The organism is Mesorhizobium sp. CA7, assembly GCF_020165015.1.
Lineage (GTDB): Bacteria > Pseudomonadota > Alphaproteobacteria > Rhizobiales > Rhizobiaceae > Mesorhizobium.
Genome location: NZ_JAIUHH010000002.1, coordinates 398,054 through 454,831 on the forward strand (window position 1 = coordinate 398,054; position 56,778 = coordinate 454,831).

General features: G+C 63.7%; 49 protein-coding genes, 1 tRNA gene and 1 riboswitch (1 of these 51 running past the window's edge). Of the genes, 29 read left to right on the plus strand and 21 right to left on the minus strand.

Translation table 11 applies throughout. The features are described 5' to 3' along the window. A protein-coding gene (locus LB552_RS06635; protein ID WP_224603020.1) for an SEL1-like repeat protein crosses the window boundary here: on the minus strand, window positions 1-2,721 show its 5' portion. It extends 1,302 nt beyond the left edge of the window; 2,721 of the gene's 4,023 nt are visible here — the first part of the coding sequence; it begins with the start codon at window positions 2,719-2,721; the stop codon falls past the left edge of the window. 449 nt (window positions 2,722-3,170) lie between these two features. Here LB552_RS06635 and LB552_RS06640 point away from each other — a divergent pair, with 449 nt between their 5' ends. The 7 genes from LB552_RS06640 to LB552_RS06670 all read left to right on the plus strand — a co-directional run bounded on the left by LB552_RS06640 (window position 3,171) and on the right by LB552_RS06670 (window position 12,135). Next, a complete protein-coding gene (locus LB552_RS06640; protein ID WP_095766190.1) occupies window positions 3,171-3,635 on the plus strand; it encodes a MerR family transcriptional regulator in 465 nt (154 codons plus the stop codon). 235 nt (window positions 3,636-3,870) lie between these two features. Further along, complete coding sequence (locus LB552_RS06645) at window positions 3,871-5,667, plus strand: acyl-CoA dehydrogenase (protein ID WP_224603022.1); 1,797 nt, start codon at window positions 3,871-3,873, stop codon at window positions 5,665-5,667. 53 nt (window positions 5,668-5,720) lie between these two features. Continuing rightward, window positions 5,721-6,893 carry an acyl-CoA dehydrogenase family protein gene (locus LB552_RS06650; protein WP_224603024.1) on the plus strand — a complete coding sequence of 391 codons (1,173 nt, stop codon included), beginning with the start codon at window positions 5,721-5,723 and terminating at the stop codon, window positions 6,891-6,893. 33 nt (window positions 6,894-6,926) lie between these two features. Further along, window positions 6,927-8,135, plus strand: coding sequence for an acetyl-CoA C-acetyltransferase (locus LB552_RS06655; RefSeq protein WP_224603026.1), 1,209 nt, complete (start codon window positions 6,927-6,929; stop codon window positions 8,133-8,135). 12 nt (window positions 8,136-8,147) lie between these two features. Continuing rightward, window positions 8,148-10,367, plus strand: coding sequence for a 3-hydroxyacyl-CoA dehydrogenase NAD-binding domain-containing protein (locus tag LB552_RS06660; RefSeq protein ID WP_224603028.1), 2,220 nt, complete (start codon window positions 8,148-8,150; stop codon window positions 10,365-10,367). Window positions 10,368-10,596: 229 nt separating this feature from the next. Further along, complete coding sequence (locus LB552_RS06665) at window positions 10,597-11,238, plus strand: helix-turn-helix transcriptional regulator (RefSeq protein ID WP_224603030.1); 642 nt, start codon at window positions 10,597-10,599, stop codon at window positions 11,236-11,238. A 12-nt stretch (window positions 11,239-11,250) separates the two neighbouring features. Further along, window positions 11,251-12,135: a thermonuclease family protein gene (locus LB552_RS06670; RefSeq protein ID WP_411965609.1), complete on the plus strand. Its 885-nt coding sequence runs from the start codon at window positions 11,251-11,253 to the stop codon at window positions 12,133-12,135. On the opposite strand, the gene LB552_RS06675 is transcribed toward LB552_RS06670, so the two are convergent. Continuing rightward, entirely contained in the window at window positions 12,098-13,747 is a 1,650-nt protein-coding gene (locus tag LB552_RS06675; RefSeq protein WP_224603034.1) for a lysine--tRNA ligase, read from the minus strand. The two genes, LB552_RS06670 and LB552_RS06675, sit on opposite strands and share 38 nt — an antisense overlap. A 214-nt stretch (window positions 13,748-13,961) precedes the next feature. Here LB552_RS06675 and LB552_RS06680 point away from each other — a divergent pair, with 214 nt between their 5' ends. Further along, the gene (locus LB552_RS06680) at window positions 13,962-14,375 is read left to right on the plus strand and encodes a tellurite resistance TerB family protein (protein ID WP_140845694.1); all 414 of its coding nucleotides are present in this window, start codon (window positions 13,962-13,964) and stop codon (window positions 14,373-14,375) included. Between the two features lie 77 nt (window positions 14,376-14,452). Here LB552_RS06680 and LB552_RS06685 read toward each other — a convergent pair whose 3' ends face one another. Further along, a complete protein-coding gene (locus LB552_RS06685) occupies window positions 14,453-15,304 on the minus strand; it encodes a transporter substrate-binding domain-containing protein (protein ID WP_411965611.1) in 852 nt (283 codons plus the stop codon). A 249-nt stretch (window positions 15,305-15,553) separates the two neighbouring features. Between LB552_RS06685 and LB552_RS06690 the strand changes: the two genes are divergently transcribed. The 3 genes from LB552_RS06690 to LB552_RS06700 all read left to right on the plus strand — a co-directional run bounded on the left by LB552_RS06690 (window position 15,554) and on the right by LB552_RS06700 (window position 17,783). Then, a complete protein-coding gene (locus LB552_RS06690; protein WP_095765903.1) occupies window positions 15,554-16,285 on the plus strand; it encodes a LuxR family transcriptional regulator in 732 nt (243 codons plus the stop codon). A 98-nt stretch (window positions 16,286-16,383) separates the two neighbouring features. Continuing rightward, on the plus strand, window positions 16,384-17,022 hold the full coding sequence (locus tag LB552_RS06695; RefSeq protein ID WP_095765902.1) for an acyl-homoserine-lactone synthase: 639 nt from the start codon (window positions 16,384-16,386) through the stop codon (window positions 17,020-17,022). An 11-nt stretch (window positions 17,023-17,033) separates the two neighbouring features. Then, on the plus strand, window positions 17,034-17,783 hold the full coding sequence (locus LB552_RS06700; RefSeq protein ID WP_140845695.1) for an enoyl-CoA hydratase-related protein: 750 nt from the start codon (window positions 17,034-17,036) through the stop codon (window positions 17,781-17,783). Between the two features lie 119 nt (window positions 17,784-17,902). Here the strand turns inward: LB552_RS06700 and ppk2 are convergent, their stop codons facing one another. Further along, entirely contained in the window at window positions 17,903-18,808 is a 906-nt protein-coding gene (gene ppk2, locus LB552_RS06705; protein ID WP_224603037.1) for a polyphosphate kinase 2, read from the minus strand. Between the two features lie 185 nt (window positions 18,809-18,993). Between ppk2 and LB552_RS06710 the strand changes: the two genes are divergently transcribed. From LB552_RS06710 to LB552_RS06720, 3 genes are all read left to right on the plus strand, one after another. After that, window positions 18,994-20,259, plus strand: coding sequence for an ATP-binding protein (locus tag LB552_RS06710; protein WP_224603039.1), 1,266 nt, complete (start codon window positions 18,994-18,996; stop codon window positions 20,257-20,259). Between the two features lie 108 nt (window positions 20,260-20,367). Beyond that, a complete protein-coding gene (gene phoU / locus LB552_RS06715; RefSeq protein ID WP_224603040.1) occupies window positions 20,368-21,090 on the plus strand; it encodes a phosphate signaling complex protein PhoU in 723 nt (240 codons plus the stop codon). An 88-nt stretch (window positions 21,091-21,178) separates the two neighbouring features. Beyond that, window positions 21,179-22,183 carry a magnesium and cobalt transport protein CorA gene (locus LB552_RS06720; RefSeq protein WP_095765898.1) on the plus strand — a complete coding sequence of 335 codons (1,005 nt, stop codon included), beginning with the start codon at window positions 21,179-21,181 and terminating at the stop codon, window positions 22,181-22,183. Window positions 22,184-22,311: 128 nt separating this feature from the next. On the opposite strand, the gene LB552_RS06725 is transcribed toward LB552_RS06720, so the two are convergent. After that, entirely contained in the window at window positions 22,312-22,830 is a 519-nt protein-coding gene (locus LB552_RS06725; protein WP_224603042.1) for a GcrA family cell cycle regulator, read from the minus strand. Between the two features lie 357 nt (window positions 22,831-23,187). Here LB552_RS06725 and LB552_RS06730 point away from each other — a divergent pair, with 357 nt between their 5' ends. The 3 genes from LB552_RS06730 to LB552_RS06740 all read left to right on the plus strand — a co-directional run bounded on the left by LB552_RS06730 (window position 23,188) and on the right by LB552_RS06740 (window position 26,468). Beyond that, window positions 23,188-24,387, plus strand: coding sequence for an aspartate aminotransferase family protein (locus LB552_RS06730; RefSeq protein WP_224603044.1), 1,200 nt, complete (start codon window positions 23,188-23,190; stop codon window positions 24,385-24,387). Between the two features lie 16 nt (window positions 24,388-24,403). Then, complete coding sequence (gene argF, locus LB552_RS06735) at window positions 24,404-25,315, plus strand: ornithine carbamoyltransferase (RefSeq protein WP_140845699.1); 912 nt, start codon at window positions 24,404-24,406, stop codon at window positions 25,313-25,315. 124 nt (window positions 25,316-25,439) lie between these two features. Further along, window positions 25,440-26,468, plus strand: a complete 1,029-nt coding sequence (locus LB552_RS06740) for an Hsp33 family molecular chaperone (RefSeq protein ID WP_224603046.1) — start codon at window positions 25,440-25,442, stop codon at window positions 26,466-26,468. A 203-nt stretch (window positions 26,469-26,671) separates the two neighbouring features. On the opposite strand, the gene apaG is transcribed toward LB552_RS06740, so the two are convergent. Further along, on the minus strand, window positions 26,672-27,064 hold the full coding sequence (gene apaG, locus LB552_RS06745; protein ID WP_095765893.1) for a Co2+/Mg2+ efflux protein ApaG: 393 nt from the start codon (window positions 27,062-27,064) through the stop codon (window positions 26,672-26,674). 344 nt (window positions 27,065-27,408) lie between these two features. On the opposite strand from apaG, the gene LB552_RS06750 reads away from it, so the two are divergent. Continuing rightward, window positions 27,409-28,554: a ceramide glucosyltransferase gene (locus LB552_RS06750; RefSeq protein WP_224603048.1), complete on the plus strand. Its 1,146-nt coding sequence runs from the start codon at window positions 27,409-27,411 to the stop codon at window positions 28,552-28,554. An 81-nt stretch (window positions 28,555-28,635) separates the two neighbouring features. Here LB552_RS06750 and LB552_RS06755 read toward each other — a convergent pair whose 3' ends face one another. After that, a complete protein-coding gene (locus LB552_RS06755; protein ID WP_224603050.1) occupies window positions 28,636-29,826 on the minus strand; it encodes an O-succinylhomoserine sulfhydrylase in 1,191 nt (396 codons plus the stop codon). 56 nt (window positions 29,827-29,882) lie between these two features. Beyond that, window positions 29,883-29,960, minus strand: a riboswitch (SAM riboswitch). Window positions 29,961-30,076: 116 nt separating this feature from the next. Here LB552_RS06755 and LB552_RS06760 point away from each other — a divergent pair. Continuing rightward, on the plus strand, window positions 30,077-31,171 hold the full coding sequence (locus LB552_RS06760; RefSeq protein ID WP_224603052.1) for a 2'-deoxycytidine 5'-triphosphate deaminase: 1,095 nt from the start codon (window positions 30,077-30,079) through the stop codon (window positions 31,169-31,171). Between the two features lie 177 nt (window positions 31,172-31,348). Here LB552_RS06760 and LB552_RS29605 read toward each other — a convergent pair whose 3' ends face one another. The 5 genes from LB552_RS29605 to chvE all read right to left on the minus strand — a co-directional run bounded on the left by LB552_RS29605 (window position 31,349) and on the right by chvE (window position 36,936). Beyond that, complete coding sequence (locus LB552_RS29605) at window positions 31,349-31,471, minus strand: hypothetical protein (protein WP_263481479.1); 123 nt, start codon at window positions 31,469-31,471, stop codon at window positions 31,349-31,351. A 186-nt stretch (window positions 31,472-31,657) separates the two neighbouring features. Next, on the minus strand, window positions 31,658-32,653 hold the full coding sequence (araD1, locus tag LB552_RS06765) for an AraD1 family protein (RefSeq protein ID WP_224603054.1): 996 nt from the start codon (window positions 32,651-32,653) through the stop codon (window positions 31,658-31,660). 203 nt (window positions 32,654-32,856) lie between these two features. Beyond that, a complete protein-coding gene (gene mmsB, locus LB552_RS06770; protein ID WP_224603056.1) occupies window positions 32,857-34,149 on the minus strand; it encodes a multiple monosaccharide ABC transporter permease in 1,293 nt (430 codons plus the stop codon). Next, window positions 34,146-35,678 (minus strand): multiple monosaccharide ABC transporter ATP-binding protein, encoded by a 1,533-nt coding sequence (gene mmsA, locus LB552_RS06775; protein WP_224603067.1) that lies wholly within the window; start codon window positions 35,676-35,678, stop codon window positions 34,146-34,148. Before mmsA ends, mmsB begins: the two co-directional genes overlap by 4 nt. Before the next feature lie 187 nt (window positions 35,679-35,865). Further along, a complete protein-coding gene (chvE, locus tag LB552_RS06780) occupies window positions 35,866-36,936 on the minus strand; it encodes a multiple monosaccharide ABC transporter substrate-binding protein (protein WP_095765887.1) in 1,071 nt (356 codons plus the stop codon). A gap of 293 nt (window positions 36,937-37,229) precedes the next feature. Here chvE and LB552_RS06785 point away from each other — a divergent pair, with 293 nt between their 5' ends. From LB552_RS06785 to LB552_RS06795, 3 genes are all read left to right on the plus strand, one after another. Further along, complete coding sequence (locus tag LB552_RS06785) at window positions 37,230-38,219, plus strand: LysR family transcriptional regulator (protein WP_095765886.1); 990 nt, start codon at window positions 37,230-37,232, stop codon at window positions 38,217-38,219. A gap of 102 nt (window positions 38,220-38,321) precedes the next feature. Then, on the plus strand, window positions 38,322-38,657 hold the full coding sequence (locus LB552_RS06790; protein WP_095765885.1) for a protamine-2 (modular protein): 336 nt from the start codon (window positions 38,322-38,324) through the stop codon (window positions 38,655-38,657). Between the two features lie 241 nt (window positions 38,658-38,898). Next, a complete protein-coding gene (locus tag LB552_RS06795) occupies window positions 38,899-39,699 on the plus strand; it encodes an HNH endonuclease (RefSeq protein ID WP_224603069.1) in 801 nt (266 codons plus the stop codon). A gap of 29 nt (window positions 39,700-39,728) precedes the next feature. Here LB552_RS06795 and LB552_RS06800 read toward each other — a convergent pair whose 3' ends face one another. Further along, window positions 39,729-41,300, minus strand: coding sequence for a hypothetical protein (locus tag LB552_RS06800; protein ID WP_224603071.1), 1,572 nt, complete (start codon window positions 41,298-41,300; stop codon window positions 39,729-39,731). A 95-nt stretch (window positions 41,301-41,395) separates the two neighbouring features. Next, window positions 41,396-41,469, minus strand: a tRNA-Gly gene (locus LB552_RS06805). A gap of 138 nt (window positions 41,470-41,607) precedes the next feature. Between LB552_RS06805 and LB552_RS06810 the strand changes: the two genes are divergently transcribed. After that, the gene (locus LB552_RS06810) at window positions 41,608-41,877 is read left to right on the plus strand and encodes a DUF6460 domain-containing protein (protein ID WP_224603073.1); all 270 of its coding nucleotides are present in this window, start codon (window positions 41,608-41,610) and stop codon (window positions 41,875-41,877) included. Window positions 41,878-41,889: 12 nt separating this feature from the next. Here LB552_RS06810 and LB552_RS06815 read toward each other — a convergent pair whose 3' ends face one another. Then, window positions 41,890-42,792 carry a histone deacetylase gene (locus LB552_RS06815; protein ID WP_224603074.1) on the minus strand — a complete coding sequence of 301 codons (903 nt, stop codon included), beginning with the start codon at window positions 42,790-42,792 and terminating at the stop codon, window positions 41,890-41,892. A gap of 123 nt (window positions 42,793-42,915) precedes the next feature. On the opposite strand from LB552_RS06815, the gene LB552_RS06820 reads away from it, so the two are divergent. Next, a complete protein-coding gene (locus LB552_RS06820; RefSeq protein ID WP_411965619.1) occupies window positions 42,916-44,250 on the plus strand; it encodes an MATE family efflux transporter in 1,335 nt (444 codons plus the stop codon). Here LB552_RS06820 and LB552_RS06825 read toward each other — a convergent pair. Together LB552_RS06825 and LB552_RS06830 are read right to left on the minus strand one after the other, a co-directional pair. Next, window positions 44,243-45,334, minus strand: coding sequence for a quinone-dependent dihydroorotate dehydrogenase (locus LB552_RS06825; protein WP_224603085.1), 1,092 nt, complete (start codon window positions 45,332-45,334; stop codon window positions 44,243-44,245). The genes LB552_RS06820 and LB552_RS06825 overlap by 8 nt on opposite strands. Continuing rightward, entirely contained in the window at window positions 45,331-45,678 is a 348-nt protein-coding gene (locus LB552_RS06830; protein WP_224603087.1) for a DUF952 domain-containing protein, read from the minus strand. Before LB552_RS06830 ends, LB552_RS06825 begins: the two co-directional genes overlap by 4 nt. Before the next feature lie 112 nt (window positions 45,679-45,790). On the opposite strand from LB552_RS06830, the gene LB552_RS06835 reads away from it, so the two are divergent. Together LB552_RS06835 and LB552_RS06840 are read left to right on the plus strand one after the other, a co-directional pair. Then, a complete protein-coding gene (locus LB552_RS06835; protein ID WP_224603089.1) occupies window positions 45,791-46,222 on the plus strand; it encodes a hypothetical protein in 432 nt (143 codons plus the stop codon). Window positions 46,223-46,349: 127 nt separating this feature from the next. Then, window positions 46,350-47,009: a response regulator transcription factor gene (locus LB552_RS06840; protein ID WP_095766186.1), complete on the plus strand. Its 660-nt coding sequence runs from the start codon at window positions 46,350-46,352 to the stop codon at window positions 47,007-47,009. A gap of 99 nt (window positions 47,010-47,108) precedes the next feature. Here the strand turns inward: LB552_RS06840 and LB552_RS06845 are convergent, their stop codons facing one another. Together LB552_RS06845 and LB552_RS06850 are read right to left on the minus strand one after the other, a co-directional pair. After that, window positions 47,109-48,368 carry an MDR family MFS transporter gene (locus LB552_RS06845; protein WP_224603092.1) on the minus strand — a complete coding sequence of 420 codons (1,260 nt, stop codon included), beginning with the start codon at window positions 48,366-48,368 and terminating at the stop codon, window positions 47,109-47,111. Window positions 48,369-48,485: 117 nt separating this feature from the next. Continuing rightward, complete coding sequence (locus LB552_RS06850) at window positions 48,486-49,142, minus strand: O-methyltransferase (protein ID WP_224603093.1); 657 nt, start codon at window positions 49,140-49,142, stop codon at window positions 48,486-48,488. A gap of 84 nt (window positions 49,143-49,226) precedes the next feature. Between LB552_RS06850 and LB552_RS06855 the strand changes: the two genes are divergently transcribed. Next, the gene (locus LB552_RS06855; RefSeq protein ID WP_224603095.1) at window positions 49,227-49,862 is read left to right on the plus strand and encodes a TetR family transcriptional regulator; all 636 of its coding nucleotides are present in this window, start codon (window positions 49,227-49,229) and stop codon (window positions 49,860-49,862) included. 16 nt (window positions 49,863-49,878) lie between these two features. On the opposite strand, the gene LB552_RS06860 is transcribed toward LB552_RS06855, so the two are convergent. Beyond that, window positions 49,879-53,364 carry a PAS-domain containing protein gene (locus LB552_RS06860; protein ID WP_224603097.1) on the minus strand — a complete coding sequence of 1,162 codons (3,486 nt, stop codon included), beginning with the start codon at window positions 53,362-53,364 and terminating at the stop codon, window positions 49,879-49,881. Between the two features lie 235 nt (window positions 53,365-53,599). Between LB552_RS06860 and mscL the strand changes: the two genes are divergently transcribed. Together mscL and LB552_RS06870 are read left to right on the plus strand one after the other, a co-directional pair. Further along, a complete protein-coding gene (gene mscL / locus LB552_RS06865) occupies window positions 53,600-54,022 on the plus strand; it encodes a large conductance mechanosensitive channel protein MscL (RefSeq protein WP_224603099.1) in 423 nt (140 codons plus the stop codon). Between the two features lie 110 nt (window positions 54,023-54,132). Further along, the gene (locus LB552_RS06870; protein WP_224603101.1) at window positions 54,133-55,299 is read left to right on the plus strand and encodes a pyridoxal phosphate-dependent aminotransferase; all 1,167 of its coding nucleotides are present in this window, start codon (window positions 54,133-54,135) and stop codon (window positions 55,297-55,299) included. Window positions 55,300-55,310: 11 nt separating this feature from the next. On the opposite strand, the gene hemA is transcribed toward LB552_RS06870, so the two are convergent. Next, window positions 55,311-56,588 carry a 5-aminolevulinate synthase gene (hemA, locus tag LB552_RS06875; protein WP_224603103.1) on the minus strand — a complete coding sequence of 426 codons (1,278 nt, stop codon included), beginning with the start codon at window positions 56,586-56,588 and terminating at the stop codon, window positions 55,311-55,313. Between the last annotated feature and the right edge of the window lie 190 nt (window positions 56,589-56,778).

Consider the following 56,778-nt stretch of genomic DNA (forward strand, 5'->3'; position numbering starts at 1 on the left):
AAAGGCCTTGCCCAGCTGCAGGCCGGCCAGCGCCATCATGATCGCGGCCGCCGCCATCAGGATCGGCTTGCGCCGCGCCTTGAGCAGGTCGCCTATCCTCAGCGCCTTCACCGGGCCGGTCAGGGTCGATTGCCGCTTCAGCGTGTCGGCTTCCGCGGCTGCGGCCTGGGCCGCGCGGCGGGCCGCGGCGATGAAATCGGACTTGGCGGCATCGCTCTCGTTGCGCTTGACCGGCTGGCCGCCGCGCTCGTCGCGCACGCGTTTCATGATAGCGTTGAGGTCCGGCGCGCCGGAACCGGGCTCCAACGGCCGGTTGGCGGCCTTGGGGTCGAGCGGCTCGTCGATGTCGACGCTTGGCACGTCACCGACCGGCGCAGAGCCGGCAAGCGGCTGCGTGTCCGCATCTTTCTTGCCCTTGAAAGCGCGCGCCAGGCCGCTGAACATCGATCTCCTGCGGCCGGCCGTCTCGCTCTTGTCGCCGATCGCATCCGGCCCGAGGGCCGCCATGGCTGCTGCTGCCGCGGCCTCGGCAGGCGTGCGCGGCGCGTCTGGCTCATCGCGCATGATCGCAGCCGCACGGCCTTCGAGACCGGCCATGTCCCCCGTGAGCGGCAGCGGCTGGTCGATATCCATCGAAGGCGCGTCCTGCACCGCGATCTTACCGCCGCGGCCGCCGCGCTTGCCGGCCGGCTGCGGATCCACCAGTTCGCTGACCGCTTCGCTGGTCTCGTCCGATTCGAGCGAGCCGAGCCTGTCGACGATCTTGAGCAGCGTATCGTGGATCGCCTCGAATGTGCGCGAGTTGCGTTCGTCGGAGCGGCGGGTGAGCGCTTCGAGCGTCTTCAGGTCCTGGGCGAGGCCGGCAACGGCGGTCGCGTTGCTCTGGGCCGTGCTGGACGTCGAGTCGGCAAGCGATCTGACGGCGCTCTCAGCCGCCTCGCGCGCCACGGTCAGGATGGAATCGCGCGTGCCCGCCAGCGACTTCTCGATCTCGTTGAGGCGCGGGCTGATGTCCTCGAATTCGGGCAGCGGCGTGCCGGGCTTGGAAAGATGCTCCGACAGGCCGGCGACCTGCGCCTCCAGGCTGCGGATCAGCGCCGGATCGATGCCCGCGACCTGCTGCGCGGACATTTCCAGCCGGCTGGAAATATCCTCGAGCCGGCTCTCCAGCCCGCGGATCGCCGCGTCGTTGGCGGGATCCGGCGTGCGTGTCTCGATGCGCTTGGCCAAAGCGGTGAAGCGGGCGTCGATCACCTCCATGATGCCAGCGCTCTCATCCTGGCGCATGCGCTGGTCGAGCCGGTCCGCGACCTCGTCCAGCCGACGCTCTAGATCGCGAAACAGCATATTGCCCTGTTCCATCGCATCGCCCTGGCGGCGCTCGATTAACATGGACAGTGCCTCGAAGCGCTGTTCCAGGCCTTGGAAGATATGATCGGCGTCGGGCATGGCCTGCGCGCGGTCCATCTTGTCGGTGATCAAGGCGATCTGCTTACCGAGCCGCTCCATGGCCTGCTCGGGCAGGTCTGCCCTGCCGGCCAACTGATCCACACGGCTGGTAAGAAGGTTGAGGTGATCAATGACTTCCGCGCCGGGCCGCGACTGCGCAACCTCTTCGATCTGCGCCGCCAGCGAAGCCATGCGCTTCTCGATCCGGCCGAAGGTCTCGGGGTCGAAGGCATTGGCCTGCGCGGCCACCGTCGAGGCGACGATGGCGCGGGAAATCTCGTCCAGCCGCTCGTCGATCATGGCCAGCGTCTCGCCGCCGCGCATAGTCTGCTGGCTGGCGAAACGGTCGACCGCGCCGGCAAGCGTGCGCACCTTTTCCTCCAGCGAGCGCAGCGAAAGCGATTCCGGCAGGTTGTTGACGGCGCTGCTGATCTGTTCGAGCCGGTCGGTCAGCACCGAAAGGCTCGGGCCTTCCGCGCGCTTGCGCTGATCGGCGTCGACGCGGTCTTCGAAGGCGCTCCAGCGGCGGTCGAAATCGTCCCAGCGGCGGTCGACCTTCTGCACGCTTTCCTCGCGTGCCAGCGTGTCCAGCGCGCCCTTCACCTGTTCCAGTTCCAGCCGCAGCAGGTTGACGCTGCGGTCGTCGCTCTTTTCGGCCAGTGTCTGGATGGCGCCCGAAAGCCGCTCGAATTCGAGGCCGAGCTCGGCGCTGCTCTTATCCGGCAGGCCGTTGGCGCCGCGCTGCATGGCGCGGTCGATGTCCTGGCGAAACGCCTCGAATTCGCGCTGCAGGCCGGCGGTCATCTGGTGGCGCAATTCCTCGCGCAGCCCGCGCAATTCGACGGCGATCTTGCCGACCATGGCGACGCTGTCTTCCTGGCCGCGCACCCGGTCGATGTCACGCGCGATCGCCTGATAGCCCTGGTCGAAGGCGGGCGCGGCGGGCGCCGGACTTTGCGGCGCGCGCGGTTGCGGCCGCTGATACTGTGAGCCAGGATTCTGCGCCGCCGGGTTCTGCTGCGGCCGGTCCAAGGGTCTTTGCGCGGCATAGGTGTCTTCGTACCAGCGCGGCTGGCCGTAAGGCTGCGTGCTTGGATAACGCGGCTCGACTGGCGGCCGCCGCAGGTCGGGGCGATCGGGCATGTCGGCGCGCGTGCGGTCCAGCCGCTGCTCCAGGGTTTCGAGCGAGCGGTTCAGTTCTTCGAGCGAGGCGTGCGGCCGGCGTTGCCTGCCGGCATTGAGTGTATCGAGATAGGACCGCTTGCTGTTCATCGATGCGCCCGTGTTCAGAATGGCCGGCCGGAGGCCGGTCTCCCATTAGCCTGTCGGAAACGAAGCGAGCCGAGCGGTTTTGCTGCGGAGGAAGACGGGCTTCCCGGGTTTTCACCCACGCTTCGAAAACCGTGAAAAATTCTCTACAGGATAAACACGGGTGACCGACATGCGCACATTTCGCCCAACGTGGTAAACAAGGCGTTAACCAAGCTTAAGAAGCCGCGCACAATCGTGAGCCGCCTGACTGGTGCGGCATAAAGCTCCGTTTTGACAACGCCCTTGCGTCACCTTGCGGCTGTCGATATAGGATTGACGTAAACGTAAAAGGTGCGAACCGTGCCTCTTGCGATTGACTTGTTGCAACCACGATTGGAAGCACGCCCCCGCTTCCACTCAGGCGACGCTTGGTCCGCGACCGCGACGCCGCCAGGGGAAAGCCAGTGACCATGAAACTTGTTTCGCCCGGCGAAGCCGCGGCCAATACCAATGAGATCCCGGTCGAAGCCGGCGAGGAATTCGTCCGCATCGGCGAGATGGCCAAGAAATACGGTGTGACGCTGCGCACGCTGCGTTTCTATGAAGACAAGGGCCTGCTCAATCCGCATCGCGACGGCTCGACCCGTCTCTATACGCGCCGCGACAAGGCTCGCCTGAAGCTGATCCTGCTCGGCCGCAAGGTGGGGTTCTCGCTGCGCGACGTCAAGCAGATGATGGATCTCTACGATCCGACCGGCACCAACACCAGGCAGTTGCGGCTGGCCCTCGACAAGTCGGAGAAGCAACTCGCCCGCCTGCAGAAGCAGCGTGCGCTGATCGACGACGCCATCGGCGAGTTGAGCAACTCGATGTCCGTCGTGCGCCAGATGCTCGTCGAGCGCACCGCGGCGCCGCAGGCAAGCGCCGCCGGGTGAACGCACGCGTTCAACGGCGACAATCCGAAAACTGAAAGCCGCGTGGCCATAGCCGCGCGGCTTTTTTGTCGCCAGGATGCCTGACCACTCACAAAATTTTTGACTGCGACGAAGTTGACGTTTACGCAAACGTCAATATTTGCTATCGGGGCATCGACATTGGCCCCGGCCTCCTGTCCAGGATGTGGACAGGCGACTTGCTGGTCGGGCCGGGACCGTAAGGGCGGAGGAAGGCATGACGATCTACAGGGCGCCGATCCAGGACACGCTGTTCGTGCTCAACGATGTGCTTGGCTATCAGCGCTATTCCAATCTTCCGGGCTTCTCGGATGCGACGCCCGACGTGCTCGAGGCGATCCTCGCCGAGGGTGCCAAGCTGGCCGAAAACGTCATGCATCCGCTGAACCGCGTCGGCGACATGGAAGGCTGCGTGCGCCATGACGACGGCTCGGTAACGACGCCGAAGGGTTTCAAGGACGCCTACGACCAGTATCGCGAAGGCGGCTGGATGGGGCTTGCGGCACCCGTCGAGTTCGGCGGCCAAGGCCTGCCCTACACGGTGCACCAGGCTGTTTCCGAATATATGGTTTCCGCCAACATGGCGCTGATGATGTATCCCGGCCTGACGCAAGGCGCGATCGCGGCGATCGTCACCCACGGCACGGAGGAGCAGAAGGCGACATGGCTGCCCAGGCTGATCGAGGGCACCTGGACCGGTACCATGAACCTGACCGAGCCGCATTGCGGCACCGACCTTGGCCTGCTGCGCACCAAGGCCGTTCCCAACGGCGACGGCAGCTACAGAATCTCCGGCCAGAAGATCTTCATCTCCGCCGGCGAGCACGACATGGCGGACAACATCGTCCACCTGGTGCTTGCCCGCGCCGAAGGCGCGCCGGAAGGCGTCAAGGGCATCTCGCTGTTCATTGTGCCGAAATTCAAGCTCGATGCCTCGGGCAATCCCGGTGAGAGGAACACCGTCTCCTGCGGCTCGATCGAGGAGAAGATGGGCATCCATGGCAACTCGACCTGCGTCATGAATTATGACGAGGCGGAGGGCACGCTGCTCGGCGAATTGAACGGCGGCTTGAAGGCCATGTTCACGATGATGAACGAGGCCCGACTCGGCGTCGGCCTGCAGGGGCTTTCGGTCTCCGAGATCGCCTACCAGAACGCCGTCTCCTACGCCAAGGACCGCCTGCAAGGCCGCTCGCTGTCGGGCGCCAAGGCGCCGGACAAGAAGGCCGACCCGATCATCGTTCATCCCGACATCCGCCGCTCGCTGATGACCATGAAGGCCTTCAACGAGGCCGGCCGCGCGCTGGCCTTGTGGACGGCGATCAAGTCCGACGTCGCGCACCGTTCCGGCGACGACAAGGACCGCCAGGCGGCCGACGACTACACCGGCCTGATGACCCCGGTGGTCAAGGGCGTGCTCACCGACAAGGGTTTCGACCACGCGGTCATGGCGCAGCAGGTGTTCGGCGGCCACGGCTACATCGAAGAACACGGCATGAGCCAGTTCGTGCGCGACGCCCGCATCGCCATGATCTATGAAGGCGCCAACGGCATCCAGGCGCTCGACCTCGTCGGCCGCAAGCTGGCGCAGAATGGCGGTCGCGCCGTGCAGGCCTTCTTCAAGGAAGTCGGCGAGTTCTGCGAGGAAAACCGCGCCGACGAGAAGATGGCGCCCTTCACCAAGGCGCTGAAGAAGGGCCTCAACGACCTGCAGGCGGCCACCATGTGGCTGGTGCAGAACGCCATGGCCAAGCCCGACAATGCCGGTGCGGCCTCGAGCGACTACATGCATCTCTTCGGCCTGGTGGCGCTGGGCTACATGTGGGCGCAAATGGCGAAATCCGCTGAGGCGAAGCTCGCGGACGGCGCCAACGGTGCTGGCGCGTTCTACGACGCCAAGCTCACGACCGCGCGCTTCTTCATGGAGCGCGTCATGCCGGAAACGGCGGCGCGTCTCGCCCGCATATCGAGTGGCGCGGACACGCTGATGGCGCTGCCGGCGGAAGCGTTCTAGGTTCGGCGGGCCGGGCACCGCCGGCCCACAAGTGTCGGAACGCGGAGGAAATCGTGGCGACAAATCCAGCCGAAATTCTTGGTCTTCCAAAGCCCGCCTGGGCGGCGGACGAGGTCGGCATGCTCTACGATATGGCATCGCGCTTCATGGCCGAGGAGATCGCGCCGCGTTACGACGAGTTCGAGAAGAACGAGATGTTCGACCGCGAGAGCTGGCTGAAGGCGGGAGCGGCCGGCCTGCTCTGCGCTTCCATGCCGGAGCAATACGGCGGCTCGGGCGGCACCTTCGCGCATGAGAGCGCCATCATCGAGGCGATCGGCCATGTCGGCGTCGACGGCTTCGGCATCGGCCTGCACAATTCGATCGTAGCGCCCTACATCCTGCATTACGGTTCCGAAGAGCAGAAACAGAAATGGTTGCCCAAGCTCGCGACCGGCGAGCTGATCGGCGCCATCGCCATGACGGAGCCCGGCGCCGGCTCCGATCTGCAGGGCGTCAAGACCCGCGCCGAGAAGGACGGCAACCATTACAAGATCAGCGGCTCGAAGACCTTCATCACCAATGGCCAGCTCGCCAACCTGATCATCGTCGTCACCAAGACAGATCCGGACAAGGGCGCCAAGGGCACGTCGCTGATCGTCGTCGAGACCGATGAGGTGGTGGGCTTCGAGCGCGGCCGCAACCTCGACAAGATCGGGCTGAAGTCGAACGACACGTCCGAGCTGTTCTTCAACGACGTGCGCGTGCCGACCTCCAACCTGCTTGGCGACGAGGAAGGCAAGGGCTTCGTCCAGCTGATGCAGCAATTGCCGCAGGAGCGGCTGCAGATCGGCACCGGGGCGATCGCCATGATCGAGCGGGCGCTGGCGCTCACCATCGACTACGTCAAGGAACGCAAGGCCTTCGGCAAGGCGGTCATCGAGTTCCAGAACACCCAGTTCAAGCTGGCCGAATTGAAGACCGAGGCCACGATCGGCCGCGTCTTCTACAATGACTGCGTCGCCCGCCATATCGACGGCGGCCTCGATCCGGTGACCGCCTCGATGGCCAAATACTGGCTCAGCGATCTGCAGGGCAAAGTCGTCGACGAATGCCTTCAACTGCACGGCGGCTATGGCTACATGAATGAATATCCGATCGCCCGCATGTACCGCGACGCCCGCGTCCAGCGCATCTACGGCGGCACCAACGAAATCATGAAATTGCTGATCGGGCGCTCTCTGTGAGCGCGGCGGCCGGCAAAGCCAAGGAGCACGAAAATGACTGAGGCTTACGTCTATGACGCCGTGCGCACGCCGCGCGGCAGGGGCAAGAAGGATGGCTCGCTGCACGAGGTGCCGGCGGTGCGGCTCGCCGCCAGGACGCTCGAGGCGCTGCGCGACCGCAACGGGCTCGACACCGGCAATGTCGACGACATCATCTTCGGCTGTGTCGATCCGGTCGGCGAGGCGGGCTCCGTCATTCCGCGTGCAGCCGCCTTCGAGGCCGGCTATGCGACCTCGGCGCCCGGCATGCAGATATCGCGCTTCTGCGCCTCGGGTCTCGACGCCGTCAATTTCGGCGCCGCCAAGATCGCGCAAGGAGCGGACGAGATCGTCATCGCCGGCGGCGTCGAATCCATGTCCCGCGTCGGCATGGGCATGTCCGGCGGCGCCTGGTTCATGGACCCTTCCGTCGGCCTGCCCGGCTGGTTCGTGCCGCAGGGCATCTCGGCCGACCTGATCGCCACCAAATACGGGTTTTCCCGCGACGACGTCGACGCCTACGCCGTCGAGAGCCAGAAGCGCGCCGCCAAGGCCTGGGGCGAGGGCCGTTTCAAGAATTCGGTGATCCCGATCAAGGACCAGAATGGTCTCACCATCCTCGACCATGACGAGCACATGCGGCCTACGACCGACATGCAGTCGCTAGCCTCGCTCAACCCGTCCTTCGTCATGCCCGGCGAGATGGGCGGCTTCGACGCGGTCGCCGTGCAGAAGCATCCCGAGGTCGAGGAGGTCAACCACGTCCACCATGCCGGCAATTCCTCGGGCATCGTCGACGGCGCCGCCGCCGTGCTGCTCGGTTCCAAGAAGGCCGGCAAGGCGATGGGACTGAAGCCGCGCGCGCGCATCCGCGCCTTCGCCAATATCGGCTCGGAACCGGTGCTGATGCTGACCGGTCCGGTCGACGTCACCGAGAAGCTCCTGAAGCGCGCCAAGATGAAGCAGTCGGACATCGACCTGTTCGAGCTCAACGAGGCCTTCGCCTCCGTCGTGCTGCGCTACATGCAGGCCTTCGACATCCCGCACGACCAGATCAACGTCAATGGCGGCGCGATCGCCATGGGCCATCCGCTCGGCGCCACCGGCGCAATGATCCTGGGCACGGTGCTGGACGAGCTGGAGCGCCGCGACCTCAACACCGCGCTGGTCACGCTCTGCATCGGCGCCGGCATGGGCACCGCAACCATCATCGAACGCGTCTGAGGGAGAGAGACGATGAGCTACACCAATTTCACCCTCGACGTGGACGCCGACGGCATAGCGCTGATCACCTGGGACATGCCGGACCGTTCGATGAACGTCTTCACCGAGGAGGTGATGCGCGAGCTGAACGCCATAGTCGATCATGTGGCCGGCGATGCCGCCATCAAGGGCGCGGTCATCACCTCCGGCAAGGACTCTTTCTCCGGCGGCGCCGATATCACCATGCTGCAGAAGATGCTGGCGACCTTTGCCGTCGACAAGGAGAAGGACCTCGACAAGGCGACCAAGGCGCTGTTCGACAATGCCGGCTATATGACCGGCCTGTTCCGCAAGATCGAGACCTGCGGCAAGCCGTTTGTGTCGGCGATCAACGGCACCTGCATGGGCGGCGCTTTCGAGATGTCGCTCGCCTGCCATGGCCGCATCGCCGCCGATTCCGACAAGGTGAAGATGGCGCTGCCCGAAGTGAAGATCGGCATCTTCCCCGGTGCCGGCGGCACCCAGCGCGTGCCGCGGCTGACCGACCAGCAGCAGGCGCTGCAGATGCTGACCACCGGGCAGAACCTGACGCCGCAAAAGGCGAAGGCGATGGGCCTGATCCACGAGATCGCCGAGCCTTCGAAACTGGTCGAGACCGCCAAGGCGATGATCCGGAACGGCCTGAAGCCGGTCGCGCCGTGGGACGAGAAGGGCTTCAAGCTGCCGGGCGGTCCGATCTATTCGGCGGCCGGCGCCAATCTCTGGCCGCCGGCGATCGCCATCCTGCGTCGCGAAACCTATGGCAACTATCCAGCCGCGGCCGCGATCCTGAAATGCGTCTATGAAGGCCTGCTGGTGCCGTTCGACACGGCGCTTAGGATCGAGCAGCGCTATTTCACCGAGATCATGCAGTCGAAGGAAGCTGCGGCCATGATCCGCTCGCTGTTCGTCTCGCTGCAGGAACTGAACAAGGGCGCACGCCGGCCGACCGGCGTGCCGGAGACCAAGTTCAAGAAGATCGGCATTCTCGGCGCCGGCTTCATGGGCGCCGGCATCGCCTATGTCACCGCACGAGCCGGCATTCCCGTGGTGCTGCTCGACCGCGATCTGCCGTCGGCCGAGAAGGGCAAGGCGCATTCCGACGGCCTGATGGCCGATCAGGTCAAGAAGGGCCGTGCCAAACCCGAGGACAAGGACAAGCTTTTGTCGCTGATCACCCCGACGGCGGACTATGCCGACCTTGCCGGCTGCGATCTGGTCGTCGAGGCGGTCTTCGAGGATTCGAGCGTCAAGAAGGAAGCCACGGAGAAGGCCGAAGCGGTGCTGAAATCGTCGGCGATCTTCGCTTCCAACACGTCCACCATCCCGATCACGGCGCTGGCGAAGAATTCGGCGCGGCCGAAGAACTTCATCGGCATCCACTTCTTCTCGCCGGTCGACAAGATGATGCTGGTCGAGATCATCCTCGGCAAGAAGACGGGCGACAAGGCCTTGGCCGTCGCCTTCGACTTCGTGCGCGCCATCAAGAAGACGCCGATCGTCGTCAACGATACGCGCGGCTTCTACGTCAACCGCTGCGTGCTGCGCTACATGTCGGAAGCCTATAAGATGCTGATCGAAGGTGTGCCTGCACCGATGATCGAGAACGCCGCCAAGGCTGCCGGCATGCCGGTCGGCCCGCTGGCGCTGACCGACGAGACGGCCGTCGACCTCGCCCAGAAGATCATGAAGCAGACCATCAGGGATCTGGGCGACAAGGCCGTCGATCCCAAGCAGATGGCGCTGATCAACACCATGGTCGACACGCATGGCCGCTTCGGCCGCAAGAACGGCAAGGGTTTCTACGACTATCCGGCAAAGCCCGCCAAGAAGAAGCTGTGGCCGGGCCTGAAGGATCTCTATCCGCAGCTGAAGCCCGAAAAGGTCGATTATGAGGAGCTGAAGCAGCGCCTCTTGGTGACCATCGCGCTGGAAGCGGCGCGGGTGATGGAAGAAGGCATCGTTACCGATCCGCGCGAGGCGGACGTCGGCTCGATCCTCGCTTTCGGCTTCGCTCCCTTTACCGGCGGCGCGCTATCCTACATCGACGGCATCGGCGCCAAGCGTTTCGTCAAGATCGCCAAGGGGCTGCAGAAGAAGTATGGCGCCGAGTTCAAGGCGCCGAAGCTTCTGCTCGACATGGCCGAGAAGGGCGAGACCTTCTACGAGCGCTTCGACCCTTACCGGAAGGGCGAGGTCCGAGAGGCGGCCTGATCAACCCAAGATGTATGTCTGGGGGCGAATGGCCCGCACCATGGCCACGGCGTCGAGCCGTGGCCCCTACAGGGTCGGCGACGAAGGCCGGCTCGATTAGTGTGCGGAACCACGCACATCTGTGCCTGCGTATCACTTTCCATCCCGGTCCGCCGCTACCGGTAGACAATGGTGTGGTCGCGCGCTAGACAGGCTTGAGGCATTTTTTCCTGTTTGAAGGAGAGCGCGCGTGCTCTCACACGACCGCGTATGGGCCGCCATTGACGCTCTCGCCGAGCGCTATTCGCTATCGGCTTCCGGTCTTGCCCGGCGCGCGGGCCTCGATTCGACGGCCTTCAACAAGTCGAAGCGCCTGTCGTCCGATGGCCGGCCGCGCTGGCCCTCGACCGAATCGCTGGCCAAGATCATCGAGGCCACCGGCGCGTCGCTCGAGGAATTCACCGGACTGGTCGAAGGGCGCGGCGAAGTCTCCATAGCCCAACAGCGCAGCGCCGTCCCGTTGCTTGGTTTCGCCCAGGCCGGCGCGGGAGGCTTCTTCGACGATGCCGGCTATCCGGCGGGGCAGGGCTGGGATCTGGTCGAGCTGCCGGCGCGGGCGACCGAGACGTCCTACGCGCTGCAGGTGCAGGGCGATTCCATGTTGCCGCTCTACCGCAATGGCGATGTTCTGATCGTGGAACCGGGCGCGCCGACGCGCAAGGGCGATCGTGTCGTCGTCAAGACCACCGCCGGCGAGGTAATGGCCAAGGTGCTCGACCGGCAAACGGTGAAATCGATCGTGCTGGTTTCGCTCAACCCCGCCCATCCGGACCGTGACATTCCGACGCGCGATATCGAATGGATGGCGCGCATCGTCTGGGCGAGCCAGTAGGGCCCCGGGCCGGTGCGGCTTCTTCAAACAGCCCTGGCGGTTCTGGCAATTCCCGTGATGGCGGCTCTCGTTGTTGCCGGCGGACAGACGGTCAAGGGTCACGAAAGCGCCGTCACGGTCGATCAGATCGATCCCATTGCCGATGCCCTTCCAACCGGCGGCGACACCCCTTCCGCTTCTGATGCCGCGCAAGAGCCGGCCACTGCGGCCATTACAGCGCCGGCCGCTCCGCAGCCACCGAAGCCCGCCGCTCATTCGAGGGCCATCGATCCCGACGTCGTGGCGCCGCCGGACCTGTCTGACCAGGAACTCGAACGCGTGGAACCGCGCGCGCCGCTCAGTGATCTGGCGCTGGCCGGGCCGCCCAAGCCGCCCAAAACGAAGATGCCAGGCGACTGGAACGGCACAAAATTGTTCCAGCCGGTCGCCACCGCCGCCGGGCTCATCGAGTCGAAGGGCTACGCGGTCGCCGTGTCCGGCGTGGACGTCGTCAAAGCCGACGAAACCTGTAGCGACGCGGGCAAGAGCTGGGCCTGCGGCACGCGCGCCAGAACAGCCTTCCGCGCCTTCCTGCGTGGCCGTGCGGTCGCCTGCACGGTGCCGCCGGACGGCGGCCGCGACATCATTACCGCCGAATGCCATATCGGCAACCAGGACATCGGCCAGTGGTTGGTCGAGAATGGCTGGGCGCGCGCGGCGCAAGGCGGTCCCTATGTCGAGGCCGGGGACAAGGCCCGCGCCGCAAGGAAAGGTATTTTCGGCCCGGCGCCAAAACTTGACGGTCTGCCGGCGCTGCCGGCCGCGTCAGGGCCGGCGCCGGTCGCGCCGGATTCGATGCTGCCGGCCGATGGCGGCGCGGTTACGCCGCCAGTTGACCAGCCAGCGCCCGCTCAATGAGCGCGCGCGTCTCGGCGATGCCGTAAAGCGCCGCGAAGGAACCGAAGCGCGGCCCGCGTTCCTGGCCGATCAGCACCTGATAGATCATCTGGAAGAAGGCGACCGACACGCCGGGTCCGCCTTCCGGGCTCTGCTTGGAATGATCCTGGTAGCGCTCGATCTTGCGCGCGACATTGAGCGCGGCGTTCTGGATCGCTTCGCCGTCGGCGCCCTGCGGCAGCGCGCCGAGCGCGTCGGAGAGCTTGGCCAGCGCCTCGCGCTCCACCTCGTCGGCGGCGCGGTAGACCTTGGTCGGCTTCACGAAGTCGTCGAAATAGCGGATCGCGTAGCCGGTCAGGCGGTCGAGCTCCGGATGCGTCTTCGGCGTCACGCCCGGCGCATGCCGCGAGATGAAGCCCCACAGCACCGCTTTGTCATGCGCATTGGAGGCGCTGACCAGGTTGAGCAGCAGCGCGAAAGGCACCGGCAGGTCGATGGCCGGCGGGCTGCCGTCATGCATGTGCCAGACCGGATTGCCGAGCCGCTCCTTCCAGTCCTGGCGCGGATAGGCGCCAAGGAATGCGTAATACTCGTCCACCGCCTTCGGGATGACGTCGAAATAGAGCTTCTTCGCCTGCCGCGGCCGCTGATACATGTAGAGGCCGAGGCTCTCCGTCGGCGCGTAGGTCAGCCATTCGTCGATGGTCAGGCCGTTGCCCTTCGACTTCGAGATCTTCTGGCCTTCCTCGTCGAGGAACAGCTCGTAGACGAAATGCTCCGGCGCGCGTCCGCCGAGGATGTTGCAGATGCGGTCGTAGATCGCCGCGTTGGTCTGGTGGTCCTTGCCGAACATCTCGAAATCGACGCCGAGCGCCGCCCAGCGCATGCCGAAATCCGGCTTCCACTGCAGCTTCACACGGCCGCCGGTGACAGGCAGCGTCGTCTCGGTGCCTTCGTCGTCGAAGGTGATGGTGCCGGCCTTGGCGTCGACATTTGTCATCGGCACGTAGAGCACGCGGCCGCTCTTCGGCGAGATCGGCAGGAACGGGCTGTAGGTCGCCTGGCGCTCCGGCCCGAGCGTCGGCAGCATCACGCCCATGATCTCGTCATAGCGTTCGGCGGCGCGCCGCAGCACCTCGTCGAAACGGCCGGCCTTGTAGTACTGCGTTGCGCTGGCGAATTCGTAGTCGAAGCCGAACGTGTCGAGAAAGCGGCACAGCATCGCATTATTGTGGTCGGCGAAGCTCGCATAGTCGCCGCCGAACGGATTGGGCACCGAGGTAAGCGGCATATGCAGATAGGGCTCAAGCGCGGCGCGGTCCGGCACGCTCTCCGGGATCTTGCGCATGCCGTCCATGTCGTCGGAGAAGCACAGAAGCTTGGTCTTGACCTTATCTTGCGTCAGCACCCGGAAGGCATGCCGCACCATGGTCGTGCGCGCCACCTCGCCGAAGGTGCCGATATGCGGCAGGCCGGACGGGCCATAGCCGGTCTCGAACAGGACGGTCTCGGGAAAGTCCTTGCCCTTGTAGCGGGCGATGACTTTTTTCGCTTCCTCGAACGGCCAGGCCTTGCTCTCGGCCGCCGCGGCAAGCATCTCGGGAGTGAGATCGATGATGTTTGATCCCGTCATGTCAAAGTTCCAGTCATGGCCGTCTTCGCGGCGGATAAGGTTTTGTCGACCGGTCTCTAGGCGTGACAGGCTGGAGCGTCAACGATTTGCGGCGCTTTTCCTTGCGACGCCGCGATAGCGCTCCTACGTTCGGGCCCATCATCCAGTGCATGTCATCCAAAAGTGTGTCACGGTTTTGGAAAGATGACATGCGCGCCGCCTTCAGGAGTTTTGAATGCCTTCATTGACGCCGCACGAAGCCCTGATCCACCTGATGGTCATCACATCCGCCTCCGATCGCGACATGACCGATGTCGAGCTGCAGCGGATCGGCGACGTCGTCCGCTCCTGGCCGGTGTTCGTCGACTTCAACCAGGACAGGCTGGTTGCAGTGGCGCAGGCGTGTCAGAAGGCGCTGCATGAGAAGGACGGGCTGGAAGGCGTGCTGGCGCGCGTCGCCGAGGCGCTGCCGGAGCGGCTGCGCGACACCGCTTATGCGGCTGCTTTCGAGGTTGCCGCCGTCGATCTCGAAATGCGCATGGAGGAAGTGCGCGTCCTCCAGCTCATCCGCCTCAAGCTCGACCTCGACACGCTGACCGTCGCCGCGATCGCCCGCGCGGCCAAGGCGCGCTTGCGCTCGCTGACATGAAGCAATCCAGGAAAAGTCTGAGCGGTTAGGCTCGGCGACTTCGCCGCGCCTTCTGTTCGGAATTGCTGAATAACCGGTTAGAAAAAACTCACCGGGAAATAGCGCAGGTAAAACTCGGCGAAGGTGCCCTTGATCGAGATTTCCTGCAGCGCGTAGTCGAAGGCGGCGGCAAGCGCTGTGTCGTTCTTGCGGGTGGCGATCGCCATGCCCGAGCCCAGATATTCCGGCGCCAGATACGGACCGCCGGCGAAGCGGCAGCAGCCGGCGGCGTCCGAGCCGCCCAGCCAGAAAGCAAAGCGCATGCCATCGCCGAAGGCGGCGTCGACCTTGCCGGCCTTGAGGTCGGCATAGAGGTCTTCCGGCGTGTCGAAGGTCACCACCTGCACGGTGTTGAAGTAGTCCCGCAGCATTTTCTCATGCGCCGAGCCGGCGACGACGCCGACCCGCTTGCTTCGCAGCTTGTCGAGGATCGGCTCGGCGAAGGCCTTCGCCTTGGGCATGATGAAGCGAGCCGGGAATTGCATGTAGGAGCGCGAGAAGGCGTATTTCTCTCGGCTGTCCGGTGTCGCGGCGATGCCGGCGATGATCGCCTCGCCTTCGCCTTTCTGGAGAGCATCGTCCAGTTCGTTCCACGGCAAAGCCTGGACCTGGCACTTTTCGGCGACGCCCAGTTCCGCGCAGATCGCCCGCGCCAGATCGATGTGGAAACCCGACAGGCGGCCGGCGCCGTCGAGGAAGTTGAACGGCGGAAAATCGGTGGTGGTGAGGAATCTGAGCCGCGGCAGCGCGGAGAGATCGGGTTTCGGCAGCCGTTCCTTGGCGTCCCACAGCACCGGCACCTGCGGCTCCGCCGCCTGAGTCGGTCCGGCAAGGGGCAGCGCGCCGGTCAGTGCCGATATCAGGGCCAGAAAAATCCACCGCAATTTCACGATAAGGCTCCGCCCAGACAGCTTTCTTGGCTTTTCGTATGAAAAGGGGGGCAGGCACAACGGTTTTTGATTTCAAGCCGCCAAATTGAGCGTATGCTTTAGCACGTGTGCAAGTGACCTTGCGTGCCGGAAGGGGGGAACTGCCGGTTTTGCTGAGGAGATTGCGACGCGGGGGTTGATGACGAAGGGGGGGTCGGGCATCTACCGTCGGTAATGAAAAAGCAGAAGCAACATGGGGTAGATGTTGCGATGGGCCTGTTCGACAGAACGCTGGAATACATAGACCAGTTGCAGCATGCTGGCACCGCGGCCGCGGTCTGCGAGAGGCTGCTCGGCATCACCTCGAGCTTCGGCCTGACCGCACTGATGGCGGGAACCGTGCCGCAGCCGGGCACGCCGCGCGGCCGGCAGAAACAGCATGTGATGCTTTGCGATTGGCCCGGCGAATGGCTGGAGCGCTATGTGGCGCGCAACTATGTCGACCACGACCCGGTCGTCAGCCACATGAAGCAGCTTCAGGCGCCGTTCCAGTGGCGGGACGCTTCCAAGAACGCCCTGATCGACAAGAACAGCGACGAAGTCATGGGCGACGCCCGCGAGTTCAAGCTGCGCGACGGCCTGGCGTTTCCGCTGGTCACGCTCGACGGCCAGATCGTCATGGTCTCGCTGGGTGGCGAATCCGTTGAATTGTCGGATGCGGAATTCGGAATGGTATCGCTCGCGTCGACCTATGCGATAGGCCGTGCCATGCAACTGCACACCAAGGCCGACAGCGTCATCGATCACATAGAATTGACGGCGCGTGAGCGGGAGTGCCTGCAATGGGCCGCCGTCGGCAAGTCCGAATGGGAGATCTCGCAAATCCTCGGCATCTCGGAACACACTTCCGAGAAACACCTTCTTAACGCCAAGAGCAAACTCGGCGCAGCCAATCGGGTACAGGCGGTCGCGGAGGCGATTAGGCGCGGTTATATTAGCTAGGTCGGCCGTGCCGACCTGGAAATTCTTGCCTGCGCCTTCGCGCAATATTTTAAGGGACATCACGGCCGTATCTTCCTCTTAAGCCCAGGAGACGGCTAATGCTTTTTGCCCTTACCACTCAGGAACTGATGGAACGCCCCGACCTTTGGGAGGCGGTCCATCGCTTGCGCTACAAGATCTTCGTCGAGGAGATGGGTTGGACCGATCTCGACCGTCCTGACCAGCTCGAGATCGACCAGTTCGATCATGACGAAGCCGAACACCACCTCGTCATCCGCAACGGCGAACTGGCTGGCTACCAGCGCATGCTGCCGACCACACGGCCGCATCTTCTGACGGATGTTCTGTCGGATCTCTGCGAAGGACCGTCCCCCTCGGGGCCGAATGTCTGGGAACTGACCCGCTACGCGGTGGCTCCGGGTTTTCGCGACGGCAAACGCGGCGTCTCGACAGTCGGCACCGAGCTGATCGCCGGCTTCGTCGAATGGGGCCTGAAGCGCAACGTCAACCAGGTCATCATCGAGTTCGAGCCGATGTGGGTGCTGCGCGCTCTGCAACTGCACTTCCTGGCGACGCCGCTCGGTTACCAGCGCACCTATGGCAACCAGCAGGTCGTGGCGACGCTGCTCACCTTCACCGAGCATACGCTCGATGTCGTGCGGGCCCGCCGCAACCACCATCTGCCGGTGCTGAACCGGGGCTATCCCGGTCTGCTCGGCCTCAAGCAGGCTTCGTGATGGAGGCGGTCATGAGTTTCCATCCCGAACCGGAACTGCGCGGCCATACGCTGGTCGTCACCGTGTCCTCGCATGACGGCCGACCGGTGCTCGACAGGCACGCCTATGCGAGCCTTGCCAGGACCTTGCGCGATGCGGCGGTCAACGACGAGGTCCGCGTCGTCATGCTGCGCGGCCTTGCCGGGTGCTTCTGCCTTGGCGGGGACTTCTCGGAGTTCCTCGACGCCACCAAGCACCGAGAGCTGATCGCCGCCGTCACCGACATGTTCCGCATGTTGGCGACCTTCCCAAAGCCGGTCCTTGCCTGCGTCGACGGCGATGCCGTCGGCGTCGGCTGCACCATCCTGTTCCATTGCGACATGGTGATCGCTTCCAGGGGCAGCACCTTCAGGGTGCCGTTCGTCGATTTTGGCCTGGTGCCGGACGCGGCGACCAGCATTCTGGCGCCCCAGAAGCTCGGCTATGCCGGCGCCTTCCGTTTCTTCTGCTTGGGCGATACGCTGGGCGTCGAAGACGCCAAGGCGCTTGGCCTGGTCGGCGAGATCGTGACGCAAGGCAGCGCCGAGGAAGCAACGCTGGCGAGGGCGAAACAGCTGGCCAAGAAGCCTGTTGCGGCATTGCTGCAGACGCGCAGCCTTCTCAAGGGAGATACGGACGTGTTGTGCGACCGCATCGACCACGAGATCACGCTGTTCCAGCAGGCGCTTCAGGATGACACCACGCTGAAGCGGCTGCAGCGGATTGCTCGCCTGGCCGCCTGAGCGCCCGGCATGAAACCTCAGCGCCGCGCGAGCCGAAAGGCGCGCGGCGCTGTAACTCGTCCGGAACCGCGTTACCCCGCGGGTAGGGCAGGCCAGCGGTTCCAGACGAAGAACAACAACTAGTCTTCAAGGAATTCCGGCCCCTCGCCGATGATCTTCTTGTCGGGCTTGCCGACGGCGTCGAGGTCCCTTCCGTCATAAGGCAGGGAAAGCAGGATACGCTGGATCACCGCAAGCCGGGCGCGTCGCTTGTCATTGGCCCGCACGACGACCCAGGGCGAGAACTCCTTATGTGTGCGCTCGATCATCTGGTCGCGCGCCCTGGTGTAGTCGTCCCACTTGCCGACGCCGGCGATGTCGATCGGCGAGAACTTCCAGTTCTTCAGCGGCGACCAGCGGCGGTCATGGAACCGTTCGAGCTGCGTTTCGCGGCCGATATTCAGCCAGAATTTGAAGAAATGCATACCTTCGTTGCAGATCATCCGCTCGAAATGCGGCGTCTCGTCGAGGAATTTCTCATGCTGCTCCGGCGTGCAGAACCCCATGACCGGCTCGACACCGGCGCGGTTGTACCAGGAGCGGTCGAAGGTGACGAATTCGCCCGAAGTCGGGAAATGGTCGACATAGCGCTGGTAATACCATTGCCCCGCCTCGGTCGGCGTCGGCTTGGGCAGCGCGACGTTGCGGGCCGTGCGCGGGTTCATATATTGCCGCAGCACGAAGATCGTGCCTCCCTTGCCGGCCGCGTCTCTACCCTCGAAAAGCGCCATCACCCGCTTGCCGGTGGCTTGCAGCCAAGCCTGCGCCTTGACCAGTTCGATCTGCAGCTCCTCGAGTTCCTTTTCGTAGTCCTCGCTTTTCATCTTCTTGTCGTAAGGATAGCCGCCTGCGGTAAGCTTGTTGTCCTCGATCCAGTCGGGCAGCACCGGATTGTCGATGTCGAACTCGCGCTCCTTGCCGCCGATCTTGATCTTGATCGGCGCCGTGGCCGGCACCGCTTCGGCCGTTTCCTTGGCTTTTTTCATCCGGACGAACCTTTCCAGTTTGCGGACTCATGCTATGGAGCCTGTGCAGCGCAAAGACGCTGCAGCATTTTGATCTTGCGCATGAACCTTCGCGAAAATCGATCCTGATTTCCAGGGGCCCATGCGTCAGGCCGGTCCAGCGAGCCGGCTGACCGGTCGAACGGGATGCGGGGTGGCGCGGGCCTATGGCAGAGACGGGCGCGGGACAAGACAACAAGGGGCAAGCCTTGGCCGGGCGGCTGGCGCGCAACCGCTGGCTGCTTGGCGCAGGCGTTCTCGCGGTCCTTGCCGTTCATTTTTTCGCCGGCTCATCCGCCTATGTGCTGCTGCTGGCCCTGGCCGCGCTGGCGGCCGCGGCGATGCTGCCGGCAGATGCCGAACGCCAGCCGGCCGATGCGGGGGCAGCGATCGAGGCCAGCGGGCTGCAGAGGCTCTCCGGCGAATATCTGGCCGCCGCGGTCGCCGACCCGCTGATCATCTTCGACCATTCCGCCACCATCGTTCACGCCAACGCTGCCGCCTTCGCCGCCTTTGGCGGACTGGCGCCCGGTATGTCGCTGTCGCTCAAGTTCCGCGCCCCGGAGATGCAGGCGCTGCTGGACGGCATCCTTGCCGGGGAAGTCGCTTCCGATGCGGTCGACTACACCGAAAAGCTGCCGGTGGAACGCACATATCGGGTCAGCGCGTCCACGGTTGGTCATGCTACAGGCCTTTACGTGCTGGTGTTCAAGGATCAAAGCGAGACGCGTCGCATCGATCGCATGCGCGCCGACTTCATCGCCAATGCCAGCCATGAGCTGCGCACGCCGCTTGCCTCGATCGCCGGCTTCATCGAGACGCTGCGCGGGCCGGCCCGCAACGATCCGGCGGCGCGCGACCAGTTCCTGCAGATCATGCAGAACCAGACCGGCCGGATGGCCCGCCTGATCGACGATCTGCTCTCACTGTCGCGGTTGGAGATGAAACCCTATCTGGGGCCGGGCACCGAGGTCGATCTTCGCCAGACGATCGACAGCGTCATCGATTCGCTGGGGCCGCTGGCCAGTGAGAACGGCGTCGTCATCGAGCGGGAGTTCGCCAACGCGCCGCTTGTCGTCCCCGGCGATCGCGACGAGCTGTTCCAGGTCTTCGAGAATCTCCTTGAGAATGCCTGCAAATACGGCCAGTCAGGCGGGCGCGTCACCGTATCGGTCGCCGGCGGCGAGGATGGCCAGCAGCCGGGCTTCGACGTCACGATAAGGGATTATGGTCCGGGCATTGCCGAAGAGCACATCCCGCGCATCACCGAGCGCTTCTACCGCGTCGATGTTGAAAACAGCCGCGCCCAGAAAGGCACCGGGCTTGGCCTTTCGATCGTCAAGCATATATTGACCCGTCATAACGCAAGATTGTCCATCAAGTCGGAAGTCGGCAAGGGCGCGGCGTTCACGGTTCATTTGCCGGCTCGCTGATCGTATATCGGTTACCAACCGGGATTTTCTTCTTTCTGTCATGCGGTTCACGTATCAGCGACGGATTGAGGGAACGCACCAGCCGGCACAAGCCGGGAAGGCATATCCATGCAGTCCGTTCATATCGCCAGTGCCTATGATGAAGAGCTGAAATTCCTGTCGAAGCGCATCGCCGCGATGGGCGGCCATGCCGAGCGCATGGTCGAACAGGCGGTCGCGGCCCTGGTGAATGTCGACCATGGCCTCGCGCAGAAGGTCATCCAGGACGATCTCGTCCTCGACGAAGGACAGCGCGAGATCGACGACAAGGCCATCATCATCATCGCCAGGCGCCAGCCGATGGCGACGGATCTTCGCGAGATCGTCGGCGCGATCCGTATCTCGGCCGATATCGAGCGTGTCGGCGACTTGGGCAAGAACGTCGCCAAGCGGGTGGCCTCGGTGGACGGCCGCCAGCCGAATAGCCTTTTCCGCGGTATCGAGGCGCTTGCCAATCTGGCGCTGACGCAGCTCAAGGAAGTGCTCGACGTCTACGCCTCGCGTTCGGTCGAGAGGATTGGCCTCGTGCGCGACCGGGACGACCAGATCGACGCCATGTACACCTCGCTGTTCCGCGAGCTCTTGACCTACATGATGGAAGATCCGCGCAACATCACACCGTGCACGCATCTTCTGTTCTGCGCCAAGAACATCGAGCGCATCGGCGACCACGCGACCAATATCGCCGAGACGATCTATTACATCGTCACGGGCGACCAGATGCCAGCCGACCGGCCGAAAGGCGACAGGACCGACAAGGTCGTACTTCCCGGCCCGGTGCCGGCTAAGTGAACCGCCGCCTCTCGAACGGCTTCCTGATTTAGGATAAGCTCCTCCAGAGACAGCGATTTTTGTCAGTCGCAGTCTCGGGAGGTTTGCGATGGAACAAGTTCGAAACCTGACCCCGGCCCCTATGTCGGGCATCATTGCATCCAGCGTCTATTCGGGCGGCAAGCGCATCGCCGACATCGCCATCGAACAGGCCGGCGAATGGGCGGCAAAACCCGGTCATGTCGTCTGGATCGGCCTGCTCGAGCCCGATCGCAACCTGCTGCTCCGGGTGCAGGCGCAATTCCACTTGCATGATTTGGCGATCGAGGATGCCGAGCATCCGCATGCGCGCCCGAAGATCGAGCAATATGGCGACGCCCTCTTCATCGTTGCCCGCACCGCGCAATTGATCGACGGCCGTGTCACTTTCGGCGAGACGCATCTGTTTGTCGGCGCCGGCTACATTGTCAGCGTCCGGCACGGCCCGTCGACTTCCTACGCTGCCGTGCGCCAGCACTGGGAGAGCTGCCCGCATTCGCTCGCCAAAGGCGAGGATTTCGTCCTCTATGCCATCCTCGACTTTATCGTCGACAATTACATGCCGGTGCTGGAGCAGATCGAGGACGAGGTCGAGGCGATCGAGGACAAGGTGCTTCTGAAGCCGATGACCGGTTCCGATATCGAGCGGCTTTACATGCTGCGCCGCGATCTGCTGCGGCTGCGCAATGCGGCGCTGCCGCTGGTCGAGGTCTGCCGTCGGCTGACCAGCGCCGACCTGCCGCAGATACATGCCGCCATGCATCCGCTGTTTCGCGATGTGACGGACCACATTCGCACCGTGCAGGAAAAGATCGACTCCCTGCGCGAGGTTCTGGCCTTCGCCTTCGAAGCCAGTCTGCTGGTCGGGCAGAGCCAGGAAACCGCAATATCCAAGAAGCTCGCCTCATGGGCCGCCATTCTGGCGGTGCCCACGGCCTTCGCCGGCATCTACGGCATGAACTTCTCCGACATGCCGGAACTGAAGATGGAATACGGCTATCCGGCCGTCCTGGTGGCGATCGCGCTCATCTGCGCGTTCCTGTACTGGCGGTTCAAGAAGAATGGATGGCTGTGAAGGGAGGGAGTAGGGAGTAGGGGAGTAAGGAGCGAGTAGCGAATAGGGAGTAGCGAGTAGGGGAAATAAGTTGCCCTTTTCGTGAAACTCTATCCAGTTCTATTCGCTATTCGCTATTCGCTATTCGCTCAGCGCGCCCTGCGCCGCTCCCCGGCCGGCTGGAACGCCACCCGCGAATGATACTTGCAATAGGGTCCCGTTTCGGCGGCGTCGTTGCCGCAGAAGTTGAAGTCTTCCGACAGCGGATCGCCGTTCGGCCATTTGCAGGTGCGTTCGGTCAGCTCGACGAGCTGCAGATGCCGCGAGATCGGCACGACCACGTTCTCGACCGGCCGGATATAGTGGCGCGCGACCGGCTCGGCGTCGAACTGCACCTGCAGCGCGGTGGCGCCGATGGTGGTGGTCACGTGACGCGTGGCACTCGCGGCGCGGGTCACCGATTTCTGCATCGAGGCGCCTTGCGTCGCCTTCTTCTGGCGCGCCGGAGCAGCCGTTGCGCGGCCCCGGCCCGACAGCCTCAGGCGATGCACCTTGCCGATGACGGCGTTGCGGCTCACCCCGCCGAGCTGTGCGGCGATCTGGCTGGCGCTCAGACCCTCCGACCACAATTTCCTGAGAAGTTCGACCCGCTCGTCAGTCCAGTTCATGAGACCGCGCTCCTGCTGAGGCGTACGGCAGTCAGAATCCTTTCCCGCCCCCGGCTCTCGCCGGGCAAACAACACCACATATACCGGGTGATTAGGTCCGCCGCACGAAATCTAGTTATTTCTCGACTACAAATACCTTATGCGCTGACTCGGTGACAAGAGTCCCCAGGGCAACACGATTCGGTTTTTTCGGTTTTCCCCAACTTGCCGGCCTACTTATGAGCCGACGTGGCGTCAGGGGCTTGCCACGCGCTTCTGCGTGACGTTTTCGTTGACTTCATGGCCGAAAAACATGATAAGCCGCAAAGGCCGCCGCATTGGCGGCTTTTTTGATTTCCGGTTCCGGAGACGCATATAATGAGCGGTTCGGCGCTTTACGAGACCTTTGCCCGCGCACCCCTGGCTTTCGACCGCGGGGAGGGGACCTGGCTGGTCACCGACAAGGGCGAGCGATATCTCGACTTCGCCGGCGGCATCGCGGTGAATTCGCTGGGCCACGGCCATCCGCATCTGGTCGCGGCGCTCACCGAGCAGGCCGCCAAGCTGTGGCACGTCTCCAACCTCTATGAGATCCCGGAACAGCGCCGGCTGGGCGAGCGGCTGACTGAGGCGACCTTTGCAGACAAGGTGTTCTTCACCAATTCCGGTGCCGAGGCACTGGAATGCGCCATCAAGACGGCCAGGCGCTATCAATTCGTCAAGGGCCATCCCGAGCGCTTTCGCATCATCACCTTCGAGGGCGCCTTTCACGGCCGCACGCTGGCGACGATCGCCGCCGGCGGCCAGTACAAATATCTCGAAGGCTTCGGCCCGAAGGTCGAGGGATTCGACCAGGTGGCTTTCGACGACATCGACGCCGCTGAAAAGGCGATCACGCCGGAGACCGCGGCGATCCTGATCGAGCCGGTGCAAGGCGAGGGCGGCATACGCCCGGTGCCGACGCAATCGCTGAAGCGGCTGCGGCAACTCTGCGACAGGCACGGCCTGCTTTTGATCTTCGACGAGGTCCAGTGCGGCATTGGCCGCACCGGCAAGCTGTTCGCGCATGAATGGTCAGGCGTCACGCCCGATCTGATGGCGATCGCCAAGGGCATCGGCGGCGGCTTTCCGATGGGTGCCTGCCTTGCCACCGACGAGGCGGCGACCGGCATGACGGCCGGCGTGCACGGCACCACCTTCGGCGGCAATCCGCTGGCGATGGCCGTCGGCAACGCCGTGCTCGACGTGGTGCTGGCCGACGGCTTCCTCGAGGACGTCCAGCGCAAGGCGCTGCTTCTGAAGCAGGGCCTTGCGGCGGTGGCCGATGAATTCCCCGACGTCATCGAGGGCATCAGGGGAACCGGCCTTATGCTCGGCCTGAAATGCGCCATGCCCAACGCCAAGGTGAACATGGCGCTGCGCGACCAGCACCTGCTTGCCGTGCCGGCGGGCGACAACGTCATCCGCCTCCTGCCGCCGCTCACCGTCACCGACGAGGAGATCGGCGTGGCGCTGGAGCGCATTCGCGGCGGCGCCAAGCGCCTGACCGACGCGATTGCCGCCGAAGCCGCCAAATAATTTCTGGAACCTGCCGATGAGTGTTCGCCACTTCACCGATCTGTCCGCCGTTTCCGCGGGCGACCTGCGCATCATGCTGGACGACGCGGTGGCGCGAAAGACCAGGCTCAAGGCAGGTGAGCGTTCAAAACCGCTCGATGGCAAGGTGCTGGCCATGATCTTCGACAAGCCGTCGACGCGCACGCGCGTGTCCTTCGATGTCGGCATGCGCCAGCTCGGCGGCGAGACCATCATGTTGACCGGCACCGAGATGCAGCTCGGCCGCTCGGAGACCATCGCCGACACGGCGAAAGTGCTGTCGCGCTACGTCGACGCCATCATGATCCGCACCACCTCGCACGACCGGCTGCTGGAGCTCACCGAGAACGCCACCGTTCCGGTCATCAACGGGCTGACCGACGACACGCATCCCTGCCAGCTCATGGCCGACATCATGACCTTTGAGGAGCATCGCGGTCCGGTGTCCGGCAAGACCTTCGCCTGGACCGGCGACGGCAACAATGTGCTGCATTCGCTCTTGGAGGCCTCGGCGCGGTTTAGCTTCAACCTCAATGTCGCGGTGCCGGAAGGCAGCGAGCCTTTCGAGAAATATGTCGACTGGTCGAAAGCCAATGGCGGCAAGGTCCGGTTTTCCAGGTCCGCCGAGGAAGCCGTCGACCAGGCCGACTGCGTCGTCACCGACAGCTGGGTCTCCATGGGCCAGGAGCATCGCGCCCGCGGCCACAATGTCTTCCTGCCCTATCAGGTCAATGCGGCGCTGATGGCAAAAGCCAAGCCCGATGCATTGTTCATGCACTGCCTGCCCGCGCATCGCGGCGAGGAGGTCACCGACGAGGTGATCGACGGGCCGCATTCGGTGGTCTTCGACGAGGCCGAGAACCGGCTGCACGCCCAGAAGGCGGTGCTGGCCTGGTGTCTGGGCGCGTGAGAAGGGCTGGACCTGACCGCTTCCGGCCCGATCGGGCTCAACTTGATCTGGGGACATGTGATGCCTATTTGCGGGCCATCACGTAAATTGAACGCGCTTCGACGCATGCGGCTCACCGGGCGGCATGGCTGCGCCCCGGAGTATTGTCATGTTGGAAACCCAGACCTTGGCTGAGCATAAACCCCAACTCGGTGAATTCGGCTTTGCCGGCGACGATCACGTCGTGCCTTACGAGGTCGCGCCGCTCGATGTGCGCGGCCGCACCGTGCAGCTTGGGCCGATGCTCGACGCTATCTTGAGCCGCCACGATTACCCCGAGCCGGTCGCCCGCCTGCTGGCGGAAGCCTGCGTGCTCACCGTGCTGCTCGGCACCTCGCTGAAGTTCGAAGGCAAGTTCATCCTGCAGACCCGCACCGACGGTCCGGTCGACATGCTGGTGGCCGATTTCACCACGCCGCATGCGCTGCGCGCCTATGCGCGCTTCGATGCCGACCGGCTGCAGGCGCTGACCGCCGCCAGCGAGACCTCGCAGCAGACGCTGCTCGGCGACGGCGTCTTGGCGTTGACGATCGACCAGGGCGCGCATACGCAGCGCTACCAAGGCATCGTCCAGCTCGACGGCACCTCGCTCGAGGATGCCGCGCGCACCTATTTCCGGCAGTCGGAGCAGATCCCGACCGATATCAAGATGTCGGTCGCCAAGCTGGTCACGCCCGGCCCGGCCGGCGCGCGCGAGCAGTGGCGCGCCGGCGGCATCCTGGCGCAATTCCTGCCGCGATCGCCGGAGCGCATGCGCGTTCCCGATATTTCCGGTGGCGACGGCGATCCGCGTGACGTTGCGGACCAGCCGGCCGACAATTCCTGGCAGGAGTTGCTGGCGCTGCTCGGCACGATCGAGCCGACCGAGTTGATCGACCCGACGGTGGGCGCCGAGCGGTTGCTCTACCGGTTGTTCCACGAACACGGCGTGCGCGTTTTCCGCGGCGTCCCTGTCGCCGACCAGTGCTCCTGCTCGCGCGACAAGATCCGCGGCATTCTCGAAGGCTTTTCGGCTGAGGAGATCAAGGAATCGACCGAGGAGGGCGGCATCCATGTCGCCTGCGAGTTCTGCTCGACCCAATACGACTTCGACCCAGCTGAATTCGCGAAGTGAGCTCTCTTCCTTCTCCCCGTTCCACGGGGAGAAGGTGCCCGAAGGGCGGATGAGGGGCGGCGCCAACGTTGGCGATCATAGCGACACGCTGGCGACGCGGTCGTCCGCCTCAAGGAAAATCTCAGAAGGCCGGCGCCGCCCGTCATTGCCCTGCCGGGGCATTTCTCCCCGTGAAACGGGGAGAAAGAGGCTGTCGTCGACGTCTAATTCACCGTGCGCCTTGTCCCTGGCATGTCGAGCGAGAAAGCCGGAATGGCGATATCGAACGTCTCGCCGCGGCCGTTGCGCATCGTGTAATGGCCGACCATGATGCCCGATGGCGTCGAGAGCGGGCAGCCCGAGGTGTACTGGTAGCTGTCGCCGGGATTGAGTTCCGGCTGGTCGCCGACGACGCCGGCGCCGCGCACCTCCTCGACCCGGCCCTGACCGTCGGTGATGTGCCAGTAGCGCGACACAAGCTGCACGAACTCGTCGGAGCGGTTGTCGATCGTCACCTGATAGCCCCAGACATAGCGGTTCTCGGAGGGATCGGAGCGGTCCTCCAGATAGAAGGGCCTGACCAGCACTTCGATGTTGCGCGTCACTGCGCGATACATGGGCCACTCCGGTTGCCGCCGCGGAAAATATGTCACGCTCCGCTCTTGATAGACGCAGCGCCGACCATCCTGCCAGCCTTGTAAGCGCAGGTGCCGAAAAACAATGTCATTTAAGTGACACATGACAATGTTGGTGTGCACAAATCTGCCGGGCGACTCGGACGCTCTGTAAACAGTTGAAACGGCCGCGTGCGGCCTAAAACAATTCCAGGAAAAGCGCGAGCGGTTAGGCTCGGCGCCTTCGCCGTAGCCTTCCGTCCGGAATCGCGTGAAAACAAGGAGATGGAGTGGGTCGCCGTTTGCGTGAAACGGTGAAACTCTCTGTCGGGAGTGACCAGATCTCGATGGAACTGACTATCGCAGCCGGCCTGGCTTCGTCAGCGCTTCTTTCCTTCAATCTCGCCAGCATCCTGCTCGCCTCGTCGCAGCTGAAGCAGCGGCATGTCATCGCGCCGCCCCCCGGCGCGCGGCCGCCGGTCTCCATCATCGTGCCGTCGCGTGGCGTCGAGCCGTTCACGCAGGAAACCTTGCTGCGCGCCTTCTCGCTCGATTGGCCGCGCTACGAGCTGATCTTCTGCGTCGCGCATGCCGAAGACCCGGTGGTCAAGCTGATCGATGCGGCGATCGCGCGCCACCCCAAAATTCCTGCGCGGCTGCTGATCGGCGATGATCGCGTCAGCGCCAATCCCAAGCTCAACAACTGCGTCAAGGGCTGGCAGGCGGCGCGACACGATTGGGTGATTCTCGCCGATTCCAACGTGCTGATGCCGAGAGACTATGTCCAGCACCTGATGGCGGCATGGCGGCCGGATACCGGCCTCGTCTGCTCGACGCCGATCGGCTCGCGGCCGGACGGGTTTTGGGCCGAAGTCGAATGCGCCTTCCTCAACACGCTGCAGGCGCGTTGGCAGTATGCCGGCGAGGCGCTTGGCCTTGGCTTCGCCCAGGGCAAGAGCATGCTGTGGAACAAGCCGATGCTCGATGCCAATGGCGGCATCCAGGCTTTGGCCGCCGAGATCGCCGAGGACGCGGCGGCCACCAAGCTGGTCAACGGCCTGGGGCTCAACGTCAACCTCGTCGCCTCGCCATTCGAGCAGCCGCTTGGACTGCGCAGCTTCGCCGAGATCTGGTCGCGCCAGACGCGCTGGGCGCGGCTGCGGCGGGTGACCTTTCCGCTGTTCTTCGCGCCGGAGATCCTGACTGGCGCTGCGGTGCCGCTGCTGCTGGCGCTGATTGCGGCAGCAAGCGCCGGCGTCAGCCTGCCCACGACGGCCTTGGGCGTGCTGGCGATCGCCTACCTGCCGGAATGGCTGCTGGCCTTTGCGAAGGGCTGGTACCTGTCGCCACGCAGCGTCACCGCGATGATTGTGCGCGATGCCCTGCTGCCGGCCATCTGGGCGCGCGCCTGGTTCGGCGGCGCCGTCGAATGGCGTGGCAACGCCATGACCATCCGCACCAAGGCGATGACCGAGCTGGAGGAGCTCGCCTAGAGCAATTCCAGGAAAGTGTGAAACGGTTTTCCGTCCGGAATTGCGGCTCTGGAAGGCTCGGGCCGCGGCGTTCTCAGGCTTCTATTTTGCTGCCTTCAGCGCCTGTTCCACGTCTTCCAGCAGATCGTCGCTGTCCTCCAGGCCGACGGAGAGCCTCAGCGTGCCTGGCCCGATGCCGAGCTCGGCGCGGGCCTCGTCGCTCAGGTTCTTGTGCGTCGTCGTCGCCGGATGGGTGATCAGGCTCTTGGCGTCACCGAGATTGTTCGAGATCAGCACGATGTCGAGCGCGTTCTGGAAGGCAAAGGCCGCCTGCTTGCCGCCTTTGACGTCGAGGCAGATCAGCGTCGAGCCTCCCGACATCTGCTTCTTGACGATATCCGCTTGCGGATGATCGGCGCGACCCGGATAGATGACACGGGCGATCTCCGGTCGGCCGGCAAGGAAATCCGCGATCTTGCCGGCGCTCTCGGTCTGCTGACGCACGCGCAGCGGCAGCGTCTCCAGGCCTTTGAGCAGCGTCCAGGCGTTGAAGGGCGACAGGCTGGGACCGGTGTGGCGGAAATAGTCGTGCAGGTTCTCGTCGATCCACTTCTTGTCCGACAGGATGACGCCGCCCAGGCAGCGGCCCTGGCCGTCTATGTGCTTGGTCGCCGAATAGACGACGATATGGGCGCCGAGCAGCAGGGGCTTCTGCTGCAGCGGCGTGGCGAAGACATTGTCGACGATCAGCCTGGCGCCGATCGAATTGGCGAGCCTGGCGACGGCCGCGATGTCGACCACCTCCAGCGTCGGGTTGGTCGGGCTTTCCAGGAAGAACAGCTTGGTGTTCGGCCTTATCGCCTTTTCCCAATTGGCGATGTCGGTGCCGTCGACCAGCGTCGCCTCGATGCCGTAGCGCGGCGCCAGCGTCTCGACCACCCAGCGGCAGGAGCCGAACAGGGCGCGCGCCGCGACGATATGATCTCCGGCCTTGGCGCTGCAGAGCAGCGCGGCGGTTACTGCGGCCATGCCGGAAGCGGTGGCGCGGGCATCCTCGGCGCCTTCCAGCGCGCACATGCGCTTTTCGAACATGTCGACGGTCGGGTTGGCGTAGCGCGAATAGATGAAGCCCGGCTCTTCGCCCTTGAAGCGGGCTTCCGCCGCTTGCGCCGTCTCGTAGACATAGCCTTGGGTGAGATACATCGCCTCGGATGTCTCGCCGAAACCGGAACGCAACGTTCCGCCATGCACGAGTGCCGTCTGAGGTTTCCAGTTGCGCTTCTTGGTGCTCATAGCCCTGCTTTCAGACACAAAAAAACCGGCCGCGAAGTCGCAACCGGTCCATATAGCCTTGCGGCTCGACGGTCCTTTAGCGACTTGTTTAACGTGGCTGCAAGCCGACCGGCCAAATCACCACGGGATAACGACCCTTTAGACCCGCGCCGCGCTTGCGTCAATTGCCGGCTTCATTAAGAGGTTTGTACCAGCCGGGCGGCAAGAGCCTGCTTAGATCCTCGCCCGGCCTTGTGAACGGAGCCAGCCTTTGCGGCAAACAGGCATTCTTCCGGATCAGGACATCGCAGCGCTGTTCGAGGCGAAGGCGCTGAAGTCGCCGCGCGCGCTGGACGCCGACCAGATCCAGCCGGCCAGCCTCGATCTAAGGCTCGGCGACAAGGCGTTTCGCGTGCGTGCCTCGTTCCTGCCGGGTCCGGATCATCGGGTCGTCGACAAGCTCGAGCGGCTGAAGCTGCACGAGATCAGCCTTGCCGAGGGCGCGGTGCTGGAAACCGGCTGCGTCTATATCGTGCCGCTGCTCGAGAGCCTGGCGCTGCCGGCGAACGTATCCGCCTCGGCCAATCCGAAGAGCTCGACCGGCCGTCTCGACATATTCACGCGCGTCATGACCGATCGCGGCCATGAGTTCGACAAGATTGCCGCCGGCTACCGCGGGCCGCTCTATCTCGAGGTCAGCCCGCGCACCTTCCCGATCGTCGTGCGCGCCGGCTCGCGGCTGTCGCAGATCCGCTTCCGCACCGGCAACGCGGTGCTCTCGGAGAATGAGCTGCGCGAACTTCACCGCGCCGAGATGCTGGTCGCCACCGAGCCGCCCAATATTTCAGGCGGCGGCATCGCGCTCTCCATCGATCTCGACGGCGACAAAGACGGCCTTGTCGGCTACCGCGGCAAGCACCACACCGGACTGGTCGACGTCGACAAGCGCGCCGCCCAGGATGTCGTCGATTTCTGGGAGCCGATCTACAAGAGCGGCGCCGGCGAACTGGTGCTCGATCCGGACGAATTCTATATCTTGGTCAGCCGAGAAGCCGTGCACGTGCCGCCGCTCTATGCCGCCGAGATGACACCCTTCGATCCGCTGGTCGGCGAGTTCCGCGTCCACTATGCCGGCTTCTTCGATCCGGGCTTCGGCCACTCCGCCGCCGGCGGCAGCGGCAGCCGCGCGGTGCTTGAAGTGCGCAGCCACGAGGTGCCTTTTATCCTCGACCACGGCCAGATCGTCGGCCGTCTCGTCTACGAGCATATGCTGAAACGCCCGCAGGCGCTTTACGGCACCGAACTCGGCTCGAACTATCAGGCGCAGGGCCTGAAGCTCTCCAAGCATTTTCGGGCAGCGCGGTGAGGTCCAAGTGGGGAGATGTCCGGAAGGGGACGCGCCGTCCCATCTGTTCTTCGTCATTCTAGGGCGGAGCAAGGAGCGAAGCGACGCGCGCAGACCCTAGAATCCATGCCGTGACGCCTGAGCGCCGCCACGGTGCCGAACGCTCACCAGCCAATTCCGCGAGAGAACTCGAACCATTCAGGATGATCTTCTGGAGCCTTGGCCGGTCTTGTGCCCGGGCATGCGGTGGGTAAGGTCGTTGGCGACACCGAAATAGCGTGCCACCTTCTGGCTCGCGGTCATGTAAACATAGCCTGTCATGTTGCGATCTTAGCTGGCGCTGCGCCAACGGTTATTCTGGACGGCAGCAGTCTACGCCCAATGTCACGGCATGGATTCTAGGGTCTGCGCGCGTCGCTTCGCTCCTTGCTCCGCCCTAGAATGACGAAGTGGAAGAGGCAGCTTCCTTCGCGCCCCTCTGGCCTGCCAGTCACCGGGAGATCGGCGCTACAGCGCCTTCACCGCCACCTTGACCGGCTTCTCGATCTCCAGCGGATTGCGCAGCGGCAGGCCGAAATCCGGCGCCTCGATCTCGAACGTATCGCCGGCCTCGGTCCTGATGCCATCGGCGAAGGAGAGCGTCGCGGTGCCGAACATATGCACATGCACGTCGCCCGGCTGGCGGAAGGCCGAATATTTGAAATGGTGGTGCTCGAGATTGGCGATGGTGTGCGACATGTTCGCTTCGCCCGACAGGAACGGCTTTTCCCAGAGCAGCTTGCCGTCGCGCCAGATGCGCGAGGCGCCGCGGATGTCGGCGGGCAGCTCGCCGATTAGGATTTCAGGGCCAAACGAGGCATTGCGCAGCTTGGAATGGGCAAGGAACAGATAGTTCACCCGTTCGGTGACGTGGTCGGAGAACTCGTTCGACAGCGTGAAGCCGACGCGGAACGGCGCGCCGTCATCGCCGATGACATAAATGCCGGCGATCTCCGGCTCCTCGCCGCCATCCTGCGCGAAGGCCGGCGACATCAGCGGCGCGCCGGGGGCCACCGCCATCGTGCCGTTGCCCTTGTAGAACCATTCCGGCTGCACGCCGACCTGTCCCTTGGCCGGCTTGCCGCCTTCGAGGCCCATGCGGAACATCTTCATGGAATCGGTGAGTTCCGCCTCGCCGCCCTCGCTGAGCTTCTTGTGCATGGAATCGCGCGTCGCCGCGGAACCGAGATGCGTCAGCCCCGTGCCGGTGAGGTGCAGATGCGCCGGGTCCGGATGGTTGATCGGCGAGACCAGCCTGCCCCTCTTATAGGCGGCATCGAGATCGACCGTCTCGCCATAGCCCTTGCGCTCGATCAATGCCTCGAGGCCCGTGCCTGTCCGCGCGGCCTCCATCGCCAGCGAATAGACGCTGCGCGCGCCGTTGATGACCCTGGTCTTGCCGCCGCCACTGCGGGCGACGACGCGGATCGTCTCGGCGTCGTCGAGGATCTGGGAGATCAGCATGTTTGAACCCTCTCTCATCTTGCCTGGCTGCCCGCGGGCAAACCTTGACCGGCGCGGCGCGGAGAAATCCGTGCCACGGTTGAAATTCTTCGTCCGGATTGCGCTCGCGAGCCCGGTCCTTGCCTGGACTTCTTGGCGCCGACGGGTTGCCGGCAGCTTCGCGATCTGAAACCCGTATGCCTCCTTAAGTCCGCTTCAGGTCTTCAGGCCTTGTTCTTGTTGTAGACGTCGAAGATGACGGCGCCGAGCAGCACCAGGCCTTTCACCACCTGCTGCCAGTCGACATTGACGCCCATGATCGACATGCCGTTGTTCATCACGCCCATGATGAAGCCGCCGACGACGGCGCCGATCACCTGTCCGACGCCGCCCATTGCCGAGGCGCCGCCGATGAAGACGGCCGCGATGACGTCGAGCTCGCTGCCGAGACCGGCAGCTGGCACGGCCTGGCCGAGGCGCGCCGCGATGATCAGGCCGCCCAGCGCCGAGAGCACGCCCATATTGATGAAGACCAGCAGGGTCAGCCTTTCGGTGTTGATGCCCGAAAGCTGCGCGGCCTTGGCGTTGCCGCCCATGGCGTAGATGCGGCGGCCGATGGTCATGCGCTTGGTCACGAAGACGAACAGCGAGATCAGCACGCCCATCACCAGCAGCACGACCGGCAGGCCCCTGTAGCTGGCGAACTGGAAGACCAGGAACAGCGCCAGCGCGCTGCCCACCAGCGTCTTGACGACGAACAGCGGGAAGGGCTCCGCCTCATAGCCGTGACGCTCGCGCTTGCGCCGCGTCCTGAAGCCGAAATAGGCGTAGGCGAGCACCGCGATGAGGCCGAGCACGACCGTCGTCATGTGCAGCGTCAGTCCGCTGCCGACGATCGTCTTGCCGGCGGCATTGACCGTCGGCGGTATCAGCATCAGCGGGCCGATCACGTCCGGAATGAAGCCGGAACTCAGCGCCTTGAAGCTGTCCGGCAGCGGACCGACCGAGGAGCCGCCGCCGAGCAGCGCCTGGCAGATGCCGCGGAAGATCAGCATGCCCGCCAATGTCACGATGAAGCTCGGTATCTTGTGATAGGCGATCCAGTAGCCTTGCGCCGCGCCGATCAGCGCGCCGACGATCAGGCAGACAATCGAGACCACCAGCGGATTCGAGAACATCCCAAGCGGCCAGATAACCATCATCATCGCCGCCAGCGCGCCGATGAAGCCGGCGACCGATCCCACGCTGAGGTCGATATAGCCGGCGACGATCACCAAGAGCATGCCGAGCGCCATCACGATGATGAACGAGTTCTGCTGCACCAGATTGCTGAGGTTCACCGGTTTGAACAGCGTTCCCGACGTCGTGTACTGGAAGAACAGCATGATCACGATCAGCGCGATGATCAGGCCGTATTCGCGCAGGTTCGTCGTCAGCGCCGAAACGGCGATACGCGGACCCTGTTTGACGTCCTCGGCGAGCCCGCTTTGCGGCGCGGGAGCGCTTTCTGTGCTCATGATGCTTTTCCTTCTCCGCGAACGATGGCGCGCATGATTTTTTCCTGGCTTGCGTCGCTTGCAGCCATTTCGCCGACTATACGCCCTTCGTTCATCACATAGATACGGTCGGAGATACCGAGCAGTTCGGGCATTTCCGACGAGATGACGATGATCGCTTTGCCCTCGGCGGCAAGGCGCGCGATGATCGTATAGATTTCGTACTTCGCGCCGACGTCAATGCCGCGGGTCGGCTCGTCGAGGATCAAAACCTCCGGATCGGCGAACAGCCATTTCGACAGCACGACTTTCTGCTGGTTGCCACCCGAGAGGTTGCCGGTCAGCTGGTAGACGCTGGAGGCGCGGATGTTGGTCTTCTTGCGGTAGTCATTGGCGACGCTCATCTCGCGCATGTCGTCGATGACGCCGCGGCTGGAAACGCCGGAGAGGTTGGCCAAAGTCACATTGTGCTTGATGTGGTCGATCAGGTTGAGGCCGTAGGTCTTGCGGTCTTCGGTGACATAGGCGATGCCGCTCGCCACCGCCTTGCTCACCGATGAGAGGTCGATAGGCTTGCCGTGCAGCGACACCTCTCCGGTGATGTGCCGGCCGTAGGAGCGTCCGAAAAGGCTCATCGCGAATTCGGTCCGGCCGGCGCCCATCAGCCCGGCGATACCGACAACCTCGCCCTTGCGCACATTGAGGTTGATGTTCTTGATCACCTGCCGCTCGGCATGGATCGGGTGGTAAACCGACCAGTCCTTCACCTCGAAGATGACGTCGCCGATCTTCGGCTCGCGCGGCGGGTAGCGGTCGTCGAGCGAGCGGCCGACCATCGAGGTGATGATGCGGTCTTCCGAGATGTCCTTCCTCGGCAAGGTCTCGATGGTGCGCCCGTCGCGGATCACCGTCACCTTGTCGGCGACGCGGTTCACCTCGTTGAGCTTGTGCGAGATCAGGATCGAGGTCATGCCCTGGCGCTTGAACTCGAGCAGAAGGTCGAGCAGCGCCTGGCTGTCCTTCTCGCTGAGCGAGGCCGTCGGCTCGTCGAGGATCAGGAGCTTCACTTCCTTGCTCAGCGCCTTGGCGATCTCGACCAGCTGCTGCTTGCCGACGCCGATATTGGTGATCAGCGTCTTGGGGTCTTCCTTGAGCCCGACCTTCTTGAGCAGGGCGCCGGTACGCGTCTCGTTGGCGTCCCAGTCGATGACGCCGTAGGTGGCGTGCTCGTTGCCAAGGAAGATGTTTTCCGTGATCGACAGCATCGGCACCAGGGCAAGCTCCTGGTGGATGATGACGATGCCGATATGCTCGCTGTCGTGAATGCCTTTGAAATGGCATTCCTGACCGCGGAAGATGATCTGGCCCTCATAGGTGCCGGATGGATAGACGCCCGACAGCACCTTCATCAGTGTCGACTTGCCGGCGCCGTTCTCGCCGACGACGGCGTGGATCTCACCTTCCTCGACGCTGAGATTGACGTTCGACAACGCCTTCACGCCGGGGAACGTCTTGGTGATGTCGCGCATCTCCAAAATCGTCGAGGCCATCAGGATCTGCTCCCTGGCGCAGGCCTTCCACTCGCGGAAAGCGTCTTGCGCGAAATCAACATGCCACAGTTTCGCTCATGCCTTGGCGGCATATGGCGCTGCGGTAGCCGGCAAAAACAATACCGGGGTCGCTTGCGAACGAAAAGGGGCCCTGCAGTCGCGCAGGACCCCTTCCTTTGAGACCGGATTACTTCAGCTCTTCAGCCTTGATGTAGCCGGAGTCGACGACCAGTTCCTTGTAGTTCGACTTGTCGACCTCATGCGGCGTCAACAGGATCGAGGGAACGACCTTGACGTCGTTGTTGTAGGTCTTGGTGTCGAGGCCGTCCGGCTTGCCGCCGGAGAGCACCTTGTCGACCAGCTGCACGGTGGCCTTGGCCAGCTCGCGGGTGTCCTTGAACACGGTCGAGTACTGCTCGCCCGAGATGATCAGCTTGACCGAGGCGGTCTCGGCGTCCTGGCCGGTCACGATCGGCCAGGGCTGGGCTTCCGTGCCGTAGCCGACGGCGCGCAGCGAGGCGGTGATGCCGCGCGACAGGCCGTCATAAGGAGACAGAACGCCGTCGACGCGGCTGCCGTCCGAGTAGTTGGCCGAGAGCAGGTTGTCCATGCGCGCCTGGGCGGTGGCGGCGAGCCAGCGCAAGGTGCCGACCTTGTCCATGCCCATCTGGCCGGACTTGATCTTGATCGAGCCGTCGTCGATCAGCGGCTGCAGGACGGACATGGCGCCGTTGTAGAAGAAGAAGGCGTTGTTGTCGTCCGGCGAGCCGCCGAACAGCTCCACGTTCCACGGCTTGGTGTTCGGGAAGCGCTCCTTGAGGCCCTTGACCAGCGAGTTCGCCTGGATCACGCCGACGCCGAAATTGTCGAAGGTGGTGTAGTAGTCGACATTCGGGGTCTTCTTGATCAGGCGGTCATAGGCGATGGTGACGACGCCGGCATCATTGGCCTTCTGCAGCGCGTCGGCCATGGTGGTGCCGTCGATCGAAGCGATGATCAGCGCCTTCGGGCCTTTGGTGATTTCGTTTTCCAGCTGGCTGAGCTGGTTCGGGATGTCGTCCTGCGCATATTGCAGGTCGACGGTGTAGCCGAGCGCTTCGAGCTGGGACTTGACGGCGTCGCCGTCATTGATCCAGCGCTGCGAGGTCTTGGTCGGCATCAGCACGCCGACGAGACCCTTGTCGGCGGCGTGCGCCGAATAGGTCGTGGCGGCAATGCCAAGGGCCGCGATGGCGGCCAGCGTCTTGATGATCTTCACGATTACTCTCCCTGGTTGATGGACGCGACACCTCGGGGCTTCGCGGGCCGCGCAGTCGAACAGGTGCGCTGGCGCGCCACTGTCGGCTTTATCGATCTCCGGTATCCTCCCAATCGGCCCCGCGGCGCAGTTTCAATCGATACGATTTCGCTCGTCGCCGACCCCTGCGCATCGGAACGCGCGGAGGGTGGGTCGCTTTGACATAACTGTCAAATGCGATCTTTGCTGGTTGCTATATCGATACTGGTATGGCTTAAGCGATCGATAGAAACTCGCACAGGAGACCGAAAATCATGGCGGCGTTGCGCGATCCCGATGCGATTTCAGGTGGTTACGAGAAATTGCCGCGAGATGGCGAGACGTTGCTGCGCAGCGGCCTCAGTCTTCGCCACATGCGCATGATTGCCGCCTTGGACGATCACGGGCGGGTGAGCGCCGCCGCCCAGGTCATGAACATCTCCCAGCCGGCCGCCTCGCGCATGATCGCCGAGATGGAAGCGGTGCTCGACGTGAAGTTGTGCGAGCGGCTGCCGCGCGGCGTGACGTTGACCCCTTACGGCCAGGCGCTCGCCCGGCGCGCCCGCTCCATCCTGCTGGAGATGCGGGAGGCCGACCGTGAGATTTCCGAGCTCAAGGCCGGCAAGGGCGGCTCCGTATTCCTCGGCGCGGTCACGGCGCCGGCGATCGAGCTGGCCGTGCCGGCGATCCGTGAGATCCGCCGCATCTATCCGCGCATCGAGATCACAATGCAGGTCGAGACCTCGAACGTGCTGGCCCGCGAGCTGATCGCCTCGCGCCACGACTTCATCATCGCCCGCATCCCGGACGATCTCAATCCGCGGCTCTTCGAATCGCGCGTCATCGGCGTCGAGAAGGCCTGCCTCATCGTGCGCCGCGGCCACCCGCTGGCGAGCGGCAAGATGGTGCGGCTGGAAGATACCGCGGCCTATGACTGGGTGTTCCAGTCCGGCGGCTCGCCGCTGCGCCAGGCGATGGAAAGCAACTTTTTGAACCGCGACATTCCGCTGCCCGACCGCATTCTCAACACCTCTTCGCTGCTGCTCACCTTGGTGATGGTGGCGCAGTCCGACGCCATCGCGCCGGTCTCGATCCAGGTCGCCAAGTTCATCCAGGGCGGCGACGGGCTGGCCGGCGCCATCGATGTCGTGCAGACCGAGTTCGACATCGAGGTCCGGCCTTACAGCCTGATCACGGTCAGGAACCGCGCGCTCTCGCCCGCCGCCAAGATGCTGCACGACTTCATTTTGCGCGAGGTGGGCTAATGGAACGAGAATGCTACTTGCACGTTCAAACCGATCGGTCGCTCCCTGGAGCCCGTTGCGGGTGAGGAAGGGCTGCCGTGGCCAACAGCTCGGGAGGTTTTTATGGAACGTCGGTTGTTTCTCACCGGAATGCTTGGCGTTGCGGGGGCGGCAGCGCTTGCAAGCCTGGCCGGTCCCAGCAAGGCCGTTGCCGGTATTCCCGCCGGCAACGGAATTCTGGATGAATTGGATAAGCCGGATCCGGCCATCTACGAGGAGGATGACCAGGCCGATCTGCTGCAGCCAGCCCAGTACTACCGCCGTCGGTATTACCGTGATCGGTACTACCGCCGCCGCCGGCGCCACGTTTGGAGAAGGGTCTGCCGGCGCTACTGGCGCCATGGCCGGCGTCATGTCCGCTGCTGGCGCCGCCGCGTCTGGATCGGCTTCCGGCTCTAGAGCATGATCATCTAGGTCGATAGCGACCATGTATCCGGGCTGCCGGGTGAATCGCTGACTGGGGTCTTGCATGGATGTGCAAGACCCCAACGCTCGCTTTACAAACAGCCGAATTAGCCCTCGCGCAAGCTGCCCGGCCTAAGGGTCGACAGCCGTTCGGTGGCGATTAAGGAAAGGATTCGGAAGTTATACGAGGTGAGAAAACATAGATGAGAGCAATGGTCTGATGCGATCTTTGCTGATGAGGCAGCACGACTATCAGCTAGACGGGCGTTGCGTCTTCTGCCGAGTGAATCTCGATAGCTTACCTCCTGACGACAGAACCGACGAGCATATAGTTCCTCTCTCGCTTAATGGGACGTTGGTGATCCGAAATGGGGCATGTAAAGAGTGTGCCCGGCGCTCAAACACCAGCTATGAACAAGCCGCGTTAAACAACGACTTGTTGATTGCAAGAAGATTGCTTGAACTAAAATCGCGGCGCCGAGGTGGAAAGTCGAAGTCCGCATCGCTGCCGCCGGTCGCTATTGGAGACGTCGCGAGCGGCGGAGGGATTTTTGACAAAGAATTGTCGAAAGACGATTACCCTCAGTATTTTAGCCTAGTCGTTTTCAAGCCTCCAGGAATTCTTTCTCAGACTGACATGGGCTCCGACCTGACCCAATTTCGATTGCACTGGTTCAATCTCGGATTTGAGAAAACCCCTGCAGATGTGACTACCCGAGCGCCGTTTATAAACGGCCCTTTCGCCATGATGTTGGCAAAAATCGGATATTGCTACGCGATGGCGGAATATGGCGAAGCGTACTTCGACGCCACGGACATTAGAGACCTACTCCTCGGCAACCGTGCCGACGTCTACAACTTTGTTGGCAACACCGAGACCCCCGAGCGGCTCTCCTCACGCGAACTGCATAGTTTGTACTTTCGACGTCGTGGAGAATGGTTGACAGTCCTGGTGCATCTTTTCGCGTCGTGCTACGGCCCGCAGAACACCAATGTTTGCACCCCCTATGAGGTGGTGGTCGGACGCGCTTTCTAGAGCGCGGATCTAGGCGATGGGTGAGGCGTTCAAACAGCCAAGCGTGGCGAAGACTTTATCTGATTCTTCGATGAAATAACTTCGCTGCCATCGATCGAAAAACTCAAGCCGTCGTTGCTCCATGTAAATGCCATCTTGTGCAAAACACCGACTTTGAGATGTTTGAGGTCTAGATCCAAAGAATGATGGCCTGATACCTCATGCCAAGTTTCAATGCGGCTCTTTTCGCGGAAATGTTGCCAAATGTTTATCTGGCGCCAGCCATCTGCCGAGCAATAATGCAGCAAATAGCGCCCAGAAATTTCTGAAAGTTCCTCACCAAGATGAAACTCGACGACGATCGTCCCTGTTTCCGGCATGTGGAATTGTTCATCTATTACAGAACCTCCGACGCCCTGCAGCGGATGAGAGCCAAGCAGGGAGAATTTTGGCGGAAGCCTAAACTCAGCGGCGTAATTGGGTAGTACGGCATGGAATGTCTGAATTGGATCTCCACCAGATTTAGCTTTTCGGTCTAGGAACCTACCTGTGACCACTGCTGCGCAAATCTGAGGGTGTTTAGACAGTTCCCGCTCCAGCATGGGCCACGCTTCATCCAGCACATCCTGAAAATGCTTAGAGTCGCGATATGGGATTTGGAGGTGAACAACACCAGGAGCGTCAGACGGCAGCTGGTTGCTGGCGTCTCTCAATAATCTTTTCAATCGATCCGATTGCTTTGGATCAGCGCATGGTCTCGCTTCAACCCGCCAGACCTTCCTTGCGGAAACCGCGCCGTATTCAGCGCCAAACGAGACTGACCTGGCGCCGCAAAGTTGGGGAACGGGAAGTGGCAAAGGCATTGTCTCCCCCTTCTTCAGCAAAAGAGAAAGATTTATAGTACATCCGTTAACTTCTCCGCCGGCTTGACGCGGGTAATTTCGGATCAAGTCCGTCGCCAAGGACAGGACCGGATTTGCGTCGGATGGCTTGACAATGCTCGATGCAGAGATGCTCACACACAGACTGTGTGGAGATCGGTCCAGGACTTTCGATAAAGCCATTTGAAGGTCCAGCCACACCCGGTCTTCGAAGCGGACATCGTCCAACAAGCTTTTGCATTCAACGAAGACAAGCTGGTCGGAACCGATAACAAAGTCCGGGCTCTTCTGGCCTGGGTTCACGCTTTCCGGGATTAGTGAAACCGGAAGTTTGAAGTGCAAGTAATACATCGCGTAGATAAAAACCTCGAAGGCAGTCGAAAAAAACTGCGTGTCGGATATGAATCTCGAGAGAAGGCTTTCAAAGTGCGGGTCATGCTTGATTTGCGTGAGACAAAAGCGGAGGTCTAGTACGAAAAACGCCTCCTCGGTTAGTTGCAACGAGCCGGCCTTGAGTGATTTGCCAATACCCTCTTGTAAATCATGCCAAGCGACGGCGAAGGGATGTGTCCTCGCCAAACGACGGAAATGCTCGGGGAGACCCTTGGCCGTCGCGTATTCGGTGTAGCCTCTCATGAGCCGGGTGAATATGGGCTCGGAAACAAGGCTTCTGAGAGACGCTGCGCATGCCGAAAGATTGTCGAATGTGATTGGGTTTAATGTGGTCTCCTCGTTGCTCATTTGGACCCAATCGTGAACATGCGCTGTAAAACCAACGGTAAAACCACTGTTTTCAGTGCTGAGGATGCCGAGTCTCAAACCTTTGCGGTGCAAGCTGGAGCGGGTAGCGGGAATCGAACCCGCGCGTTCAGCTTGGGAAGCTGACAAGCTACCATTACATCATACCCGCTTCGGCCACCTCGTTAACATGATGGCAGGGCGTCAAGCAATCGGCAAAGCGGAACCGCGGCTCCATTGCTTGATGCCTTTCCGCGGAATGCGTATCTCTGATGTCGTCCCGCCCGAATCGGGCGGCTCGAACCGGAGGATGGCCTTGTCCGCACTGACGCGCTTTCTTGGCGACACGCCGCTCAGGGTGTTCCTGAAGCTGCTCGTGGTCTCCTTCCTCGTCGGCCTCGTCATGCATGCTTTCGGCTGGTCGCCGATGGACGTCTTTTACGGCATCCGCCAGTTCTTCGTCGATTTGTGGAATCTCGGCTTCCACGCCGTCGACCGCTTCCTGGGCTATATCCTGCTCGGCGCCGCGATCGTTGTGCCGGTGTTCATCCTGCTCAGGATCGCCAGCTACAGGAAATAGCTCGGCGCGGCCTCACGCATATCGCGACGCCACCTCGAACAGGATAGCGTGACGCGCGGCCAGCGCCGGCACGTCGGTCGAGTAACCGCCGCCGATGACGCCGCACAGTGGCACGCCCTGCTTGCGGAAATGGCCGATGACCATGTCTTCGCGGGCGCTGAGACCGTCGTCGGTGAGCGCCAGCCGGCCGAGCCTGTCTTCGGCATGGACATCCACGCCGGCATTGTAGAAGACGATGTCCCAATGCCTTTGCCCGGAGAGTTCCGGCAGGATGGCGGCGAGCCGTTCGAGATAGGCGTCGTCGCCTGTCCCGTCCGGCAAGGCGACGTCGACGTCGGAGGCGATCTTTCGCACCGGGTAGTTGCGCTCGCCATGCATGGAAAAGGTAAAGGCGCGAGGCTCGTCCTTGAGAATGTCGGCCGTACCGTCGCCCTGATGCACGTCGAGATCGACGACCAGCACGTTTTCGACGGCGCCTTCGGCCAGCAGCGCCAGCGCGGCGACGGCGACATCGTTGAAGGTGCAAAAGCCCGCGCCTTGCGCGCGCCTGGCATGATGGCTGCCGCCGGCGGCGTTGCAGGCAATGCCATGTTTAAGCGCCAGCCTGGCAGCCAACACCGTACCCGCGGTGGCGAGCTGCGCTCTCAGCGACACGCGCGGACCGATCGGAAAGCCGATCTCGCGCTCTATTTTCGCCGGTACCTGGCAGGCGATCACCTGATCGACATACCCCGCCGCGTGCGCCAGCTTCAGGCGTGCGGCCGGTGCCGGTTCCGGCATCGAGAGCGCGCCCGGCGCGGCTAGACCGCGTAAGCGCAAGGCCTCCATCAAAAGCGGATATTTGCTCATCGGAAAGCGATGGTTGACGGCGAAGCCTGCGTCATAGTCGGGGTGATGGACGATCTGCAGCGGCATGAATTGGTGGCTGCGCCAGGTTTGCAATTCGGTTGGCAGCCCGGCGGATATGGTTGCGTGATGCCGGCAAACTGGGGCACATCGGGTCCTCGATCAAGCCGCAATCGGACAGGCAGCAGTCCCTTGGACGTAACACAAGCCAGCGCCAGGTCTTTCGTCGTCACCAACCGCTCAGTGCTGGCGATCGCCGTGCCGATGACGCTTGCCTATCTGACGACGCCGCTGCTCGGCATCGTCGACACGGCGGTGGTCGGCCAGTTCGGCGACGCGGCCCTGCTTGGCGGCCTGGCGGCGGGATCGCTGGTCTTCGACGTCGTCTTCACCACCTTCAACTTTCTGCGTTCCGGCACCACCGGCCTCGTCGCCCAGGCCTTCGGGCGCGGCGATGCACTGGAGGAGCAGGCGGTGCTGTGGCGCGCCGTGCTGATCGCGGTCGTCGCCGGCGTCGTGCTCGCCGCCCTTGCGCCGCTCTTTGCCGTCGCCGGCCAATGGTTCATGGGCGCCGAACCGCGTGTCAGCGAAGCGATGTCGGTCTATATCCGCATCAGGCTGTTGGCAGCCCCCTTCTCGCTGATCAACTACGCCATACTGGGCTACGTGCTGGGGCGAGGCGAGGGCGGGCTCGGGCTGATGCTGCAGGCGGTGCTCAACGGCATCAACATCTTGCTCTGCTTCCTGCTCGGCCTCGAGCTCGGCTGGGGCGTTGCCGGCGTCGCCTGGGCGACCGTCACCGGCGAGTTCCTGGCCATGCTGCTTGGCCTTGCCATCGTGCTCAACCGTTTCCGCAAGCTGGAGCGGCCGTCGCGCCGGCGTATCCTCGATTTGCCGGCGTACCGGCGCATGCTGTCGCTCAACCGCGACATCATGATCCGCTCCTTCTCGCTGCTTGCCGCCTTCGCGCTGTTCACCAGGCAGGGCGCGCAATTCGGCACGGTGACGCTCGCCGCCAACGCCGTGCTGATGAATTTTTTCCTCATCGCCGGCTATTTCCTCGACGGCTTCGCCACCGCCGCCGAGCAGCTCGCCGGCCGGGCCATCGGCGCTCATGCGCCTGCCCCGTTCCGGCAGGCGGTACGGCTGACGCTGATCTGGGGCTTTGGCCTCGCCGGTATCGCCACGCTCATCCTGCTGACCGCCGGCGCCAGTCTGGTGGCGCTGGTGACGACCTCGATGGATGTTCGCGCGGTCGCCGACACCTATCTTCCCTGGGCCGCCTTCACGGCGCTGAGTGGTGTGCTCGCCTTCCAGATGGACGGCGTCTTCATCGGCGCCACCTGGTCGCGCGACATGCGCAACATGATGCTGTTGTCGTTCCTCATCTTCAGCGCTGCGCTCATCACCCTGGCGCCGGCATTCGGCAACAGCGGCCTGTGGGCATCGCTGCATGTCTTTCTGCTGGTAAGGGGGCTGAGCCTGCTGACGGTCCTGCGGCTGAGAATGCGAACAGCGTTCAGCTGATCGGTTTTGAAGCCCAGCGCTCGCAAGCCGAGTCGCGCAGATCCCTGATCGAGCCAAGCCGCTCACGCTCCACGTATCGCGCCATGCCGGCGATGATGCGCCCCGGCAGTACCGGCCCGGCATAGATCATGCCGGTGTAGAGCTGGGCCAGATCGGCGCCGGCGCGGATTTTCTCCAGCGCCGTTTCGGTGGAGTCCACCCCGCCGACGCCGATGAGGGCAATGCTTGGGCCGAGCAGCTTGCGCATACGGGCGAGCACGGCGGTGGAACGCTCGAACAGCGGCTTGCCCGAAAGGCCGCCGGCTTCGCCTGCCACGGTCGTGCTCCGCAATCCCGTCCTTGCAAGCGTCGTGTTGGAGACGATGACGCCGTCGATCTTCTTCTCGGCGACTTCGGCGGCGATGTCTTCGAGCTCCGCCTCGACGAGGTCCGGCGCGATCTTGAGGAAAATCGGCGGCTGCACGGGGGCCGCGGCACGGGCGGCTATCACCCGTGACAAGAGCTCACCGAGTTGCTCGCGCGCCTGCATATTGCGCAGGCCAGGCGTGTTGGGCGAGGAGATGTTGACGGTCAGATAGCTCGCATAGGGCGCGAAGCGGGCGACGCCGCGCTCATAGTCGGCGATGCGGTCAGCGCTGTCCTTGTTGGCGCCGATGTTGACGCCGACGATGCCCGGCCGCCCCTTGCGCGCGGCAAGACGCTTTTCGGCGGCCGCATGGCCCTCATTGTTGAAGCCCAGCCGGTTGATCACCGCCTCGTCCGCCGTCAGCCGGAAGATGCGCGGCTTCGGATTGCCGGGTTGCGGCAGCGGCGTGATGGTGCCGACCTCGGCGAAGCCGAAGCCAAGCCCAAGCAGCGCGTCCGGCACTTCGGCGTTCTTGTCGTAGCCGGCGGCCATGCCGAGCGCGTTTGGAAAATCGAGGCCGCAAAGGCTGACCTTCAGCCGCGCGTCATGCGTCGGGCGCCGCGGCGCCGTCGCGCCGACTGGCAGCCCGCAGCGCAGCGCCGCGATCGACAGGCCATGCGCGGTTTCCGGATCGAAGGAGAAAAGCAGCTTCTGGCCGATCCGGTCGAGCACGCTCATTCGCCCTCCAGCGTCGGGAATTCGTGGCCGCCGGCGCCGAGCGGCAACGGCTTTACCCAGAGAACCGCATCAAGGTCGAGCTCGGCGTAGAGATGCGGGAACAGGGCGCCGCCGCGCGAGACCTCGTATTTCAGCGCATCACCCAGCCTTGCCGCGTCGATCGCGATCAGCAGCAGGTCCGTCTGCTCGGCGAAATGCCTGGCCGCCGTCTCGCGAACCTGGCCGGCGGTGGAGAAATGGATGAAGCCGTCGGCGATGTCGATCGGCGCGCCGGCGAAGCGCCCGTTCCTCTCGGCTTCGCGCCAAAGCGCCTCGGGCGCGATCTTGTAGATAATCTGAGACATTGTCGCGCTATAGTCCGAACCGAAGGTGCGGGGAAGGCTCGAAGCTCGACTCTTCCCCATTTCCGGCGCAAACCTGTGATAGCCCGCCTTCACTGGCTCATGGAGGAACAACATGCGTCTGCAGCACATCGTGATCCCCGCGGCGCTTTGCTCGCTGGTTGCCGCGTCCGCCTATTCCGAGGAAACCGATCACTACCGTTTGGAGAAGTCGGCCAACGGCTATGTCCGCATGGACACAAGGACCGGCGCCATGTCTGTCTGCGAGGAGCGCTCGGGCCAGCTCGTCTGCAAGATGGCCGCCGACGAGCGGGCCGCCTACCAGGACGAGATCGACCGGCTGGACAATTCGGTCAAGGCGCTCGACGCGCGCGTCGCCAAGCTCGAGAATTCGCTCTCGGCCCGGCTGGAATCGCAACTGCCGAGCGAAGAGGATTTCAACAAGACGATGGGCTACATGGAGCGCTTCTTCCGGACCTTCAAGGACATCGTCAAGGACCTGGACAAGGAACACGGCGACGGCAAGCTGAACCAGCAGAAGACCTGATTGCAAAGCCGCCTTGGGGAAAACCCCGCGCGCGGCCTTTGCCGCTTGAAAACGCGCCGCGTCGCCGCATAATCATTCCGGTCCCCGCAAGAAGCACACAATGATGATGGGATCGGGGGAGGACTATTTGCCGTCGGGCCACACTTTCGTCATTGCCGACGACCATCCGCTTTTTCGCGGCGCGCTGAAGGAGGCGCTTGCCGGCATCGGCGACGTTGCCGCCATCCACGAGGCCGGCGATTTCGAAAGCGCCAAGGCGCTGGTGCTTGCCAATGAAGATATCGATATGGTGCTGCTTGACCTGTCGATGCCGGGCGCCAGCGGCCTCTCCGGCCTGATCTCGCTGCGCGGTATCCATCCGGCGGTGCCGCTGGTGGTGGTATCGGCGCATGACGATCCCGTCACCATCCGCCGCGCGCTCGATCTCGGCGCTTCCGGCTTTATTTCCAAATCGGCCAGCATGGATGAGATACGCGGCGCCGTGCAGGCGGTGCTTGCCGGCGACATTGCCGCGCCGGCCGGCATTGAGCTCGGCGTCGAGCGCGACCCGGAAATCTCCGACCTGATCAAGCGGCTCCAGGCGCTGACGCCGCAGCAGACGCGGGTGCTCGGCATGCTGGCGGAGGGCCTGCTCAACAAGCAGATCGCCTATGAGCTCGGCGTCTCCGAGGCCACCATCAAGGCGCATGTCTCGGCCATCCTGCAGAAGCTCGGCGTCGACAGCCGCACCCAGGCGGTCATCCAGCTGTCGAAGATCGGCGGCGACCCGCTGCAGCCGGTCGGCTGATCGCAGGCACCTCAGGCGAAGCTTTTCACCCTAACTGAACCCGACCAGCGCGGATCGATCATGCGGTCCCGCTTCGCGTCGGGTCGATGGCTGCGCCCGTCAGCGATAGTTTTCGACGGCCGAGCCCAACTGCGACGCGGCATCATCCTCGGTCGGGCCTGAAGGATTCCGCGCCCGCCCGATCGCGGCGCCGAGGCCCAGCGAAGCGATCGCCACCAGTGGAATGCCGGCGATCCAGGGCAGGCGCGGCGCGAGCGCATAGAGCGCCGTGCCGATCGACGGTCCGAGCGAGTCCTTGAGGTCGACCGCCACAGACGAGGCGGCCATATAGGAAGCGCGTCGCGGCGATGGTGCGAGCGCGTTGACGGCGGTCGGCACGAGCGGCCCGACCAGCATCTGTCCCACCGAGCAGAAGCTGACTGCGACGACCAGCGAAAGTATCGCCGGCGAGGTCGCCAGCAGGGCAAAGGCGGCGATGGTCGAGATGCCGGCGCCGGCTGCCAGCCAAAGCGCTGATCGCGTCTCGGCAAAGCGGCTGACCAGCATCTGCAAACCGACCGTCAGGGCGGCCGCATAGGCAAACAGCGCGCCGACACCGGACGGGGTGAGCGTGCCGGCATCCTGCGCATAGAGCGGGATGACCGCTTCGATCCAGTTGCCGGAAATGTCGAACAGCACGACCCAGGCGAGCAGCTTTGCCAGGCGGCCGTCGTGGAAGGCCGGCAGCAGCGCCGACAGGCCTTCCTCTTCCTCCGTTTCCCCATGGTCGGCTGCGGCATGGCCGCGCGTCTCGGCGAATGCGGCAAGCATGACGATGCCGCCGAAGAGCAGCATACCGCCGCCGGCCAGGAACACGCTGCCAAGCGAAACGAGCGCCAGCGGCGCGCCGCAGGCCGGGCCGAGGATCTGTCCGGCGCTCGAGCTGACGCGCGCCATGCCGAACCAGCGCGGATGCGCCGACGGTTCCGTCACATCGGCGATAGCTGTGAGGATGGTCGGGTGTAGCACCGACTCGCATATGCCGGTCAAAAGCAGCACGGCCGCAGTGGCGGCGACGCCATGGGCGAAGAACAGCGCGACGAAGCCGCAGCCGACGCCGAGCGATGACAGGATCAGCACCGGCCGCCGGCCGACCCGGTCGGCGATACCGCCGATCAGCGGCGCGGCGATCAATTCGCCGCCGGCATAGCAGGCAAACAAAAGCCCGATCGCGCCGATCGGAATGTTCGCCTCGCCGCTCGCCCAGAGCGGAAAGAAGGGCACCAGCGCGCCGTCGGCGAAACCGGCGCAGAAGAACAGGAACAGGCCGAGCAGAGCCGGGCGCGGCAGCCCGCGCCAGGACGATGGGAGGAGGGTCATGATGTCACCTACGCGTCAAAGGCCGAAGGCCGGAGCCAGAAAGCCGGGATTGCGCGTTGGTTGACGTAAACGCCTACGGCTGCCTCAGAAGCAGCATGGGGTAGTTTCGAGCAGGCCTTAGCCGAGCCGCATCGACAGCTCCACGTCGTCGCCGAACGGCGTCGACATATAGCCGCCGGACGGCGCGCGCACCCGCTCCAGATATTCGGGCGAGAAGTCGGCGTTGTCGGCGATGACCAGTGCGCCGGGCCTGAGCCGGCTCTCGACCAGGCTCAGTATCTCCGGATAGAGCGCCTTGGCGCCGTCGAGCAGCAGGAGGTCTATCCGGTCGGGCAGGTCGGTGCTGAGCGTTTCCAGCGCGTCGCCCTCGCGGATCTCCACCAGGTCGATGAGGCCGCCTTCGGTCAGATTGGCCTTGGCCCGCGTTACCTTCGACGGCTCGAATTCCGTCGTGATCAGCCGGCCGCCGCCATTGTCGCGCAGCGCCGCGGCAAGATAGAGCGTCGAGATGCCGAACGATGTGCCGAATTCGACGATGATGCGCGCGCCGGTGCTGCGCGCCAGCATGTAGAGCAGCGTGCCGGTCTCCGGCGAGACCGCAAGCCACAGGTCCTTCAGGCTGCCGTAGAACTGGCGATACTCGGTCTTGCTGTGGAGCAGGCGCGTCCGTTCCTCGCGCGAGTACCCTGCGATCGCCGGGCTGGTCGCCGCGTAGGCTTCCTTGAACAGGCGGGCGAGCAGCGGTGCCAAAGGGGTTGCGGTCAGGGTGGTCATGGCTGTCTCCGGCGGGGTTCTTGTGTTGCTTCGAAAAATACGAATAATCCTTCAGGTTTCCAATTCGCATTTCGGCGCGCGACCATGATCCAACGCTCAAGCCCTTCAATTTCCACCCGAAAACAGCCCAAACAGGCGCGCGCCACGGAGCTGGTCGCGGCGATTTTAGAGGCGGCTGCTCAGGTTTTGGCTGCTGAAGGCGCGCAGCGTTTCACCACCACGCGCGTTGCCGAAAGGGCGGGCGTCAGCGTCGGTTCGCTCTACCAGTATTTCCCGAACAAGGCGGCCCTGCTGTTCAGGTTGCAGAGTGACGAATGGCGCCAGACGACAGAGCTTTTGTGCGGCATTCTCGAAAATACCGGGCTATCACCGCTCGAGCGGACAAGAACGCTGGTCCACGCCTTCATCCGCTCCGAATGCGAGGAGGCGGCGGTGCGTGGCGCGCTGAACGACGCCGCGCCGCTCTATCGGGATGCGCCGGAGGCTGAGGAGGCGAGGGCGGCGGCGAGCCGGACCGTCGGGACCTTCATGCGCGAGACGCTTCCTGACGCGCCGGATAGCGGCCGCGCCCTGGCCGGCGACCTGATCATCAAGACGCTGAGCGCTGTGGGGGCGGATTTCTCGGAAAAGGAGCGAACGGCCGATGAGATCGAAGCCTATTCCGATGCGCTGGCCGACATGTTCTGCGCCTATCTCCGAAGCCTCGGGCATCGCGGCTGATAGCAGTGTTTTGTCTCTATTCGGCGGCCGGCGCCAGCGGCCTGACGCGCGCCATCATCGAGCGCAGCACGGCCGGCTTCAGCGGCTTGTTGATCACCGGAATGTCGAGCCGGCCGGCAGCCGCGCGCACCTCGCTGGAGCGGTCGGCGGTGACCAGCACGCAGGGCAGGTCCTGCCCGTAGGCGGCGCGCAGCGTGGCGACCGCATCGAGCCCGGTGCCACCGTCGAGATGATAGTCTGCTAGCACGAGGTCCGGCTTCGGCGCGCCGGGCTTCAGGAGATCGCCTGATCCCGAAGCCGTCTCGACACGGCATCCCCAGCCTTCGAGCAGCAGCCGCATGCCGTCGAGGATGCGCGCGTCATTGTCGATGCACAGCACATTGAGCCCGGCAAGCGTCGAGGCGGAGCGGGCCGGCGCCTTGCCGGCCTCGCGCGGCGGCGCGGCGACCGCCGCGACCGGCAGAATCACGGAAAAGCGCGTGCCCTTGCCGGGATTGGAGTAAATGCGGATTTCGAGCCTCAGCACCCTGGCGATGCGGTCGACGATGGAGAGCCCCAGGCCAAGGCCTTCGGCCTCGCGTACGCCCTCGTCGAGGCGCGTGAACTCGTGGAAGACGGTGCTGAGCTTGTCGCCGGCAATGCCGATGCCAGTGTCGATCACCTGGATCTCGGCCAGCTCGCCGCGTCGCCGCACCCCAACCAGAATGCGGCCCTGGCGCGTGTATTTGATGGCGTTGGAAACGAGATTCTGGATTAGCCGCCGCAACAGGTTCCGGTCGGTCATGACGCCGAGCGAGGATGGGATGATCTTCAGATCGAGCTTCTTTTCGGCGGCCAACGGGCGAAAATCGTTGCCGATCTGACCGAGCAGTCCGCCCAGGTTGAAAGCGGTATTGTCGGGCTTCATGGCGCCGGCATCGAGCCGCGAGATGTCGAGCACCGCGCCGAGGATGGTCTCGACCGATTCCAGCGAGGATTCGATGTTGACGGCGGCCTTCCCGGCCGGTCCCTTGCCTGCCTTCTCGATCAGCGACGAGCAATAGAGGCGGGCGGCGTTGAGCGGCTGCAGGATGTCATGGCCGGCGGCGGCGAGGAAGCGCGTCTTGCCGAGGTTTGCCTCCTCGGCCAGCATCTGCGCCTGCGCCAGTTCCTCGTTGACGCGGGTGAGTTCGATTGTGCGGGTCTTGACCCGTTGCTCCAGCGATTCATTGGCCCGCTTCAGCGCCAGGTCCTGCTCGACGCGGCCGGAGATGTCGGCATAGGTGGCGACGATGCCGCCGTCGGGCATCGGGTTGGAGCGCAGCTCCAGGATGCGGCCGCTGGTCTTCAGCTCCATCTGCCACGGGCCAGCGAAACTGGTCAGCCGGTTGAGCGTCGTCACGCGCTGGTCGGCGGGAATATCGCCGCGCTCGGCGAGATGATGGAGGATTCGGTCGAGCGAGACGCCGACCTGGCCCATCTCGTCCGGCAGGTCGAACAGCAGCCGGTATTGCCGGTTCCAGCAGATCAGTCGGAAATCGCGATCGAAGACGGTGATGCCTTGCTCCATCTGGTCGAGCGCGATCTGCAAAAGGTCGCGATTGTGCTGCAGCGCCTCGGTGGCGTCGTCGAGCAGCTTGAAGGCATCCTTGGAGTCGCGATCGTTGCGGCGGAAGAGCAGCGACAGGATCAGCCGCGCCGAGGACGAGCCGACGGCGCTCGCCAGCAATTGCTCAGAGAAGCGGATGACATCCATGCTGGCCTGTTCAGTGCCGTGCAGGGAGACTTTCGCGTCCCTCTCAAAGGATTGGAACGAGCGCTCCGTGCGCTCGACGCCGAGATAGCGTGAAATCGTATCCTTCAGGTCGTTGACGGTGACGGCGGTGCGGAAGCGGCGCAGGCTAGGCATCGGGCCGGCATCGCGCGGCACGAAGATCGCCGCCTGGATGCGCTCCAGCGGCACGGACGCTCGGGAGAGGGACCCAAGGACGAAAAACAGCGCATTGACCGAAAGGCTCCACAGCACGCCATGGTTCAGCGGCTCGCCGACGGTGCCGAACAGCGCCTGCGGCCTCAGCGCCTCGAAGCCGAACAGGCCGTGGACGACGATATCGGTAGAGGGGCCGACGAGTGAAGGGAGGAGCAGTGTGTAACCCCAGACGGCTATGCCGGCGACCATGCCGAGGGCTGCGCCCCGGCCGTTGGCGCGGCGCCAGATCAGCCCGCCGACCAGCGCCGGCGCGAATTGTGCAATCGCGGCAAACGACATCAGGCCGATCGAGGACAGCCGCGCGCTATTGGTGCTCTCGCGGTAATAGAGGAAGGCGATGAACAGCATGATGAAGATCGAGGCGCGGCGCACATTGAGGATCAGCGTCGACCAGTCCTCGTTCTCCGAGGAACTCGTCTTGAGCACGCGGCGCACGAACAGCGGGATGACGAGATCGTTGGAGATCATGATCGACAGCGCGACGCTCTCGACGATCACCATCGCGGTTGCCGCCGACAGTCCGCCGACGAAGGCGGCCATGGCCAGCACGTCATGGCCGCTGAACAGCGGCAGCGACAAGACATAGAGGTCGCTGCTGGTCTTGCCGCCGACCAGCGACAGGCCGGCAAAGGCGATCGGCAGCACGAAGAGGTTGATGGCCACGAGGTAGAGCGGGAACACCCAGGTCGCGGTGCGCAGCTCCGCCTCGCTGCGGTTCTCGACGATGGTGACGTAGAACTGCCGCGGCAGCATCAGCACGGCAAACCCGCTCAGGCCGGTCAGCACCAGCCAGGTGGCCAAAGAGGTGCTGTAGCTCATCGCCTGGCGCACCTGGCTGTTTCCGGCAAGCCTGGCGAACATGTCGCCGGGCCCGCCGAAGATCAGGAACATCACCATCAGGCCGATGGCGAGAAAGGCGGCGAGCTTGACCACGGTCTCGACCGCGACAGCCAGAACCAACCCGTCCTGATGTTCCGTGGCGTCGGCATGACGGGTGCCGAACAGCACCGCGAACAGCGCCAGCAACATCGCCACCACCAGCGAGATGTCGCTGACGAACGGATCGAAAGAGGGCGGCGAGCCCGTATAGTGCTCGACCATCAGGCTGACGGAACCGGAGATCGCCTTGAGCTGCAGCGCGATATAGGGCACCGCGCCGATGGTCGCGATCAACGTCGCGATCGCCGCGACGGTGAAGCTCTTGCCGTAGCGGGCGCCGAGGAAGTCCGCGATCGAGGTGATCTTCTCGCTTTTTGCCAGCCTGATCATGCGGTTGAGCAGCGGGAAGCCGAACACGAAGACCAGCACCGGACCGGTATAAATGCCGAGGAATTCGAGGCCGCGCTCGGAGGAAAGGCCGACCGAGCCGAAGAAAGTCCAGGAAGTGCAGTAGATGGCGAGGCTGAGCGCGTAGATGAAAGGCCGCGCCCGGCCGAGCCCGGCTGCCACCGAGCGCCGGTCGCCGACGCTGGCGATGGCGAAAAGCAGCGTCACATAGGCGATCGCGATGATGACGACGAACCAGCCTTGCACGGTCCGCACTTCCTCCCTGGCCGGTTCCTCATCCGGTCGTTAAGACGCAATCACAGCTTGGGGCCCAAGTCCATCGCGGCTTTTGGCGCATATGCGGCTGGCGAGGCAGGTAAGCACAAACCGGTGTCTTCGCCCTTTTTCCGGTTTTTCAACCGGGGGTTTTTGTTATTGTGGCTTCGGATCGGTGCCGGAGAGCCGGGGCGGCAGCACGGCCGGTCATGGCAAGGAGGGCCGAATGCTGAAAGAATTCCAGGAATTCATTTCCAAGGGCAATGTGATGGACTTGGCCGTCGGCGTCATCATCGGCGCCGCCTTCGGCAAGATCGTCGACTCGCTCGTCAACGACATCATCATGCCGATCATCGGCGCGATTTTCGGCGGGCTGGACTTCAACAACTACTTCTTCGGGTTGTCATCGAACGTCCATTCGGCCGCGCTGGCCGATGCCAAGAAAGAAGGCGCCGTCTTCGCCTATGGCAGCTTCATCACGGTCGTGCTGAATTTCCTGATTCTTGCCTTCATCATCTTCCTGATGGTCAAGGCGGTGAACAATCTGCGCAGGCGGCTGGAGCGCGAGAAGCCGGCTGCTGCCGCGGCACCGCCGCCCGCCGACGTGCAGTTGCTGACCGAAATCCGCGATCTGCTGGCGAAAAGATAACTCCTCAACAGCGCCCTGGACCAAAACCCCGGCCGCTTGCGGCCGGGGTTTTCTGTTTGCGGCTGTCGTAAAAGAGGCTAGCAGTCGCGAAAAACCGGACGGATTCTTGCATGACCCTGATCGAGACCTTGCGCGCCGAAGCCCGTGCGGCGCCCGAAAGCGGCATCGTCGCTGTCGTCAATCACGGCCGCCTGCGCGAAGGCCTGATCCCGCTCTGGGCTGGCGAGGGCGATCTGCCCACGCCTTCCTTCATCAGCGATGCCGCCGCCAAGGGACTGGCCGATGGCGAGACGTTCTACACCTGGCAGAAGGGCATTCCCGAGCTCAGGCAGGCGCTCGCCCGCTACTACGCCAGGCATTTTGGCAAGACCTTCGCGGAGGAGGAGTTCATCGTCACCGGATCCGGCATGCACGCCATCCAACTGGCCATCGACGCGATCGCCGGCAGCGGCGATGAGGTGATCTACCTCTCGCCGGCTTGGCCGAATTTCGCCGCGGCCGCCGGCGTGGCGGGCGCCGTTCCGGTGCCGGTCACCCTCGACCAGTCCGGCAATGGCTGGTCCTGCGATGTCGAAAAGATCGCCTCCGCGATCACGCCGCGCACGAAGCTGTTGTTCATCAACACGCCATCCAACCCGACCGGCTGGACCGCCGACAGGCAGACGCTGCAGGCAATCCTCGATCTCGCCCGCCAAAAGGGCCTGTGGATCATCGCCGACGAGATCTATTCGCTGTTCCACTACGGCCATGGCCGCGCGCCGTCCTTCCTCGACATCGCCACGGCCGACGACCGTATCCTGTTCGTTAACAGTTTCTCCAAGAACTGGGCGATGACGGGTTGGCGTGTCGGCTGGATCAAGACCCATCCAGCCTTGCAGCAGGTGTTCGAAAACCTGATCCAGTACTCGACCTCGGGCGTCGCCCAGTTCATGCAGCGCGGCGCGGTCGCTGCCCTCGACGAGGGCGACGGCTTCATCACCGAACAAGTGGAGCGTGCACGCGCCGCTCGCGATCTCGTCTGCGACATACTCGGCGCGACCGGCAAGGCGCGTTTCACCGTGCCGCAGGGCGCGTTCTATCTGTTCTTCAGGGTCGACGGCATCACCGATTCCCGAACCGCCGCCTTCGACGTCGTCGACAACGCCAATGTCGGTCTGGCGCCTGGCACCGCCTTCGGCCCCGGCGGCGAAGCCTTCCTCAGACTATGCTTCCACCGCCGCCTCGATCAGCTCGAGGAAGCGGCGCACCGCCTGGCGAGGTGGATGAACACGGTGTGAGAAAGGCGGCTTCAGCCGCCTGACTTCGGCACCAGCAGCGGAATGATCCGGTCGCTCTTGGCGACGGCGGGCCTGCCGGAGCTGGCATAGGGAATGCCCAGCGCATCCCAAGTCTCGACCAGCGCGTCCTGCAGCTCGGCAATCAGCGCGTCCGAATGGAACGGCGTCGGTGTGATGCGCAGCCGCTCGGTGCCGCGCGGCACCGTCGGATAATTGATCGGCTGGATGTAGATGCCGTGCACGCCAAGCAGCCGGTCGCTGGCCATCTTGCAAAGCTCGGGATCGCCGACCAGCACCGGCACGATGTGGGTGGCCGAGTCCATCACCGGCAGCCCGGCCGCGGCAAGCACCTGCTTGGTTCTGGCCGCCTGGCGCTGCTGCGCGTCGCGCTCGGCCTGCGAGCGCTTGAGATGCCGGATCGAGGTGGTGGCGGCCGCCGCGATCGCCGGCGGCAGCGCGGTGGTGAAGATGAAGCCCGGCGCATAGGAGCGCACCGCGTCGATGACGGCGCTGGTGCCGGCGATGTAGCCGCCAAGCGTGCCGAAGGCCTTGGCCAGCGTGCCCTCGATGATGTCGATGCGGTCGGCCAGGCCTTCGCGTTCGGTGATGCCGCCGCCGCGCGGGCCGTACATGCCCACCGCATGGACCTCGTCGATATAGGTCATGGCGTTGTAGCGCTCGGCGAGCTCGACGATCTCTCTGATCGGCGCGATGTCGCCGTCCATCGAATAGACGCTTTCGAAGACGATCAGCTTGGCGCGCTCGCGCCCCGCCGCCTGCAAGAGGCTCTCCAGATGCGCGATGTCGTTGTGGCGGAAGATCTTCTTCTCCGCGCCGGAGCGGCGCACGCCCTCGATCATCGAGGCATGGTTGAGCTCGTCCGAGATGATCAGGCAGTTGGGCAGAAGTCTGGCGATGGTCGAGATCGAGGCCTCGTTGGAGACGAAGCCGGAGGTGAAGACCAGCGCTGCTTCCTTGTTATGCAGGTCCGCCAGTTCCTGCTCGAGCTCGACCAGCGGGTTGGAGGTGCCGGAAATGTTGCGGGTGCCGCCGGCGCCCGAGCCCATCTTGCCGGCCGCAACCTGGAAGGCGGTGATGACATCGGCGTTCTGGCCCATGCCGAGATAGTCGTTGGAACACCATACAGTGATTTCTTGGGCGCGGCCGTTGGAACGCCAGATGGCGCGCGGGAACTTGCCCACGATGCGCTCCAGGTCGGCGAAAACGCGATAGCGACGCTCGGCGTGGAGCTGGTCGATCGCATCCTCGAAGAACCGCTGATAGTTCATGTCGACTTCCCAATTTTGGGCCGGATCATAATCACTGCCCCATGCCGCGTCCACCGCGCCCAACCGGTCAAAATGCCACGCCCGTGCCCTGTTCCTAACGATGCCGGATCGTGGCCTATTCCCTGCTGTTTGAAGCAACTTGGTTTCAGTACGATGCCTCGGGCGCGACGAACTGTTACGGACTTAACAC

Excerpts from the sequence above, each read along its gene's own strand:
- araD1 (WP_224603054.1), bottom strand. The coding sequence starts at position 32,653 with ATGCTGATCTCCCAGATCCTCGACGACGCCGAGACGATCCGCGTCGTC.
- LB552_RS06740 (WP_224603046.1), top strand. The coding sequence starts at position 25,440 with ATGGCTGCGCCCCGGAGTATTGTCATGTTGGAAACCCAGACCTTGGCT.
- LB552_RS06680 (WP_140845694.1), top strand. The coding sequence starts at position 13,962 with ATGCCTTCATTGACGCCGCACGAAGCCCTGATCCACCTGATGGTCATC.
- LB552_RS06830 (WP_224603087.1), bottom strand. The coding sequence starts at position 45,678 with ATGTCTCAGATTATCTACAAGATCGCGCCCGAGGCGCTTTGGCGCGAA.
- phoU (WP_224603040.1), top strand. The coding sequence starts at position 20,368 with ATGCAGTCCGTTCATATCGCCAGTGCCTATGATGAAGAGCTGAAATTC.
- LB552_RS06850 (WP_224603093.1), bottom strand. The coding sequence starts at position 49,142 with ATGACCACCCTGACCGCAACCCCTTTGGCACCGCTGCTCGCCCGCCTG.
- LB552_RS06870 (WP_224603101.1), top strand. The coding sequence starts at position 54,133 with ATGACCCTGATCGAGACCTTGCGCGCCGAAGCCCGTGCGGCGCCCGAA.
- LB552_RS06750 (WP_224603048.1), top strand. The coding sequence starts at position 27,409 with ATGGAACTGACTATCGCAGCCGGCCTGGCTTCGTCAGCGCTTCTTTCC.
- LB552_RS06640 (WP_095766190.1), top strand. The coding sequence starts at position 3,171 with ATGAAACTTGTTTCGCCCGGCGAAGCCGCGGCCAATACCAATGAGATC.
- LB552_RS06810 (WP_224603073.1), top strand. The coding sequence starts at position 41,608 with ATGGCCTTGTCCGCACTGACGCGCTTTCTTGGCGACACGCCGCTCAGG.
- apaG (WP_095765893.1), bottom strand. The coding sequence starts at position 27,064 with ATGTATCGCGCAGTGACGCGCAACATCGAAGTGCTGGTCAGGCCCTTC.
- LB552_RS06675 (WP_224603034.1), bottom strand. The coding sequence starts at position 13,747 with ATGACGGGATCAAACATCATCGATCTCACTCCCGAGATGCTTGCCGCG.
- LB552_RS06725 (WP_224603042.1), bottom strand. The coding sequence starts at position 22,830 with ATGAACTGGACTGACGAGCGGGTCGAACTTCTCAGGAAATTGTGGTCG.
- hemA (WP_224603103.1), bottom strand. The coding sequence starts at position 56,588 with ATGAACTATCAGCGGTTCTTCGAGGATGCGATCGACCAGCTCCACGCC.
- LB552_RS06655 (WP_224603026.1), top strand. The coding sequence starts at position 6,927 with ATGACTGAGGCTTACGTCTATGACGCCGTGCGCACGCCGCGCGGCAGG.
- LB552_RS06660 (WP_224603028.1), top strand. The coding sequence starts at position 8,148 with ATGAGCTACACCAATTTCACCCTCGACGTGGACGCCGACGGCATAGCG.
- LB552_RS06645 (WP_224603022.1), top strand. The coding sequence starts at position 3,871 with ATGACGATCTACAGGGCGCCGATCCAGGACACGCTGTTCGTGCTCAAC.
- LB552_RS06785 (WP_095765886.1), top strand. The coding sequence starts at position 37,230 with ATGGCGGCGTTGCGCGATCCCGATGCGATTTCAGGTGGTTACGAGAAA.
- LB552_RS06700 (WP_140845695.1), top strand. The coding sequence starts at position 17,034 with ATGAGTTTCCATCCCGAACCGGAACTGCGCGGCCATACGCTGGTCGTC.
- LB552_RS06815 (WP_224603074.1), bottom strand. The coding sequence starts at position 42,792 with ATGCCGCTGCAGATCGTCCATCACCCCGACTATGACGCAGGCTTCGCC.
- ppk2 (WP_224603037.1), bottom strand. The coding sequence starts at position 18,808 with ATGAAAAAAGCCAAGGAAACGGCCGAAGCGGTGCCGGCCACGGCGCCG.
- argF (WP_140845699.1), top strand. The coding sequence starts at position 24,404 with ATGAGTGTTCGCCACTTCACCGATCTGTCCGCCGTTTCCGCGGGCGAC.
- LB552_RS06755 (WP_224603050.1), bottom strand. The coding sequence starts at position 29,826 with ATGAGCACCAAGAAGCGCAACTGGAAACCTCAGACGGCACTCGTGCAT.
- LB552_RS06790 (WP_095765885.1), top strand. The coding sequence starts at position 38,322 with ATGGAACGTCGGTTGTTTCTCACCGGAATGCTTGGCGTTGCGGGGGCG.
- LB552_RS06795 (WP_224603069.1), top strand. The coding sequence starts at position 38,899 with ATGAGGCAGCACGACTATCAGCTAGACGGGCGTTGCGTCTTCTGCCGA.
- LB552_RS29605 (WP_263481479.1), bottom strand. The coding sequence starts at position 31,471 with ATGACAGGCTATGTTTACATGACCGCGAGCCAGAAGGTGGCACGCTAT.
- LB552_RS06690 (WP_095765903.1), top strand. The coding sequence starts at position 15,554 with ATGGGCCTGTTCGACAGAACGCTGGAATACATAGACCAGTTGCAGCAT.
- LB552_RS06845 (WP_224603092.1), bottom strand. The coding sequence starts at position 48,368 with ATGACCCTCCTCCCATCGTCCTGGCGCGGGCTGCCGCGCCCGGCTCTG.
- LB552_RS06695 (WP_095765902.1), top strand. The coding sequence starts at position 16,384 with ATGCTTTTTGCCCTTACCACTCAGGAACTGATGGAACGCCCCGACCTT.
- LB552_RS06730 (WP_224603044.1), top strand. The coding sequence starts at position 23,188 with ATGAGCGGTTCGGCGCTTTACGAGACCTTTGCCCGCGCACCCCTGGCT.
- LB552_RS06720 (WP_095765898.1), top strand. The coding sequence starts at position 21,179 with ATGGAACAAGTTCGAAACCTGACCCCGGCCCCTATGTCGGGCATCATT.
- LB552_RS06855 (WP_224603095.1), top strand. The coding sequence starts at position 49,227 with ATGATCCAACGCTCAAGCCCTTCAATTTCCACCCGAAAACAGCCCAAA.
- LB552_RS06710 (WP_224603039.1), top strand. The coding sequence starts at position 18,994 with ATGGCAGAGACGGGCGCGGGACAAGACAACAAGGGGCAAGCCTTGGCC.
- mmsA (WP_224603067.1), bottom strand. The coding sequence starts at position 35,678 with ATGGCCTCGACGATTTTGGAGATGCGCGACATCACCAAGACGTTCCCC.
- mmsB (WP_224603056.1), bottom strand. The coding sequence starts at position 34,149 with ATGAGCACAGAAAGCGCTCCCGCGCCGCAAAGCGGGCTCGCCGAGGAC.
- LB552_RS06825 (WP_224603085.1), bottom strand. The coding sequence starts at position 45,334 with ATGAGCGTGCTCGACCGGATCGGCCAGAAGCTGCTTTTCTCCTTCGAT.
- LB552_RS06835 (WP_224603089.1), top strand. The coding sequence starts at position 45,791 with ATGCGTCTGCAGCACATCGTGATCCCCGCGGCGCTTTGCTCGCTGGTT.
- mscL (WP_224603099.1), top strand. The coding sequence starts at position 53,600 with ATGCTGAAAGAATTCCAGGAATTCATTTCCAAGGGCAATGTGATGGAC.
- LB552_RS06800 (WP_224603071.1), bottom strand. The coding sequence starts at position 41,300 with ATGAGCAACGAGGAGACCACATTAAACCCAATCACATTCGACAATCTT.